This is a genomic window from Microcoleus sp. D3_18_C4 (genome assembly GCF_036702355.1).
Classification (GTDB): domain Bacteria; phylum Cyanobacteriota; class Cyanobacteriia; order Cyanobacteriales; family Microcoleaceae; genus Microcoleus.
The window spans coordinates 1-44,864 of the sequence record NZ_JAUBTF010000057.1; the positions used below are offsets into that span (position 1 = coordinate 1).

The window sequence follows — 44,864 nt, forward strand, 5'->3', positions numbered from 1 at the left end:
ACTTATATTTAACTCACCTTGAATATATCGATCGCTCCTGCTAGTGGTCTGCGATCAATTATTCAGCAAACCCTAAAGAGATTCCATCTGCTGACTAAATGCTTGATTTTCAAGTTTCGCGCCTAATTTAATGCCATTCAAAAAAACACAGAATTTTTTTGCTTTATCTTCATCATCAATATCGTTTATTTTTATAACTTTCTTTGGATATTTTAAAAAATATAATTTCTCATATTGCTCACTTGCTTGTTTAGAATCAATTTCTTTAATGATTTGGGTTTTATCTAGCTTTTTTTCTGGCTGGCTTTCATTAGAACTCTCTTCTTGACAGGGCATTCCATAAATGCCACTTTTATTTGAATGTTTAATGAATTTAATAATTTGTTCTTGAGCTTCTATGATTTTGGTTTTTGAAGTATTCAAATTTAGTCCTATTTTTAGAAGAAATTCTTGTAGGATTATTAACACCTTTAATGAATCACTTTTATTGTTTGTAAAAACTCTAAAATCATCTACATATCTGCCGAAATTTATACCTAAATTGAATAATGCTTCATCCACTTCATTAAGAAATATATTAGCTATAAAGCCTTCGGCTGAATTTCCTATCGGTATACCTTGGCTATTATATGTTTCACATAATTTTCCGTCCACCATTGAATAGTAACAAGTTTTGAATTTCAATGTCCTACTAAATAGAATCATAAAATGACTTTCATTAGTTATGTTTAGTTTTTGTGAAATTGCTGACAGGAGATATTCATGAGATATAGAGTCATAAAAAGATGATATGTCGGTTTTCAGCAGACAAGTGCTATTTTCGACTTGGGCAAATTGCCAATCTATAAACTCTTGAAATCCTGCATAGTGAGGCATATATAAATATCTCTTGGAGATCTTATTTTTTATATTTCTATCAAGACGATGTGAAAAGCAATTGTGAACAAACGTAAAATCCAATAGTTCAGCTAATACAGATACAAAAATAAATTTGATTACTAAGTCTTTGAAGGGAGTGTATATCATCCTTCTGAAGAACATATCTGATTTTGGTAGATAGAATGAAAACGCAGTTTCTGGTTCATACAAACTGGGATTTTCCAGAGATGATTCAATTTCTTTAAATAATTTTTCTTTATTTTGTCTGTAGTAAGCTATTTCAATAAAGTTGCAGTAGGCATCTTCTTTGATTTGGTAGTAAATAGCATATACATAGGCTTTTTCAAAAACTTCTCTTTTCTTGAGCTGTTCAATCCAAAAATCTTTATTCATTAGTTTAATTAATTTAAATGTTACCTATCAGCAAAGGATTCAATGAGTCAGGGCAAATCCCGAACGGCGGAGGGCATCAAGGGAAGGATTGCCGATCGCACTTCTAATGATATGAGAAAAGGGCGATCGATCTTTCTAGCAAAACACCAGTTTAAGTTAAAATTGAAGGCATGAGCAAGTTTTTAGGCCGACTATCGCTCAGGAAATCTATATCCAAGTTGTCCGCACTTTGTCACTAACAGAGCGGCTGCGCTTGGCAACTCTTATCCTCAACGAGTTATCGCAGCCAAATCTCGCTGTAGTCGAGCCAAGTGATACCTGGACTGAGGAAGATTGTCTCGATTTCACAACCTTTTCTTTGCAATACGCAGCTACTATCTTTCATAGCGACCCCGATATTTTAGGTGGAAGTCCTGTCTTTATTGCTACTCGCGTCCCGATCGAGACTCTACTTGATTATCTCGAAGCTGGTGATTCGATCGATGAATTTTTCGACCATTTTGCTAGTGTCAGCGGCGATCGAGCGATTTCAGTTTTAGCAATGATACGATCGCCACATAACAACATTTAACGTTTATTGATGTCCGCTTCCTCAACATCGATCGCCCTTGGATCGGAAATCCGATCGCACCCCCGCCACAAATTCCTCAAATTACCGCCCCAACCCCGCCCAGCTAAAGGATTTTGCCGATTTCTCGATCGCACGCCACCGATCGCTAACTATAACTGAGCCCTAATCGCTAAAATTAAAAAAAGATACGTAATAGGCAGGCAGGCGTCAATGATCCCAACAGTTATAGAACAATCCGGTCGCGGCGAACGCGCCTTTGACATTTACTCGCGACTCCTGCGCGATCGCATCGTCTTCTTGGGCCAACAGGTTGACTCAGACTTGGCTAACCTGATCGTTGCCCAATTGCTATTTTTAGACGCTGAAGACCCGGAGAAAGATATTTACCTCTATATCAACTCCCCAGGGGGTTCGGTAACAGCAGGTATGGGCATTTTTGACACGATGAACCACATCCGCCCCGACATTTGCACTATTTGCCTCGGTTTGGCAGCCAGCATGGGCGCTTTCCTATTGAGTGCCGGTGCTAAAGGCAAGCGGATGAGTTTGCCTCACTCCCGGATTATGATCCACCAACCTCTCGGCGGAGCTCAAGGACAAGCAACCGATATTGAAATTCAGGCCAAAGAGATTTTGTACCACAAACGCCGCCTGAACGAACATCTTGCCAACCATACCGGTCAGCCGCTTTCCCGCATTGAAGAAGATACCGAACGGGATTTCTTCATGTCGGCTGAAGAAGCAAAGGACTACGGATTAGTCGATCAAGTGATCGATCGCCGTCCTTCCGCCAGCCGCCCGATCGCCGCTGTCGTCTAAATGAAAAGTTAAAAATCAAAAATGAAGAATATTTCCTCATTTTTGATTTTTAATTTTTAACAGTTATATAGCAGTTTTCAGTGCAGTGAATTACAGATGCTGGGGCGCATGACACGGCACAGTGTCCCGTGTTCCTACTGTATTTCCTACAATTGAAAACTGCTATATGTAGCTTTTTCTAAAAAAAAAATCACACCTAGAAACCCTACATAATTACTAGGGCAAAGATTCGAGATATTGCAGAAAATCGAGCAATTCTACTTGATTTAAGAAATGGCGCGCTTCTTTGCCATAACCTTGTTTGAGATAATCTTTTCCTTGGTTGGGAGTCCAGTTCAACCGCTTGATTTCCTCAGTAGTTCTGCTGTAGATTTCCAGATATTCTAGGAAATCTACCAACTGTTCGGTAGAAAGCTCTCTCTGAGACGACTTGCCGTAATTGTGTTCGAGACAGTCGCTTTCCTGTTTTTTCTTCCATTGCAGGCGTTTGAGGATAGCGTCTATTTGCGCGATCGTATCAGAATTATCCTCGATCGCATCGCTCGGAATTCCTACTGCGATCGGTTGCAATTCCCTGACTTCGGCCGCACCCTGTAGCAGTTCACTTTGGCTAGAAGTCGGTACCTCCAGTTCCTGAAGTGGTTCGCCGTAGCTAGAAGAAAGCCAAGCGTCCGAGTCTAACTGCTTTGGTACAAACCCAGTAGCCTCGACGCGATCGACCGTTGGTGGCAGCGGTTCCGCTACAGGTGCGATCGGCTCTTCATTTAATTTCGCTTCGGTCTTGACAAAATTGCTTGGATGTGTTTCAGGCAAGTTGTCAGCAACAGGCATTTCTAGAACCGGAAGAGGAACACTTGTCGGCCCAACAGGAACCGGAACAGCAGGAGGAGGGGGAGGGGGAGGAGCAACTGGAGCAACGGAAGCAACCGGAGCAATCGGAGCAACTGGAGCAACCGGAGCCGGATCAACACTCGCGATCGCACGATCGGGCGCAGCAAATCCAAGGACAGCGATCGCTCGCAACCGGGCGCGGTCTTCAGCATCCTCAACAGACTCAGCAGCCGACATAGCCGTAGCCAGAGTTTTGCCGTCAACCTGAATCAGACAGCGAACAACAAACTTACCGTGATGAACAGTCAGCAACTCACAAATTAACTGTCCAGCGGGATAAAGGGCGCGAAATTCAGCAAACATAATTTTTTGACCCCGAAACCAGAGGGGGCTTATGACTTAAGTGTAGTACAGCCCTGAGAAAACAATTTTCTGAAAGCACCTATTCAACATACAATAAATTAAAGGTGAGTCATCCGCGCAACCTTAAACGCCACTAAACCCCATGCCACATCCAGCGGTTTAAGCTAACAAGCATCGGGCGTCATTTCTACCTATAGGAGATGACACAGCAACTAAGCAAAAGTAGTAAAAGTCTCCGGTTTGCGTACCTGCACTTTCTACAGCACAGATTGCTCCCGGCCCGCTCGTTGCACCTCCGTCCGCAAGGACAGATCGCGTGCAAAAAACAGGGGCATCGCAGCGGCGAGCTACTAGCAATTTTGCCTTGATCCGGTAAGTTCTTTGCTAAAGCAAGAGGCAAGAGGCACTTCAAAAGGAAGAAGGAACAACGCAGAAGGAAACAAGGCAGAAGCGAGAAATGCACATTTTCTCCCTCTCCATCCCTCCATCGGCTCATCCTCGACTCAAGCCGTTGCTTTCAGTATCGAGCCATCTTTTAAGAACCGACAGAGGCTTTCTAATTCGCGAAGTGCTCGGCGCTGCTGACCTAAAAGCAAACAAACCAACGCTAAAAAATTGTATTGGGGAATAGCGTGCGGGACAGTTTTCTGCACCGTCAGCAGTCAGTTCAATACAGACAGCAGACAATTAGCACGAAGCCGGTGTCGGGAGAGAATCTCAAAAAAAACTCGCGATGAAACAAGGTGGCTGTGCTCGCGTCTCCACCTATCAACCCGCGCATTTGTTGGGAAGCAGGCACTGCGAGGGCCCGAGGGGGTGCGGCTGATTTCGCCAAAATTTAGACTAATTGCTGGAAACAAGAGGATCGATCGCTACATGGAATTTTCTATCGCTGCACTGCTGGCAAATTTTACAGAAGACAAATTAGTGGCCCCAAAAGCATTGGAGAAAAAACTCGACTGCAACGACGCCACCAGTCAACTCAAACTTCAAATCGCATTAGAAGCTCTAGAGAAAATTGGCATATTAGTCAAAGACAAAGGCCGCTATCGCCGAGTAGCTGAAGACGACGTAGTAGAAGCAAAACTGCGCTGTTCGAGCAAAGGATTTTGCTTTGCAATTCAAGACGCCGAAGGCTCAGAAGACGTTTACGTGCGGGAAAGTCACCTCTCGACAGCTTGGAATGGCGATCGAGTCTTAGTCAAAATCATCAAAGAAGGTAGCCGCCGCCGATCGCCCGAAGGCGAAGTCATGCTCATCCTCGAACGCGCCAACCCCTCGGTACTCGCGCGAGTCAAGCAAACCGCCACCCCCACCGGCCGCGTCAGCTACAGAGCAATCCCCCTGGACGATCGCCTGTTGTTTGAACTAGACTTGCTCGCAAACGGCACAAATCTCCAAGAGGCGATCGACCACCTAGTACACGTCGAAGTCAAACGCTACCCCCTCGGCACCCATCGGCCAGTCGGCAAAGTAGTACAGGTACTAGGTTCCGATGCCGAAGCTGCCGACGACCTCGACATCGTATGCTGCAAACACGACTTGCCGCGATCGTTCCCCGCCGCCGTCATCAAAGCAGCCGAAAATTTGCCCAGCAAAGTCAAAAAAACCGACATCAAAAAACGCCTAGATTTGCGTAACATTCTGACGGTTAGCTTCAGCAAAAACGAACCGGGAACAACCAATAGCGAAAACAATGCTCCTCAAGCCCAGGAGGAAAATATCTCCGAAGGAGGAGGCGAAAACGAGTTTGATCCAACATCATTCCTGTCCGATCCGCCAATAGAACGCGCTTTGTCGATCGAAACCCTGAAGCCCGGCCGCTGGCAAATAGGAATCCACATCAGCGACGCCGCCGAGTACGTGCAGCCAGAAACCCCGATCGACCGCGAAGCCCGCAAGCGAGGCACCGCCGCCCATCTGGGAGAAAAAATCATCGCCGTATTGCCAGAAACACTCAACGAGCGCTGCTCCCTGCTGCCAGACACAGAACGGCTGGCCTTCAGCATACTGCTCACCCTCGACCAATCAGGAGAACTCCTAGAATACGAAATTCAAACTAGCGTCATTCAAATTGACTACCACCTCACCTACGAGCAAGCTCAAGCAATTCTCGAACCAAGCAATGCCGAAGAGCACCCTTTATCTTCCGCCCTCCGTCCTTTCCTCGATCAAATCGGGGCCGCCTCACAGGCAGCCAGACAGACAAGGCTCAAGCGAGGAGCTTTTGAACTAAATTTGCCTGATGCTAACTCTCACTTCGACGACGAAGGCGAATTAGGAGCTTTTGCAACAGCTCCCCCCGTTCAGTCGGCTGTCTCCGAGTTGGTCGTACTCGCCAACCAAGCTGTCGCCACCCACCTGCAAGCCTTGGGAGTCCCAGCAATTTACCGTGTCCAGCCGATGCCAGATCCGGCAGACATTCAAGAGTTCATCAAACTCTCGAACAACCTCGGAGGCGAACTGTATCTCGAAACCGAAGAAGAAGTTTTGCCCTTGGACTTTCAGCGATTTACCCAGCAGTTTGCCGGCCTTAAGTCCGAAAGAGTTCTCACCTACCTGCTCGAAGACACCATGAAGCCCGCTGTTTACAGCACCACTGCCAAGCCGCACTTCGGTTTGGGGCTGTCAGAGGGTTACACACGGTGCACTTCGCCGCTTTCCCGCTACGCCGATTTGCTGGTGCTGCGGGTGTTGCAAGCGGTGTTCGAGCAAGGCCGCAGCAGCCGCACAACACGGGCTAAGGAAAAAGTTGACTTGCACCATTCCTCCTGTCACGGTCAAATTACTTGGAATGTTCTCCCGCCAGATTTGCACCACGAATTTGAGACAGAGTTTGCATCGGCCGTGGTACACCTGACGGAACGCGAAAGGGTTGCTGAGGACGCTGAAAGCGATTTGCAGGGATTGAAGAAAACCGGATTGATGAAAGAACGCACCGGTCAAACTTTCCAGGGTTTGATTACAGGTGTACAGTCTTACGGTTTCTTTGTGGAAATTGAGGTGCGACCACCGGAGAGCGACATCCTGCGTGTTGAGGGATTGGTGCACGTTTCTTCGCTGAAGGATGATTGGTACGAATATCGATCGCGCCAGCAAACTCTGGTGGGCCGCAAAAACCGCAATCAGTACCGTTTGGGCGATCGGGTAGAAGTTCAAGTCAAGAGTGTTGACTACTACCGCCAGCAAATTGATTTAGTTGCAGTTGGGGGCGGCAGCCAAGCTTTTGATGATGATGAATAATCTGTTGACTGTTGACAGTTGACAGTTAACTTTTCTCAATACTTAGTTGTCATTATCGGGCAACTAAGTATTAACAAGTGGGCGCCCAACTATACTCAGCAATCATCAATAAACAATTAATGACTAATATCCAATCCGGTACAATTTATATAATTAATCTGCGTTGATCTGTGTTAATCTGCCTGTATCTGCGGTGAAAAAAAGAGAATTTGTTAGCCGCAGATGACAAGGGATAGACGCTGATTCACGCAGATTAACAGAAGAGAGATATGAATAATTCCAATGCTAACAAATTTGAGCTAACAACTAATTACTAGCAACACTCAACCGTCAACTAACAAATAACTAATGACGAATAACTACCCCCTCATTGTAGGAGTTACCGGTGCATCGGGACTGATTTATGCGGTGCGAACTCTCAAATATTTGTTGGAAGCCGATCGCGCGATCGAACTGGTAGCATCGAAATCTACTTACATGGTTTGGCAAAGCGAACAGAACACGCGAATGCCCGCCGAACCGACGCTTCAAGAGGAATTCTGGCGGGAACAAGCAGGAGTCGCCACAATGGGTAAACTTCGGTGTCATCCTTGGCAAGATGTCGGTGCTAATATTGCTAGTGGCTCCTTTCGTACCCAAGGGATGATCATTATTCCCTGTAGCATGAGTACGCTGGGCAAATTGGCGGCTGGCTTGAGCTCGGATTTGCTTGAAAGAGCGGCCGACGTTCAGCTCAAGGAAGGGCGAAAATTGGTACTCGTGCCTCGCGAAACGCCTTTTAGCTTGATCCACCTGCGGAATTTGACTACCTTGGCGGAAGCTGGAGCTAGAATTGTACCAGCGATTCCTGCTTGGTATCACAATCCGCAAACTATTGAAGATTTGGTAGACTTTGTGGTGGCTCGCGCTTTAGACCAGTTGGGGATTGATTGCGTTCCTCTCAAACGCTGGAAGGAAGAAGAAGGGAGTTAGTTGACAGTTGACAGTTGACAGTTGACAGTTTGTTATTGATGATTTGTTAGTTTTAATTAGCAATTCCCAATTAGCAATTACCAATTACCAATTACCAATATTTTTAATATGCGACTTGTATTTTTGCTAGTAATTGTGTTGGGGTTAACTATTTTTGCCCTGCAAAATGTGGAGCCAGCATTGTCTCTGGTATTTTTGGGAGTTCGATCGCCTGCTTTGCCTTTATCTATCTGGATTTTGCTGAGCCTGGCGATGGGAGCTGTCACATCTTTATTGATTTCTGGTTTGCTGGCTTTTTCAAATTACCTATCTCTAACGGCAGACCGCGCCGGCAGATCCAGTCGCAGCCGTCCCGATACTTTCCCAGAGGACAGGAGAACGCCTTACACGCCGCCTCCCCCTCCTAGAAAGCTGGAAATTGACCCGGATCTGAATAGGGAAAATAGCCAAACTCAGGCTGCTGGTTCCTACCGAACTGAGTACGGCTCGTCGGCGGGTTACAGTGCCCGGACTTTCCAGCAAGAAACTCCGAAGCCTGATGGGGCGAAGGATTACGCTCAACCGGGGACTTATGCAGCAGACGATGAGGACGATTGGGTCTCAGATGGCTCAAAATCCGGCTCTCAAGGGGGTGATGACGATTGGGGGGACGATCGCGATTTTCCCGATCAACCGCAGGTCAATGATGTTCCAGCGGCAAATCCGAGGGCTTACGAAGCTCAGCAGGAACCAAAAAGCAAATCTTGGGCTGGCTCAGTATATTCTTACGGCTATAGAGATCCGAGCCAGTCTGGGGTGGGACAAACTGAGTCTGTATACGATGCCGAGTATCGGGTGATCGTTCCTCCGGGAGGGGACATTCCTAAACCCGCTGATGAAGCACCAATAAATCCTCTTGCAGAAGCAGATGAGGATTGGGGATTGGATGAGGGTGATGAGTTTGATGACGATGATGGCCTCAGTGGCAGATCGATTAACCTGAAAAAATAGAAAAATATCGGAGGATTTGGCAGTGGATGGGTTGAGGGGAGTAAATATCTATCTTGTGGGGATGATGGGTGCGGGGAAAACAACGGTAGGGCGGATTTTGGCAAAAAAATTAAAATACCGTTTTTTTGATACTGATGAACTAATTGTTCGAGTTGCTAATCAGTCAATTGCTGAGATTTTTGATCGAGAAGGGGAAGAGGCTTTTCGGGAACTAGAAACTAAAGTGCTCGGCGAATTGTCTGCGTATCAAAATTCGGTCGTGGCTACGGGCGGTGGCATTGTGACGCGATCGATGAATTGGGGTTACTTGCACTACGGTGTAGTAGTTTGGCTGGATGTGCCTGTAGATCAATTGTACGATCGACTGCGTTCAGACACCGCTCGACCCCTACTGCAGGAGGGCGAGATCAAATCTAAGCTGCAAAGCCTTTTGAAAGAGCGAGAGCGTTTCTACACTCAAGCAGATGTCCGAGTCTATGCTGGTGTGGGGGAAAGGCCTGAAGCCGTCGCGACTAGGGCGATGGAGGAAATCCAAAAAGTTATCAAATCAGAAACCGGGCCTGATCTCAATTGATACATTCAGAAACCGGGTTTGTGGGAAAATAACAGGTTTTTGAAGACTTTTGATATTAGTTCCCAAAAATAATGCAACCCTAAGCAAGCTCCAAACCACCAGCTTCATCAGTTATTCCCCAAATCTAAAATCTAAAATCTAAAATCTAAAATTGTATGACTTCGGTAAAAATACTGATTTTTGTCTGAGTGTGTCCGTTTAACTACCCCATATTTTGAAATCCACCGGGTTTGAGTGGATGTAATGCGTAAGTTTTATAGGTATGAGGATGTGGCGATGTGGAGATTTTATACAAGAACTAATGCCAGAATCATCTGATTCGTTAAAGCCGGCTATTGAGTTATCCCTAAAAATAAAATGGCCCCACCGCTGAAGGGCTGTAGGGCGCAAGGACAGTTAAACGCTAACTTGATTGTCGGGAAATTTAGCATCAATGATACCCTGCTATGTGACGATTTTACGATCGTCCATTCACTCATCAACTCTCCCGTATCAAAAAATGTAACCCAGCACCGATCGAATTCAACCTGTCCTATTCTAAAAACAATACCTCATGCATTCTGACTAGCAGCTCCCTAAAGCTGCTTTTTTATTGCAATCGAGTTTTTGCCTGCCCGACTTGCGGACTCTTGGGCATAACATTTTGAGCAACAGTGGCTAAACCTCAATACTCCCATAGCGGTTTTCAGTTCCCCTCCAGGTTCGTCGTTAATTGGTAATTGGTAATGGGGAATGGGTAGTTGGGAATGGGGCATTGGTAACAACCAACGGGGAATCAGCCATTGACAAGCTGTACCTCACCAGGCTTGAAAACTGCTATGATTACGGCGCGGAAGGGGAATTAATCCGGGAGGGGGATTAAAAAAAAATAAGCTGTATTTATTGATGGGCGCTCTGATAGTTTTGGGCTAAATCTGCGTTACGAGTTATAGAATTTGGTTGGTTGAATTTCCCGTTCCTCATTAAGAGAATACGAGCCTGCCTGTTTTTAACCAAAACTCGCTCGCTCCCCCCAGCGCCACACCTGTTAAAGAAATGGTAGCTAATACCGCAAAAGCCCGCCAATTCTTCCAACCAGATATTTGAATATCGAGTCTTGCCAAAGCTCCGGCTGAAATCAAGAGTAAACAAGTAGCAAAAAGGTGCAGCCAAGCAAAAACTACCACTGCCACAAAAGCTCCTACAATAATAGAAAGAAAAGCACCGATATCACTCGAAAACCACCGCATGATTAATGCTTTTATGTCTCTCAGCGGGAACGACAAGGCGGCCGCCAACACTAGAATTGAAGCTATGGCTAGAAACCAAGTCAGGTGCGGGGGAACATCAAACTCTGATAATTTCCAGCCAAAAGTGAAATAAGTAACAAAAAGTAGAGTTAGGGAAACCCAAGAGTTTTTTTTCATCCAATGGCACAATTAGGAGAACCAGGGAAAAAAGATGATGCTTCCGATGAGTGTGTACAGTTTCTAGAGGTTAGTAGAAATAGCTTGCACCGGACAAGTAGGGATGCACTGCTCGCAAACGATACACCGCGATCGAGCAAAACTTAGTTTAAAGCTTTCTGGGTCAAGGGTCAAGGCTTCCGTCGGGCAAACTCCCGTACACAAACCGCAGTGAACACAGCTATCTTCGTCTATGAGTATTTCCCGACTGGCTAGGGAAACGCCGATATTTTGCGATCGCATCCAGTCGATCGCCGCTTCTAGTTGGTCGATATCCCCTGATAACTCTAGCACCAGTTTGCCCACTTGATTCGGAGCTACCTGAGCACGGATAATGTTGGCTGCAACATTAAAATCCTTTGCCAGTCGATAGGTGACAGGCATTTGGATCGATCGTTGGGGAAACGTCAGTGTTACCCGTTTTTTCACCCTGCAAGTCCTCGGTAATTTACAAACAATCTTTGTTATCTTATGTTTTAGCGCACTTAATCTAATTACTGCCTTTAGCACAAATTTTTATGAAATGGGTCTGATTATCTCAAAATGTGCTATAATCTGAATCTATTATTTAAAATAAAAACATAGAAATCAAAGCGCAATTTATTTTATGACCCAGAATTCGCCCAAGTCAACGGTCGCCCCCGTCGCCAAAAATCCCGAAACAAAAGTCGCCACGCGCCTCAGAAACTTATTGATCGTGTTAACAGCGATCGCCCTTTCAATATCCATCTTCTTCGGGCTGCAAACCCAAACGCCGTCAAGCAGTCTCACCGACATGGCAAAAGCTTCAACGCCATTAGAAACAGCTTTGGTAAATGGGAAACCTACACTCATGGAATTTTATGCTAATTGGTGCGGTAGCTGTCAGGCAATGGCTAACGATTTGAGCGAAATTAAACAGAAATACGCCGAACCGCTAAATTTTGTGATGCTGAATGTAGACAATGACAAATGGCTGCCAGAAATTACCAAATATCGAGTAGACGGCATTCCGCACTTTGTCTACTTGAACGATAAAGGCAGCGCCGTTGCTGAAACGATGGGCGAAATGCCGCGCAGTATTATGGAAGCTAACTTAGAAGCTTTAATTGCAGGAAAACCTCTGCCACACGCCCAAGCTGGCGGTCAAGTTTCTAATTTTACTCCCCCCACAGGGCCTGTGAAAACAAGTAGCTCCGACCCCCGCGTCCACGGCTCTCAAGTACAGTAAAAGAAGGAAGAAGCAAGAAGCAAGAAGGAAGAAGGAAGAGGGAAAAGGGAAGAAGACTTTAGGAACAGGCAAGATGCCTGTTCCACAAGAAAGTTTATTTGTTGTGGAACAGGCATCTTGCCTGTTCCTGATGGCGATAACTTACAGAGATTCAAAATCCCCTCGCAATTTCTGCCAATCTGCATTTTGGGCGATAGACTACCTCTAAAGGAATATTCAAAAAAACATTTTTGACAATTTATTAAAATTTATTATACTACTTGTCAGGTGCAGAGCGTAAATATTCTCTCACTGCCTATACAAAATAAAGCCTGAGCGAAAACAATTTGGTCGCCAGCCCCGCGATTCATTCCTTTGCAGGCTGGCTGACTGGGTAAACTTTTCAATTCAAAAATCTAAAATCTCAAATCAAATGACCCCCGACAAACCCGGATTCAGCATTAGCGCGACCGCGATTCGTCGCCACATCGGCACCCTCATGCTGACACTTGCGATTATAGTCGTGGGCATTTTCTACATCACCCAACTGCCCGTTGACTTGCTGCCCTCCATCACCTATCCCCGCATCAGCGTGCGGTTAGACGCCCCCGGAATCTCGCCAGAAGTTGCAGTTGACGAAATTACCCGCCCCCTCGAACAAGGACTTTCAGCGACAGAAGGAGTCACGCAAGTTTTTTCCCGCACTCGCGAAGGACAAGTCAGCGTCGATTTATTCTTCAGACCAGGAGGCGACATCAACCAAGCCCTCAACGACGCGACAGCCTCCGTCAACCGCATCCGCAACCGACTTCCCGATACAGTTGAATCGCCGAATCTGTTTAAATTTGACCCTTCTCAACAGCCGGTTTACGAATTTGCCCTGACTTCAGACTCGCGACAAGGGGTAGATTTGCGGGTATTTGCCGATGACGAATTAGCCAGGGAAATTAACGTTATTCCCGGAGTAGCTTCCGTTGACGTTTCCGGCGGCGTTCAAGAAGAAATTCAAGTTAATATTGACCTGAACCGGCTGCAAAGTTTAGGAGTTAATCTTAATGACGTTTTTAATGCTTTGCGTTCGCGCAATTTAGACACTTCCGGCGGCCGGCTGCGGCAAGAATCTAACGAACCGCTGACGCGCACAATCGGTCGCTTTAGAACCGCCTCTGAAATTGCCAATCTTTCCTTTCAAGTATCCGGTTCCAACCCGCCAAAACGAGTTTACCTGCGCGATTTTGCTCAAGTCAATGACGGCACGGAAGAACAGCGAGTCAAAGTTTTTCTCAATCAAAAACCTGCCGTTAAAATTAGCATCTTAAAACAGCCGGACGCCAACACAATTACTGTTGTAGACGGAGTTAAAAATCGCATCAAAGAAATGCAGGAGTCCGGCTTAATTTCTGCAGACATGACCGTAGTTACTACCTTAGACGAATCCCGATTTATCCGCAATTCCTTAGCGGATGTGGCGAATGCGGGGGTTTCAGGCGCAGTGCTGGCTGCGATCGCAGTTTTGTTCTTTTTAGGTTCCCTCCGACAAACCCTGATTATTTCTTTGACTATTCCCCTGTGTACTCTAGCAGCCATTATTTTAATGCGGCTGTTCGGCTTGTCCCTGAACTTGTTTAGTTTAGGCGGTTTAGCGTTAGGAATCGGTCAGGCGATCGACACCAGCGTAGTTATTTTAGAAAATATTGTAGTCGGTCTAGACAGCAACCCTCATCTGAAAAAAGGCAGAATCAAAGATCGAAAAGAACGCACGATAGAAGAGTCAGTATTGCGGAGTGAAGAAGTAGAATCAGCAATGGTTGCTTCCACAGCAGCCAACTTAGTATCAGTGCTGCCATTTTTGCTGATCGGCGGCTTCTTTTCTCTGCTATTTAACGAATTAATTTTGACAATTAGCTTTGCAGTAGCAGCATCTCTGCTAGTAGCTTTAACGGTAGTGCCGATGCTGACTTCTCGCCTGATGGGAATGTCTTATTCCAGCAATATCAGTCAGTTCGGGCCGATCAAACATTTCAACCGCGGCTTTGAGAACGGTACGCGGGCTTACGGTTCGATGCTGTCAAAAGTTCTGAGTTTGCGGTTAATTATCATTGCACTTGCTTTTGTGATTTTAGGCGGTGGCACTTGGGTGATGGCGGGTCAAATTCCCCAAGAAATTTTGCCGAGAGTTAATACAAGTCAAGCCAGATTATTTGCTTCGTTTCCTCCGGGGACTAACTTGGAAACCAATCAAAAAGTGATTGCAGCAGCCGATAAACTTCTGCTCGCACAGCCAGAAACAGACTACACTTTAACGACAGCAGGGGGGCTGCTTTTCGGCAACAATACGGTGGAAAATTTGCTCCGGGGAAGCAGCACAATTACGCTAAAACCAGGTACGAATACCACCAATTTTACGGAGAGAATGACGGAGGAATTTAAAAAACTTGACCTTCCTAAAGGAACTCGTCTGCGGCTAGTTCCAGAATCGATTAGGGGTTTAGTTTTAACTAATTCTCCCGTGCGGGGTGGCGAAATTGATGTCGTGGTTCAGGGGGAAACTGAAGAATCATTGGAGGAAGCAGGCCGTCAGATATTAAAAGAATTAGATGAGAAGGTAAAATTAGCCCGGTTTCGGCCGGAGGCAGACGCGCCGCAGTCAGAGGTACAAATTCGTCCAGACTGGGAAAAGGCCGCTGTGTACGGGCTGACAGCCCAAGATATTGGGGAGACAATTCAGACAGCAATTGAAGGTGCTGTTCCCACTCAGTTGCAGCGGGGAAACCGATTAATAGATGTGCGGGTGCAGTTCGATCGCAATTCTGTAAAAAATACTTCCCAACTCGGGCAAATTCCCTTATCTGGCGGCAATAATACCATCATCCGTTTAAGCGACGTGGCCAATATTACGATCGGCAAAGCGCCGGCAGAAATTCAGCGCCTCAATCAGCGGCAAGTCTTCTTAGTTGTCGGAAACTTGAATAAGGGTGCAAGTCTGGGCGATGCTGTCCAGCAAGTGGATGCAGTTTTATCAGAACTTAAGTTGCCGCCCGGAGTAAGAATTCTGCCGAGTTCGGCTGCTGAAACTAATGAACAATTGCAAACTTCTCTCAAGCTGTTGGGGGGATTGGCGACTTTTCTAGTGTTTGTAGCGATGGCGGTGCAGTACAATTCTCTGGTTGACCCGCTGGTGATTTTGCTGACAGTGCCGCTGGCGTTGGCGGCGGGAGTATTTGGGCTTTATGTGACCAAAACTGCGATCGGTGCGACGGTGATGATCGGTGCAATTTTGCTCGTGGGAATTGTGGTGAATAACGGCATCATTATGATCGAGTTGGCGAACCAAATTCTGGAAGAGGAAAAGGTCGATCGCACAACAGCAATTCTCAGGGCGGCACCTCAGCGCTTGCGGCCGATTTTGATGACAACTATTACTACAGTTTTGGGTTTATTTCCCCTAGCTTTGGGCATTGGAGAGGGTTCGGAATTCTTGCAACCACTGGGTGTGGTGGTGTTTTCCGGTTTGTCGCTGGCAACTTTGCTGACGCTGTTTATTATTCCGTGTTTCTATATTTTGCTGCACGACTTCTTTGGGATGTTTGCAGCGAAGAAGAAACCGCAGACAGTTGCTATTCCTGTGCAGAAGGCGGGGAGAAAGAATGCGAATTTGTAAAATGTAGCGTCAGCTTTTTACGCACTGGCCCGCAATCCGGCAGGGGTTTAAACCCCTGCCTCAAAGCTCAAGTCGGTTAAAACCGACTGTAGATTTTGACGGGAAGTGCGATCGATTTTAGTCCTCTTTCAGAGGACTTTCGCTATGAGACAGGGAATTCATTCCCTGTCGGACTGTCCGACTTACAAACAATACCGCTACTGCATTTGATGTGAAGTTGACGCGGCAAGCATTAGTGGGTAAGGTGCGTCAGTAAACATTTTATGACTCCCAAAAGAAATTCCCGACTGACACACCCTACAAGAATTAGTGTTTTTGACATCCGTTGCTATGTTACAATAATACTACATAACAAACTGGCAAAACCAACTTAAACAAAAATGCCCTACGAAAAATTAGACATATCAACCCCAAAACCCGTGCTATCTTGGGCAAATCACGCCCTAGGCGAAAAAGAAACCAAGATGACCGCAAACGTAGCATCTTTGCCATTTGTATTCAAACACGTCGCACTAATGCCCGATGTACATTTAGGAAAAGGTGCTTTAGTCGGTTCCGTAATTGCCACAAAAGAAGCAATTATTCCGGCTGCTGTCGGAGTTGATATTGGTTGCGGGATGGCTGCTATTAAAATGCCTTTCACCGCTAACAAATTAGAAGGCAAACTCAAACAAATTCGCCTCGATATCGAAGCCGCAATTCCCGTGGGATTTGCGGAAAACAAGGAAGTAGAAAAAACTGTCACCAACTGGCAGGGATGGGGTGAGTTTAAGCAACTTCATCAAGGCGTCCAGCACCAAAATAATAAAGCCTTAAAACAAATGGGTTCCCTCGGCGGCGGCAATCATTTTATTGAGGTTTGCGTTGATACAGAAAACTTTGTTTGGCTGATGCTGCATTCCGGTTCTCGCGGCATTGGAAACTTGCTCGCACAGCAGCACATCGAGACTGCTAAAGATTTAGCTAAACTGGCAGAAATTAATCTGGCTGACAAAGATTTGGCTTATTTTGTAGCGGGTACGCGGGAGTTTGCGGCTTACTGGCACGATTTGCAGTGGGCGCAAGATTATGCTCGTTTTAATCGCGATGTAATGATGAATCGGTTTAAGCGAATTGTGGAAAAGCACGTCGCGGGAGGCAAAGCTGTTAAGCCGTTATTAGAGGTGAATTGCCACCACAATTACGCGGAAAAAGAGGTGCATTTTGGCGAAGATGTGTATGTGACTCGCAAGGGTGCTGTGCGCGCAGATGTTGAGGATTACGGGATTATTCCTGGTTCGATGGGGGCGAAATCTTTCATTGTTAAAGGGAAGGGAAATGCTGAAAGCTACTGTAGTTGCAGTCACGGTGCGGGGCGGTTGATGTCTCGCACTCAAGCTAAAAATGTATTCACTCTCGATGATTTGGTGCGGCAGACTGAGGGGGTTGAGTGCCGGAAAGATGAGCAATTTTTAGATGAAATTCCGGGGGCTTATAAGCCGATTGATGAGGTGATGAGTCAGCAGTCGGATTTGGTGGAAGTTGTGGCGACGCTGAAGCAGGTGGTTTGCGTGAAGGGGTGACAGAAACTGGTTTATTTGTACTTCACTTACCTGAAAATTGCTTTATGGGAAGAGGAGGGAAATCAAGCCGCTGTTGATTTCCCCCTCTTGACAAACGCTTTGTTTTCGGAAGCTTTTTCTCTAACACACCATGTGTCTCGACTCAATTTCTAGCAAGCGCAGCAGTGTTTCATCGCCCTTGGCTTTGGCTGCTTCCTTTCTACGATCGAGAATATTGCAAATATTCGCTTGGTGCACTTGCGCCACTTCCACAACTGTTGGGTAATATTCCCCCCTCGCTGAGGCGCGAGCTGCTGCGACATCCCGATCGCCAGCTTGAGCATCTCGCTTTTTGGTATTGTTTGTGCCACCGTATTTTTTGGGGTTGGGAATGTGTCTCGGATACCGATAGTTCCAGTTTTGGCCCCGATATTTGCCCGCGACTTCGCCTTCGATCATATCAACTGTCGGAATGTCGTACTCGTAGTTTGAACCGCGATAAGTCAGTTTCATATTTTTTGATCCTTATATTTATGGAGATAAAAAGGGCAGTCAGGTCAGGGTTGGTTTTCTTTGCTAAAACTTTTTTAGTTTCTGTATTCAATTATACTGTTTTTTGATATAAATCAATTTTATTTACAATAATTAATATTTTGAGGGGGGGACGGCAACAAAAAACCCGCCGCAGCGGGTTTAATCGAGTTTTTGGCTAATTTGAGCAGCACCCGGAGCGAGACTGCTTCGGTTCCCAAGAACTAGCCGACTGTCACCTGATCGGTTTGCACGTTTGTGGCACCTTCTTCAGCAGAGGCGATCGCCACCAACTTGTCGAGAATTTCCTGACTAGGAACTTGACCTTTGAGAACAACCGTGCTGCTGAGCTGAGCTACATAAACAGTCTCGATATCAGCAACTTCTGCATCGGCGTCAAAAGCTAAAGCAACCCGCTTCGCTAAGCCACTTTCGTCAAAATTTCCGTCTGGGCCGACTTTAGCAGGAGCGATGGATTGCGCTTGTGCTGCTTGCTGTACTACTTGTGCCATCGGTTCAGCCTGGGGTGCAGGCTTTTCGAGTCCGAACAGTCTTTTAAACCAACCCATAGTAGTTGAGTCTCCTGAAAATACACTTTTTACACAATAGCTCTAGAAGTCCAAAAGACTTGTAATTGTTGCAAAACTCAGTGAAATTTCTCACAATGTTTTCCGGCAGACTTTCACAATCTCAAATCTCCTCTGATATCCAGATGTTGATTTTGCTATTTTATGTATAGGACGCTACGCCTTGGATTGCAGGCCAGTAGTCGAAATAGTTGCCACTTTTACCTTGAAAAAACTTCACAGCGCCCCGGAATACATTCCCGGTTTGTTTAACTACCGGGGACATCTCGTGCGGGTAATCGAAGTGTGATCACTGATACAGGGGACGCTAAACCCGCGCTTAATTGGGGGTAGCCCTGGATATACGCTGTCAATCTAATTCTTAACTTTTTAGATAATATTGTTCTGCTTCCGACCAATTGAGTTTAAGCAACGAATCATCTCCCCATGTCAGTTTGAGACTGGGCTTAAAGGCTGTCACCCCTAAAGCGCTAATAATTTGCGCTGCGACAGCTTTCGCCAATAGCGGTGGTACAGAATTTCCGACTTGGCGAAAACCGTGCCATTTTGTGACATGAAATCTAAACCAGTCAGGATAGGAATGCAGTCGCGCAGCTTCTCTGACTGTAATGCACCGAGGGGCGATCGGGTGAATCGGTCTCGGCGAAGTATAAGCCCCCCTCGCCCTGTCGGTTCCGGCCCTGAGTGTGTTGCAAACTCCGTCAGGGTGAAGCTTGTAAAAACGGCTGATCGGCTCTTTTTCGCCGTGTTTGGCCGCCTGAAACCTTTCTATACATTCCTGAGAATGTTTAGTTCGCAAACTACCAGAGAGGATTTGTCGATCGTACTCGCGATCGTAGGAATAATCATCATCCAAAGCATCAATTCCGCGCATTATACTCCCATAAGTGCTGCACTTTCCGTACTCCGCCATCACCCAATCTCGATGCAGCAACTCGCTGTACTTTTCCACTTCCGGCAAATCTCCAATCGCATCCCAAACTGTCGGGACAGCAGGCAAATTAATTTTTTTATAGCGTTTAGGAATTTTAATTTTCGGCAGTATAGTAGTTTGCTGAGGGTATTTGGGTAGCTCATAACCTTCTTTGCACCCCATCAAAAACAATCGTTTGCGAGCTTGCGGTACTCCATAGTTAACAGCGTTGAGAACTTGATATTTTTCTTCTACTTTATAGCCACATTTCAGAAAAGAGCTAATTAAAACATTCAGGAGTTCTTTGTGTTCTCCTGATGCAATTCCTGGCACATTTTCCATTACAAAGAACTTGGGTTTTAGCTCCAAAACTAAGCGCTGAAAGTGAAAAATTAGAGAATTTCGCGGGTCGTCCACATCGCGCTTGCCCATCATGGAGAATCCTTGACAGGGCGAACCGCTGATTACTACGTCTATCTCGCGCCGCCCGATCGCCGATTTTTTCCGAATTTCTGAACCCGTAAGCTGTGTGACATCTTTGCAAAGAATAGAACACAGCGGGAAATTAAACTCGTGTGTGGCGCAGTGAATAGGGTCGATTTCGACTGAGGCAAGTACATCAAACCCTGCTTGTTCAAAGCCCAGGGTCATGCCGCCCGCGCCTGCAAATAAATCAACAGCGATCGGTCGCTTTTTCCGATTGCTTGGCATAACATTTCAATAACAAAGTTGCTTTAATAGAAATTAAGGAAATCAACCGCGTTTCTGGTAATAAATCGTGGGTTTGTCCACGAGCCAGCCACAAAGGAACCGGGTTTCTACATAACCTTTCAATACCAAAATTGCTTTAAGAAGCTGTATTTAATTTAACATTTTTCATGATTTCCGCAGCGGCCCGATCGCACACGCCCACATCTCCGAGACTTTCGCGCATTTCCCGATAACCTGCCAAAGTTTGCTGGCGTTGATCGGCATTTTGCAGCAATTCCAGTGCGTGATTCACTATATTTTCCGCAGTCGCCTCGTCTTGCAGCAACTCCGGGACGATCGGCTTCATTTGCACCAAATTGGGCGGAGACATAAAAGGAATCGAAAATTTCAGGACGTGGCGAGCAATAATCGCCGTAATCGGACTGACGCGGTAGGCGACAACTTGCGGAACGTCGAGCAAAGCTAGCTCCAGATTAACAGTACCAGATTTAGCGATCGCCAGATCGGCAGCGGCTAATATTTCCAGAGTTTGATTTTCTAACAAAGTAGCCCGCAAACCGTAATTCTCAATCGCCTGTTCAATTTTGCTGCGGAAAGCTTTGTTAGCAAGCGGAATCCAAAAATGAACTTCCGGCAATTTAGCTTGAATAATTTGAGCTGCCTCAAATATAACCGGCATCAGGTACTTGAGCTCTTGGTGTCTGGAAGCGGGAATTAGGGCGATCGACACCTGTTCCGGCACAATTCCCAAAGTTTTGCGGGCAACTTCCCGGCTGGGCGCAGATTGCATTCTATCCACCAAAGGATGACCAACCCAACTCACTTGAGCTCCTTTTTTTTGATAATAACGAGCTTCCTCTGGGAAAATTGCCAAAAGTTGGTCGCAAATATTGACAATCAGATCAGTATTGCGAGGAGAAATCGACCAAACCCATTCTTGAGGTGCGATGTACCAAACCACCGGCAAATCAGGCAAACAGCGGCGGATGTAGCTGCCAATACCGAGATTTGGAGTCAAATAATCAATCAATACAACAGCATCGGGGCGGAAGTTTTTGAGATATTGTTTAGCTTTTTGCTGAACTTTGATTGTGGGCCAAATGTACGGCACTGATTCTATAAGGCCCATAGAACCAATGCCCAAAGTATCGCCTAAAATAGTAGCACCTGCTTCCGCCATACGAGGGCCGCCCAATCCGGTTATTTCTAACTCCAAACCAGCGGCGACAGCGTAACGTTTTAAGGCTGCAACTAACAAAGCTCCTTGCAAATCGCCCGAAACCTCACCAGTGCTGATAAAAATTTTCATAAAATCCTCGATATCATCAGTAAGGTGCCCCGGAGCAAAACTTTTTTAGCTGGGTTAAGGCTTGAAATTGACACACCCTACAGCTAACTGATCATAGGTTTGTAGTGAGGACTTCAGTCCTCTCTGACGCGAATTTTAGCTGCTAATAAGGACTAAAGTCCTTACTACAAACAATAGGTTTATTCTACCTCATTTACTTTTTGCCAGGAATCAAACCGCGCCGCCCTTTTGTTACAGACTGCTGCATAAATCTCTGCAGGTGCTGCAAGTGGGCATTTTCTGGCAACAAATCCAACTGTTCCAAAGCTTGATTGAGAGTGTAGCCAGAATGGTATAGAATACGAAAAGTTTTCTTCAAAACTAGCAAATCTTCTGGGGTAAAACCGGCGCGTTCGAGGCCTATTTTGTTGATTGCTCGCACTCTCGAAGGATTCCCCTCGACTAGCATATAAGGAGGTACGTCTCGATCGATCCTGCTCAAGCCGCCCACCATAGACAAGCGGCCGATGTGGACAAACTGGTGAACCCCCAAAACACCGCTCAAGCGAGCTTGAGACTCGATTTTAACGTGTCCGGCTAAGGCTACAGCATTGGCGATAATTACTCGATCGGCGATCGCGCAATTGTGTCCCACATGAACATAAGCCATCAATAGATTATGATTGCCAATAGTCGTGCTTTCTCCGGCTCCAGTAGCGCGGTTAATTGTCACGTATTCCCGAATGAGATTGTTGTCGCCAATTTTCACCCTAGTCAGAGAACCCTCGTATTTCAAATCTTGAGGTTCCAAACCAATCGCCGCACCGGGGAAAATGTGATTGCGAGCGCCTATTTCTGTTAGCCCGTCGATAATTGCATGAGCGCCAATCTTAGTCTCCGGCCCGATTTTCACTCTTTCCCCAATTACAGCATAAGCTCCCACTTCTACAGTCGGGTGAAGTTCAGCGCGGGGATGAATCACAGCAGTTGGGTGAATCAAAGTAAGCATTTTTCAGTTGTCAGTTGTCAGTTGGCTGTTGTCCGTTGTCTGTTGACTGTTGGCTGTTGTCTGTTGACTGTTCTTAGTTATAAATTACCAATTACCAGTTACCAATTCCCCAATTTAATCTACCATCGAAAACGTCAATTCCCCTTCACACACTTTTTGTCCGTCTACTTCAGCCAGAGCCTGCATTTTTGCGAAGCGACGGCGTTTTACCCACAGCAATTCTACAGTCATCAGCAACTGATCGCCCGGTACAACCTGACGACGGAACTTGACTTGATCAATTCCGGTAAACATCCACAATCCTTGCTTGATGTCGGGCAACTGAGCCAGAACAATACCGCCAACTTGAGCCATCGCTTCGACAATTAATACTCCAGGCATAATCGGCCGTCCGGGGAAATGCCCTTGAAAATGTGGTTCGTTGAAAGTCACATTTTTAATTCCTACAGCCTTCTCGGACGGCACGTAATCAACAATCTTGTCAACCAGTGCAAAAGGATAGCGATGAGGCAATAATTTCTGAACTTCTTCGAGAGTAAAAGTAGATTTAACCGCTGGAGAATCTTCACCGTTTTTGGTGGAGACGGATTCAGAATTAGCAGTATTGAGGGTGTTAACTTCAGTCAGCGTAGACATTTCTTGAAGAATTTTGAGTGTGGTATGGCAGAAGGCAGAAGTCAGAAGGAAGATGCAATCTTAACAGAAGATCACCTTGTTTTTTCCTAACTTTTATCTAGGGTAGCTAGAGCTTCCGATTTCAGGGCTTGGGCGAGTTGGACGTGCAGGTTGTGACTGGCTTTGTAAGCCAAGTAGTGAGCTTTTGGCCAAGTTCCGAGCAGACTGAGGTCGCCTACTAAGTCTAGGATTTTATGGCGCACTGGTTCGTTGGCAAATCTCAAAGGCGGGTTGAGCCAGCCGGATTGATCGCAAACTAGGGCGTTCTCTAGGGTACCACCTTTGATCAAACCTGCTTGTCGCAATTGGTCAACTTGGCGAGCAAGTCCAAAAGTGCGGGCTGGGGCGATCGCCGTCGCAAAACTTTCTGCCTCTGGCGACCAACTGTACCATTGATTGCCGATCGCCTGTTCCTCAAAATCAATTCCGTAACTAAATCGAGTTTCGGCTGACGGTAAAGCCGCTGCAAAAGCATCCCCGTGGCGCACCCAAATTGGCTCACTAACGACAAAGGAGGAAGTGGGGGTTTGCTTCGATTCTTGAGGAACTAAGCCGGTATGGGCGATCGCCTCTACCCAAACCTGGGCTGAACCGTCCAGCAGAGGCACTTCCGGCCCATCAACCTCAATTCGAGCATTATCCGCTCCCATCCCCGCCAAAGCGGCTAATAGATGCTCTACAGTGCGAATGTGAGCATCTATACCTGCGAGTTCCGTTGAAAGTGCCGTCTGACAAACGGCCTCAATTTTTGCTGGAATTATCGGAGCACCGGGCAAGTCAATTCTGACAAAATAGCGACCTTCCCCAACCGCAGCAGGCAAAACTCGGACGCGAGTTTGTTCGCCGCTGTGCAAACCGATTCCCGACAGTTCAAATTCAGATTTTAAGGTACGTTGAATAGTCATTAGTCATTAGTTAGTAGTCATTAGTTAGTAGTCAGTAGTCAACTGTCAACCGTCAGTAGTCAACTGCCAACTGCCAACTGCCAACTGCCAACTGCCAACTGCCAACTGTCAACTGTCAACTTAGAATCGCTCACCAATTCCAAAGTGAATTTGATTGTCGCCCGTGTCGTTGATACCGTAATCGATGCGGATCGGCCCTAAAGGAGATTGAACCCGCACGCCGAGGCCGTAACCGTAACCGCTACCGGGCTTTTCGCGGATACCGGCCGGGTCGCCCGGCACATCTTTGCCCGTGCCCAAGTCAGTGCCAGCATCCAAAAATAGCGCTCCGCCGATAAACGAAATAATCGGGAAACGGTACTCAACGCTGGCTTCTAGGAAACTGCGGCCGGCTCCCATGTCGCCTTCGTCGTATCCGCGCACCGAGTTGGCGCCCCCCAAGGCAAAGGCTTCGTAGGGAGGCAAATCTCCGAATACGGTGCCGCCTCTAAAACTGAATGCCAGGGTTTGAGGGCCGGGGGTAAAGTTAGTGTACTTGACTGGTAGGTACAAGCTGTAGCTGGCCCGCAGGCGGTTTAACAGGATGCTGCCGGAACCTACAGGAATCGATTGTTCCATCCCAAACCGGAGCAGGGAACCGCTAGTGGGGCGGAGGGGGTCGTTGCGCCGATCGCGCACAACACCTGCTTGCAAAGTTGTCAAGTCATCCGATCCCGAATCGCTAAAACTCAACAGGTTGCCGAGTTCGTCCTCGGACTCGCGCCTGCCTTTGCGATCGGTAATTGAGACTCGCTGGTACTGCAAGCCGACTGAAGCTGTCCACTCAGAATCCGCAAAAGGATTCCGATCCAGGGGACGGGTGAAATTGATACCGGCACCGGTGCGGACGACGCGGGGTCGATCGTCGTTGGGCAATCTAACTTCCCGTTCGCCACCGTCAAAAATCACGCTGATCGATCGTCTTCTAAACGCATTAATCGTATAAGAAGTCCGGTAAGGATCGCCCGCAATCCAGGGGTCGGTAAAACTCAGGTCAAACAGGGTTTGGCGTTCCCCGATTTGTATTTCAGCCCCCAATTTCTGGTTCCTACCTCTCAAGTTTTGCTGCTGGTAACTCAGCGTACCGAATAAACCCGTCGCGGAACTCAAACCCGCACCAGCCGCCAGAGAACCGGTATTTTTCTCAATGACGTTGACAATTACTCTTGCCTTGCGGGGGTCAGTCGTTCCCGGTTCCAAGGCAAGTCGCACGTCTTCAAAAATTCCCAAACCAAACACCCGTCTCAAATCCCTTTCCGCCTTAGTGCGGTTAAAGATGTCTCCGGGCTTGAGTTCTACTTCGCGGGTGATGACAAACTGACGGGTGTTGCCTCCGATCGGCTGACCCGTGGCATCTGTTGCCTCTCCCTCCTTGTTCAGGAAGCGGACATCAACGGATTCGATCTGGCCTTCTGCCACTACCAGGGTGACAGTGCCGTCGTCTGCTACTTGCGGGGCATCAGTGATTTGGCCCAAAACATAGCCGTTCTCTTGATACCACGCATTAATTTTTTTCACTCCCTCTTCAAAGCGGCGAAGGTTGAGAATTTTGCCGTATTGATCGCGGAAGCTTTCGTCAATTACGCTTTGGGGCAGCACTTGCTGACCGGTGATTGTCACTCCCCGCAGCACCGGATTTGGCTGCACAATAAAAGTTACCCGGACGCCCAACGGGGTGTCTTCCGGTACTGCCCGCACGTTTCTGAAAAAGCCTGTGGCAAAAATGGCGTTGATGTCTTGTTGCAGTTGGCTGCGGTTGGTCGTGCGTCCCGGTTGGGTGCTGATGACTCGGTAAATTTCGCTTTCCAGGTCGTCCGTCGCCCCGGTGACTGTCACTTCTGCAACTAGCACTTGCGGTTCTGCCGCCCCGGCGGGTGCGGGGGTTTGTCTCGGCTGCGGTGCTGGGCTAGGTGGCAATGGGGGAACGGTGTTAGCGGGCGGCCTGGTCGGGGCCGGTATTGTCGGAACTTGGGCGTTTTGAGCGATCGTCCCTGGTTCCTCTGGTTTCCCTAGCTCTGCTGCGATCCAGGCGGGCGTTACAGCCGATTCCTCGGGGGGGAGCGAACTGTCCTGTTGCGCGTCTGGCAGGGCGTTTTGGCTGCTAGAGGCGGGGGAGGGGTTGGATGCTAGCTCGGGTTTGAGTTGAAGGATCAGAGGTGAAACCGGCGAAGGCGGTTCTGTGACTCGATCTGGGGGTTGGTCGTTGGGTTCTCCTCTGGCAGGGGCCTGAGCTATTTTTAGGGCTTCCCCTTTGCCGGTTTTAGCGGCTTTGCGGTTTTGAGGAGGGTTTTGGGTTAATTCTGGAATGGGGCGATCGGGTAATTCGATCGACGGGGCGGGCCGGGCGGCAGCCAAAGCTTCCTCTGCTGATTCAGAGTAGGATGTTTGGCCGGAAGCAGAATTTGATAACCCGAATGTTGCTGAGGCAGTAAAAACTGCCACCAATACAGCAGATAAACGCATTTTTGTTCACTTTTTTGGGCAATCCACACACCACATTAGTCATTAGTCATTAGTCATTAGTCATTAGTTATATAAGTCGGTGGAATTTCGCGCTGACCGCTAATTGATGACTGTTGACCGCTGATTGCTGACATCGAAAGCAGAAGGGTGACAAACTGTGCAATTCTAGCGCATTACCAAGGCCTCTAGACTTTCTGAGCGAGAACGCGTTGGAGAACTTGCTGGTAAGCGGTTTCTACCGATCCTAAGTCGCGGCGGAATCGGTCTTTGTCCATAACACGGGCGTCGGGGTCGGCTTCTGCGTTGTCCCAGAGGCGGCAGGTGTCGGGACTGATTTCGTCGGCGAGGATCAGATTTTGATGTTGGTCGATACCGAATTCTAGTTTGAAGTCTACCAGGGTGATGCCGCACTGGCTGAAAAATTCTTTGAGTATTTCGTTAATTTCGCGGGCGGCGATTTCTAGTTGGTCTATTTGTTCGGGGGTGGCTAGTTGCATTAGCAGCAGCCTGTCGCGGGTCAGCAGCGGGTCTCCCAAATCGTCGTTTTTGTAATAAAACTCCACCAGCGGCGGATTGACTATTGTGCCGAGAGCGAGTCCGGTTTGCTTGCACAGACTGCCGGCGGCAATGTTTCTGACTACGACTTCCAATGGCAAGATTTGGACGCGACAGACTCGCATTTCGTTGGGGGCCGGCGTGTCGATGAAGTGGGTGGGAATGCCTTTGGCTTCTAGCATCCGAAACAGGTGGGCGGATACGGCGCAGTTGATTTCGCCTTTGCCGACGATGCTGCCGCGTTTTTGGGCGTTAAAGGCTGTGGCGTCGTCTTTGAAGTGGGTCAGCAAAATTTCGTTGTCTTCGGTGGAGTAGAGGATTTTGGCTTTGCCTTCGTAGAGTTTGCGATCGGCTGACATGGCGATTAATAATAATGTAGATGAGTTTTAGATTTTACCGTAGCTCGATCGGGTGTTATTGGCGAGTTTTTGGATCTCCGCTGCACCGCTCATGCTCTGACCAAGAATTTCTTGATGGTACAAGCCCCCGGATTTATCCGTGGAATCAATCCCAAATCTCAAATCTCAAATCCTCAAGCCCCCGCATTTATCCGTCGGGTCAATCCCAAATCTCAAATCTCAAATCTCAAATCGAATGACGGGCAAGTACGCCTGCAGGTAGATACTGTCATCGACCCCGGCATAAATGATTCTTGACAAAGGACAATAGATATTAAACCTGCTGGGTTCGCGATCCGTGCTGAAAAAACCTCGCAAACGAGACGGGCGCTTAAAAAACATCTAGAAAATGGCTGATTTATGCAAGACAAAAAAATTCATATTCTCTTGGTAGAAGATGATGAGGTTGATGTGATGAACGTCCGGCGAGCTTTCAAAAAAAATAACATCGTCAACCCCCTCTACATTGCTGCCAATGGATTAGAAGCTCTAGCCATATTACGTGGAGAAGGAAAAATAGATCCTCCCATGCCTAAAGCGCGCCGGTTGATTTTGCTGGACTTGAATATGCCGAGAATGAGCGGGATCGAGTTTTTGCAACAATTGCGACTAGATGAATGTTTGAGGTCGATTCCGGTAATCGTCCTCACAACTTCTAATGAAGATAGAGATAAAGTAAAAGCTTATAATTTGAATGTAGCGGGCTATATTCTTAAACCTGTTACTTTTTCTAACTTTGTGGAAGTGATGGCTACCCTAAACAAATACTGGATGCTGAGCGAAATTCCCTAAAATAGGGAAATTTGAATATTTTTTTTCAAGGGGAATTTATGATTTTTCAGCGATGCAGTTGTTTGAATTCCTTTTTCTCGACAGCAGCTTTTTCGGAGTAATCCACAATTCGGTTTTTATGGACAAAATTCTCACAATTCTGATAGTTGATGACGATGCAGTAGATCGAATGGCGATCAAACGCTCGCTCAAGTCCGCTGGTGTTTCGGCAGAAGTTACTGAGGCAGAAGACTGCGCGGATGCCCTGGTCCAACTCTCGGTCAGCAAAAATTCTACGCAGGCTACCGCGAAACTCTCCCAACAAAATAAATCTCAACCTTTAAGCGAGCTTGAGGAGACAGAACAGGGGCTGCTATTAAATCAAATATTTGAGTGCAAATTTGACTGCGTATTCCTCGACTACGGATTGCCGGACGGAGACGGACTGAGTTTGGTAAAAGATCTACGAGAAGCTGGACTGAAAGTTCCCTTAATTGTACTCACAGGTCAAGGCGACGAACAAATTGCTGTGGAATTGATGAAGGCAGGAGCTTCAGATTATATCGCTAAAAATAAGCTTTCTCCAGATAGTTTGTCCCGCAGCTTATCCAATGCGATGCGCGTTTACCGTGCCGAATATCAGGCGTTTCATACCAGTCAAAAGCTCAAGGAAAGTGAAGAACGATACAGGTTAGTTTTAGAGGGAGTGAACGACGGAATTTGGGATTGGGATTTAAGTAAAAATGAGGTTTATTGGAACGATCGCCTTTTGGAAATTATCGGTTTGTCGCGCAAGCAATTTGGCAGGACTATGGAAGCTCTATATAACCGCCTGCACCCCGATGACAAGGAGGGAATTGTCGCGGCGATCGCCGCTCACTTGGAACACGAAATAGACTACAATGTAGAATTTCGGCTGCTGCACTCGAACGGTGTTTACCGCTACTGCACTTCTCAGGGAAAAGCTCAGCGCAATTCCCAAGGAAAACCGCTGCGAATGGCCGGCATGATTAGCGATATTACTGAGCGGAAACAGGCGGAAGATGCTGTGGAAAGGGAACGGCAGCAACTGAGACAAATTATTACTTGCGTGCCTGTAGCAATGGCGATGTTCGATACACAAATGCGCTATATGGCTAACTCTAAAAAATGGGTTAGTCAATTTAATTTGGGCTTGCCGTCCCTGAATAATCTCAGCCATTACGAATTGTTTCCAGATACGCCGAATCGCTGGAAAGTAATGTACCAAGAAGTGCTCCAAGGCAAGGTAGTTTCTGTGAGCGAAGATGCTTGGGAACGAGCAGGCGGCTCTGTTATCTACCTGCGCTGGGCCGCTCACCCTTGGTACAATCCAGACGGTAAAGTAGGGGGAATTGTGATGGTTGCCGACAAGATTAATGAGTTGGTGGAAGCGCGGGAAACTGCCTTAGAAGCTAGTCGGGTGAAGTCCCAATTCTTGGCGAACATGAGTCACGAAATTCGCACTCCGATGAATGGGGTTTTGGCAATGGCTCAATTGATGCTGCGCGCTCCTCTGGAACAGAAACAGCGGGGCTGTGCTCAGACGATTTACCGCAGTGCTGAACATTTGCTAAATGTTATTAATGATATTCTCGATTTCTCTAAGATTGAAGCTGGAGAGATGCGGCTGGAAAAGGCTAATTTTGATTTGGATACTTGCGTTGAGTCGGTGATAGAAATCATAGCGCATTTGGCTGAAGAAAAAGGTCTTGAATTGAATATTTTAGTTGACAGTTCAGTGCCCAGAAAGTTGGTAGGCGACTCGGGCAGATTGAAGCAAGTTTTGCTGAATTTGACGGGTAATGCCATAAAGTTTACGGATCGCGGTCAAGTTTTAGTTCACGTAACGGTGAAACAAGGCAACCGACTGGCAGAGGGTAGACAAGGGGCAAGATTGCTATTTTCCGTCCGAGATACTGGCATTGGAATTTCGGCAGAAGGGCAAACAAAGTTGTTCCAATCTTTTTCTCAGGTAGACGATTCTCCTACTAGGCCTTACGGCGGGACGGGTTTGGGTTTGGCTATTTGTAAGCAGTTAGTGGAGATGATGGGAGGGGACATTGGAGTTCGCAGTTTGCTAGGCAGTGGTGCTACTTTTTGGTTTACTGTACCTTTGGAAAAACAGTTGCCAGTTGAGCCTCATGATCCCGAACTAGCGGGCAAGAAACTGTTAGTAGTCTCTGGAAGCGCTTTGAGAAGGGCAGCGGTGCGCTCGCTCGCTCAAAGTTGGGGTGCCCGCTGCGATGAGGCAGAAACTGCTGCTGAGGCTTGGAATTGGTTTCCAAATGCCCAGGGCGGGATTTCTCAGTATTCGGGAGAGGGGGGAAAAAGCTGGGATGTGGTGCTTGTGGACTTGCAAATGCCGGAGTTGGATGCGGAGGAATTTGCTAGGAAAGTGCGATCGACCTCGGCAGTTGGCTCGTTAATCGCCATGACTGCTTTGCGGGAACAGCCGAAGGCTGAATCGCTTTGCAGTCGAGGTTTTAACGGATATTTGATCGAGCCGGTGCGACCAAGCCGCCTGCTTGAGGCTTTGCAGGCGCCGGTGAAGGGAACGGGAGATTTTGGGAGAGTGGAGGCTGCTAATACTTACAAGTTGCCACCAGTTAATTCTCCATATGTTACTCCCAATTCGCTGTCATCGCTAAGGATTTTGGTGGCGGAAGACCACCCAATCAATCAACAAGTTCTTGTCGAACAGTTGGCAGTTTTAGGCTATCAAGCTGACTGCGTGGTCAACGGTCAAGAAGCGCTGGATTTGCTGGCAAAAAAAAGCTATGATTTAGTGCTGATGGACTGTCAAATGCCGGTACTTGATGGTTACAAAACGGCGCAAAAGTTGAGGCAAATTGAAGGAAGAGATCGGCATACTTTTGTGATGGCTTTAACGGCTCATGCTATGCCGGGGGAACGAGAAAAGTGTCTGGCAGCGGGGATGGATGATTATCTCAGTAAACCTGTAGATTTAGATGCTTTGGCGGCGGCTCTGAAAAAGTATGAAGCCCTAAATGTTCAGGGTGACAATAAGTATGGAGTTAAAAGTATAAATTCGGCAAATAAATCTCAATTAGCAACAAATTATACAGAAGTTATGGAAAAAGCGCAGGTTGTGGCTCTGCCGACACCAAGGGCGATCGCACATCAAACTTGGGAACATATAGACTACGACGGACTGTTCGACAAGAGCAGATTGGAGCAACTCGGACGAGTTAATATTAAATTGCCAGAGCGACTTTTGCAAGCTTTTGTGGCAGGCGCGCAAGCTGATGTAGCTGCTGCCAAAATAGCCGTAGAAGCTAAAGATTGGCAAGCTGTGGAATATCAAGCCCACCGTCTCAAAGGAACTTCTGCTAATGTGGGAGTTGCTCTGATGTCGGATTTGGCCGCACAATTGGAGCATCAAGCGCGAAGCTTTCAATCTGAATCACCAGATGTGGAATTGTTAAATATTGAGAGGGTTGAGAACATATTAGTAAGTTTGTTCAGTCATTTAGCCAGGGTTCAAGAATTTGTGGAAACGCGAATGTTTGGTTAATATATTACTCGATCATAGTTGCTCCTAGTCGGCAATTAAAATCGCCATTACAAAAACGAAGTTTCTCTCTAAGAGACTAAGAAATAGAGCGGTACGGTACGGAGTGTGCATCCTAAATAGAAAAAATCTAGGAAAATTTTGTTTCTTTCTTTCGTCACTCCGTGTTCTCTGCGTTCTCTGCGGTTAATTAAAAATAATAATTAATTTAGCTATGAATTACGATACCAGTACAAACACTATTTTAGATAGCAATTCATTAAAAAATGATGAAAAAATGCTAACGCCTTTGAGGGTTTTTGCTCGGGAAGTTTTATTGTATGAAAACGAGGCTATCTCTGAGCAAGATTCTGTAAATGTTGTGCCGTACCCGCAAGATGAAAACAATAATTTATGTGTTGACAATCTCCTAGCAAAAGTGGCTCGCTGCTGTCGCGAAAGCAAGGTGGGAAAAAAATTACCGACGGCTTTTTACGTTCACGTTTCGGCTTTGCAGACACTCCACCCTGTCCTCGGTATCTACGAAAATTGTGCCAGACACACTCTCGAAAATATTGATGAAGCAACTTTAGTGAAATTTTTGCTCCATCAACCTAAAATATCTTATCTTTTTTATCCTGATTTCGATACTGACGCTCATCCTGCTTTGCAAACCAGCATCCAAATTAATCTAGCAACAGGGGAAGTTAAATATTTCGATTACAGCAACAGCGAAAATCCTCCTGTTTTGCACCGTAAGGAAACTTTTGTAGCTGCCAATTATCCCAATTACGAAAAGTTTGCGAGGCTGACTCGCACCGAGGAAAAGTGGGGGCTGCTTGACAACACTAGCGTGATCGGCACTCGCGAGGGTTGGCTCAAATATTTGGGATATTGCGGTGTAGAAATCCAAGATCATACTGTTGTCGAGCGTTTGAAACAGGAGAATAGTGAGCTATCAATTCCTAAGATCGAGCGACACAAAGCTGCAATGGTACGCAACTCGCTTTCTAAACCTCTGCGTCTGGTTTTAGAAGCTGATTTAGCGAGGGACGGGGCGACTTTTTTTGATTACGGTTGCGGTTACGGCGGGGATGTTAAATATATTGCACAAGAGGGTTATGCTATTTCTGGTTGGGACCCATACTATCAGCCGGATACTCCGCGAATTTGTGCTGATATTGTGAATATTGGTTATGTGATTAATGTCATTGAATCTTTGGCGGAACGCCGAGAAGCGTTGCTGAATGCTTGGGAATTAACTAAGAATTTATTAGTTGTGGCGGCTCAGGTTTTGATTGATGATAGCGATAGAGGTCAAATTGCTTATGGGGATGGGGTGATTACTTCTCGGAATACTTTTCAGAAGTATTACGAACAAGAGGAGTTGAAGGTTTATATTGACCAAGTTTTGAATGTTGATGCGATTCCTGTGGCTTTGGGGATTTATTTTGTGTTTCGGGATGCTGCAGAGGGTGAAGGTTTTCGCGCTTCTCGGTTTCGATCGCACTTATCGACTCCCAGGGTGCGATCGCAAGTGAAGCGGTTTGAGGATTATGCGGAAATGTTGGCTCCTTTGATGGCTTTTGTGAGCGATCGAGGCCGGCTTCCTGTTAAAGGCGAACTAGCGGAAGAATCGGCGATTAAGGGGGAATTTCACAGTTTTAATCGCGCTTGGAGGGTGATTTTGCAAGCAACGGATGCGGATGATTGGGAGAGAATCGCCGACAAGCGCCGCCAGGATTTGCTAGTATATCTCGCTCTCAACGGTTTGGGAGAGCGGCCTTCAATGCGCCGACTCCCGGCTCAAATCCGCAACGACATCAAAGGTTTGTTTGACAATTATCAAAAAGCTTGCACTTTGGCTGATTTAATGCTATATAGTTTGGGAAAACCTGATATTGTGGCTGACTGTTGCGAAGATAGTGCGATCGGCTACAAACAGCCCGGTTCCCTTTCAGTTCACGTCTCTGCATTAGAAGAACTAGACCCTTTGCTGCGTCTGTACGAAGGCTGCGCTAACCGCACAATTGGCAGGCTTGACGGTGCGACAATCATCAAATTTTACGCTCGCAAACCTCAAATTTCCTATTTATTTTATCCCGATTTTGACACTAACCCACATCCCGCCCTCCACACGGCTATGCACATACATTTGCGCGATCTTTCGGTCAGCTATCAAGACTTTTCTGATGTCTATAATCCGCCAATTTTAGTTAGAAAAGAAGCTTTTGTTACTGCTAGTTATCCCCATTACGACAAGTTTGCGAAACTCACCCGCCAAGAAGAAAAGTTAGGGATTCTAGATCGTGGCGTAGTTAAAAAGCATCGGGAGTGGGTGAAGTGTTTGGAGGAAAACTGCGTTAAAATTAAGGATCATACGTTGTTTTGGCGATCGAATGCTGACCCAGAAAGGTTGAAAATGCTGCAAAAAGCTGCCTCGGAACGTCAGCAGAAAAAGATTGAGTTGAATCTAGGAAAGATTGAAGGAAAAGCAGAGGCCGCAGAGAGCACAGAGGATGGGAAAGAAGAGGGAGAGGAATAGTCATGAAAGCAGAGTATGATTTTAGTTAAGGTAAGTGAGGGCGATCGCATTTTAATTCTGCTAGGTGGTCAAATATTGGTACTTTTGTTCTAAACTTGGCTCATGTGCTAGATTTAAGTTCATGAAGTTTGAGTGGGACGATCGTAAAAACCAAAGCAACCTTGCAAAGCATGGGTTTGACTTCGCTGATGCTTTTCGTATCTTCAACCTACCGATGGTTGTCGAATTAGATGAGCGAGAGGATTATGGTGAAGATCGATGTATCGGTATTGGTTTACTTAAGGGACGAGTTGTAGTTGTTGTCTACACGGAACCCGATCGGGAAACAGTTCGCATTATCTCATTACGAAAGTCACTGTCTTATGAACGCAGACGCTATGAACAATACCTCAAAAACCGACTGGGCTAGAATCGACGCAATGAGCGATGAAGATATCGATACTTCCGATAGTCCACCACTATCGGAGGAGTTCTTTACTAGAGCGCAATTACGAATGCCTCAGTCGGCTATTACTATGCCAGTTCAAGTAGATCCTGAAACATTTGCTTGGTTTCAGGCACAAGGAGAAACTGCCCAACAGCAAATGTCTGTAGCACTTAGGATTTATGCAGATGCACACAAAACCTATCCTGCATTCGTAGCAAAGCCAGCATAACGCTCGGCAGTACGATGAGGAAAGTTATGGAAACAGAGTATGATTTTAGTCAGGGTAAGCGAGGGGCGAGCGATCCAACATTACCTGGGAAAACTCGGCTCGCAATCTCGTTAGATGATGAGGTTGTAGCGTGATTTCGCGAGCAAGTTCATTTAGCAGATGGAGGAAACTACCAAACCTTAATTAATGAAGCGTTACGTCAATATATTCAGCAAAGCTGTGATCCTTTGGAAGAAACTCTGCGAAGAGTTGTACGAGAGGAACTTGAGCGTATTGAAAAGTGAAGTGCAAATGACCGCGCAACGAACTGTTTCGATACCTTCCCAATTCTTGCCTACAGTCAGGGCAGGATGTTGCGGAAGTATCGCGAAAATGAACTGCACTTAAACCAACAGGCTTCGGAGGTTTTCTCATGAAAATAATTTGGGAAAAAATTGATAATTGGCTCGCCGCCAATGCACCTCAAGTGCTGAAAAGTCTCAGGCCCGGCGCTACTGATGAGGAGATTTATCGAGCAGAAGCATTCTTTGGTGTAGAGTTTCCCGAAGATTTTAAGCTGTCTTACCGCGTGCATAACGGTCAGGATGAAGAATCTTATTCCCTATTCCCCCAATTGGAGCTCCTCTCTCTCCAAAGCGCGATCGAAATATCTGAAAAATGGCAGAATTGTTCAGACGATAATTTTAGGTGCGATCGTGAAAACATTTTTGAAGGAATCTGGAACGGTTGGTGGAACCCGAATTGGATTCCATTCACCAACGAAAGCAATGGTGCTTGCGAATGCGTAGATTTAGCCCCAGCAGCAGGCGGAAATGTTGGACAAGTCATTATTGTAGAGTGGCAGGAGCCTACTAGAGGGCTTATTGCACCTAATTTTCGAGTTTATCTGGAAACCTTTGCAGATGCACTCGAACGAGGAGAATATCGGTTCTCTGAGAATGGTTATGGGTTAGTGGATCTAGTTGACTTTGAAATATTTATGCAGAAACACAATTGAAAGGCCTCAACAAGCATCACAGGCTTTGGCAGTAGTTTGAAAACGATCGTTTTTTGTGAATAACGTATTGACATTGTAAATACATTTTACCTATACTAGGGAGCATGAATGTATACTTCGTGCTCAATGGCATTACCTTCGTATGGGACGACTCAAAAGCGCGGATCAATCCCACAAATCATGATGGGGTTACTTTTCAACAAGCTGCTGAATCCTTCTTTGACCCATTTCTAGTTGTCGTTGATGCCAGCCGCAATCAGGAAGCGCGTGATGCTGTGATTGGGCTAGATAGTCGGTGGAATCTACTGTATGTGGTTCACATTGAGCGTGAAGAAAATGTCATTCGGATTATTTCAGCACGTAAAGCAACTCATCAGGAGAGGGCAGAGTATGAAGATTGAAGCATTAAAGCAGCGATTAGATCGAAACCGTCCAATGACTAGCGTAACGATCCGTATGCCAGAAGATGTTGTGGAAGACCTAAAGAAAGTTGCACCATTGTTGGGTTTTTCGGGTTATCAACCATTAATTCGTGCTTATATCGGTCAAGGTTTGCGCGTTGATTTAGAACGATTTGAGAGCGAGACAGTGACAGCCTTAGTAGCAAGTTTGAAGCGTCGAGGAGTCAGCGATGAAGTGATTGATGAGGCATTAAAGGAAGTCGTTCATGCTAAATCATGTTAATTGTATCTAGCCCGCAGTACAAAAAGGCGATCGATACCTGCACGCGAGGTCAAAAACCCGGTTTATGCCTCACTATCTCAAGGGGGAAACCGGGTTTTTTAGGTTGATAGTGCGTAAGTCTTGTTAAGCAAACTTAATCTTCAAATAATCATCCTCCATCTTCGCCCCCGAAGGTTGCAGCGCCGCTAAAGCTTGCGGCAACACCAAATTACGGCGGTGATTCCCAATCCGAACATTCAACTCATCTCCGGTTTTGCTCAACTGGATTTGATCCTTAGCAATTCCGGGCAAATACAGTTCAAGACTATATTGATTGTTTTCCTGCACGATCTTAATCGTATTTTCTTTGTAATAAACTTGACTTGGGTCTTCGTCTTTGTAAAGCGTTTCTTTCAACCGTTCCAAAGCGGGCAAACCGCACATTTCTTCGGAATAAAGCGGTACTTCTTTAACGGGCAACGGCATGAAATCTGAGTGAATTTCCTGACGGTACTGCTCCTGGCTTTCTTTCCACCGTTTGAAAAATGGGTCAGTTACTTCTGCGGGAATAATCCGGTTAGCTACTACTAAATCAGTAGCTACATTGTACAAACTCAAATAGGCATGAGCGCGCAGAGACTCTTTAATTACCATTTTTTCTGGATTAGTAACTAACCTTACCGAAGTGACAGTATTGTCAGTTAAAACCTTTTCCAAAGCTTCGATTTGTTCGTAAAATTCGTAAGGTGCATCCATCACCTCTTTGTCTGGTAAAGAAAAACCCGCAATTGGTCTAAAAATAGGTTCAACTAAAGGTCGAAGGGCGGCGGATATGCCTTGCAGTGGCTTGTAAAATTTTCTCATGTACCAGCCGCCAACTTCCGGCAAACTTAGCAGTCTCAATGCTGTGCCAGTCGGAGCAGAATCGATAATTAAAACATCAAATTCGCCTTCGTCGTAATGCCGCTTCATTCGCACTAAACCGAAGATTTCATCCATTCCTGGCAAGATGGCTAATTCTTCAGCTTGCACGCCTTCGAGCCCCTGGGCACGCAAAACTTGAGTAATGTAGCGCTTAACTGCTCCCCAATTGCCTTCTAATTCCCTGAGAGCGTCTAATTCGGCTCCCCACAAATTCGGTTTCACCAACCGCGAATCGTGTCCGAGTTCCATGTCAAAGCTGTCGGCTAAGGAGTGAGCCGGATCTGTACTCAGCACTAGGGTTTTGTATCCCAATTCGGCACATCGCAGCCCAGTCGCAGCGGCTACGGAGGTTTTGCCGACGCCGCCTTTTCCAGTCATTAATATTAAGCGCATTGATTGTTTAGCTCGCCTGAAAGTAGTTTACTCTTATATTGTAACGTTATGTAACAAAAATTAATTCGCTGGGGGAATTAATTGGGGCGATCGCCCACGGCTGAACACAGCGCATTTCCTGTGATTCACGAAATTGCTGCAATGTCAAGCTCAGTTAAAATTATTTATCTCAGATATAAATTGCAACAAATAAAAATCCATCAGCGTTCATCTGTGTTTATCTGCTAATATCTGCGGTTAAAAAAGGGAGATCGCTCTTGAAACACCATTTTTTATTGCTAAAAAACCTAAGAAAAATTCTCAAACATCAGTTTTCACAGGAAATACAAGCTGTTTGAGAACATCCAACCGCGAACAGTTCCAGTAATCGATGTGAGAAACAATTAAACCGTCGCTGTTGATTTTCAGTTCGCTCCTACCGGCGATCGCCATTTTCGGTTTCCAAGGTAACGGTGCGATCCAGCTCAGAGTCCAGCGAGTTTCTATAGTATCTCCCGACTGCGAAATCCCGTGCAAATCGAGATTTACATCCTGAAAAAAAGTCCCCATAAACCCGATCATTTTGCGGTAGCGATCGACTCCTGTAAATCGATTCACCGGATCTTCAAAATAAACATCTTTTGCATAGATGCTGTAAGTCTGATTATCGGGAAATCTTTGATAATCGTCTTTGAGAATTTCAATAATGTCCATTTCCAGCGATCGTTATTTTTATATTATTAGAATATAATTTTAACACAAGAAAGCGAAAATTCGCAATTCTCGTCCAAATTGTGATAATATATCGGGTTATTTCCTGCCTTGCCAACTTTCAACTTAACATCACAACTATGATTGACCTCTACACTTTTACCACACCGAACGGTCGCAAAGTCTCGATCATGCTCGAAGAAATAGGTTTACCCTACAACGTGCACGTCATCGACATCACAAAAAACGACCAATTTAGCCCAGAGTTCATCGCAATCAACCCCAACAGCAAAATTCCGGCGATAGTCGATCGAGATAACGGCATCACCGTCTTCGAGTCGGGCGCTATTCTAATCTATCTTGCTGAAAAAAGCGGTAAATTTCTGCCCACAGACAAACAAAAATACTTTCAAGTTATGCAGTGGCTGATGTTTCAAATGGCCAGCGTCGGCCCGATGTTTGGTCAGCTAAACCACTTCAAACGCTTTGCACCCGAACAAATTCCCTATGCGATTGGGCGCTACGAAAAAGAAACCTTGCGCCTCTACGGAGTATTAGACACTCAACTAGCAAAATATGAATATATCTGCGGCGACTATTCTATTGCCGACATTGCTACCTATCCCTGGGTTGCTATTTACGAATTTCAAGGATTAACCCTCGACAACCACCCCCACCTCAAACGTTGGGTAGAAACCTTGCAGAAACGTCCCGCAGTTGAGCGCGGAATGGCTGTTCCATCATTATAAACCCCCCATGTAAATTGTATTTTCGGGCGGGCTAGGAGCAACGGCCCACAAGCAAGTTGACTTTTGTGGAACTGGCTTCTAGCCCGTTCTTAATAAACAGCGGGCGGGCTAGGAGCAACGGCCTACAAAGCAAGTTTACTGGTTGTGGAACGGGCTTCTAGCCCGTTCAAAAAAAGCCCTCAAACTCAATCAGCGAAATGCTTAATAATCGCCTCAGCAAACTCCGAACACTTCAACTCAGGCACCGGCGGCTCCATCAACCTCGCCAAATCGTAAGTAACTTCACCATTAGAAATTGCCGCTCCCAAACCCTTCTTAATCAAGTCTGCTGCTTCCTGCCATCCCATGTATTCTAACATCATCACCCCGGACAAAATCAGGGAACCGGGATTGACTTTATCCAAACCAGCGTGTTTCGGTGCAGTGCCGTGAGTGGCCTCAAAAACTGCACATTCATCACCAATATTCGCACCAGGGCCCATACCCAATCCACCCACAATGGCGGCGGCCGCATCGGACAAATAATCCCCGTTTAGATTCATTGTCGCCAAAATCGAATACTCGGCCGGTCGGGTTTGAATTTGTTGGAAAATACTGTCAGCAATTCGGTCGTTGACCATGATTTTTTCTTTCCACTGGCCACTGCCGTGACTGTCCCAAATTGCAAACAGAACGTCGGCTACTTCTTGACGAATTTTGGCTTGTTTTTCTGGGGTCAAAGCATCGTATCCCGGATCTATTTGGCGAGCATTATCTTCTAAGCTAATGTCGGAATTTTTTTCTTTGTTGCCCAGAATCCAAGACTCTCTTTCAGTTACGCACTGTTGGCGAAATTCGGTGGTTGCTAATTCGTAACCCCAATCTCGGAAAGCTCCTTCAGTATATTTCATGATGTTGCCTTTGTGCACCAAAGTCACTTGCTGCTTATCTTTCGGCAACCGCAAAGCGTGGGTAATGGCACGCCGTACTAAACGCTGAGAACCTGTTTTGCTAATGGGTTTAATTCCGATGCCAGAATCGAGGCGAATTTGTTTTTTGCCATGTTCTGGTGTTGCTGGAATTAACTCATTATTGAGGAATTCAATCAATTTTTTGCCGATTTCGCTGCCTTTTGCCCATTCAATTCCGAGGTAAATATCTTCTGTATTTTCCCGGTAAATAATTACGTCTAGGAGCTCAGGAGTTTTGTGTAGCGATGGTGTTCCAGCATAATATTTGCAGGGTCGCACGCAGGCGTAAAGGTCAAAAATTTGCCGCAAAGCTACGTTTAGCGATCGAATGCCGCCCCCGATTGGGGTTGTCAGTGGCCCTTTGATGGCGACTCCGTATTCTTTGATCGCGTCTAAGGAATCCTGGGGCAGATATTGGTAAGTACCGTAGACATCGCAAGCTTCGTCGCCTACATAGATTTTAAACCAGTTGATTTTTCGATCGCCACCGTAAGCCTTTTCTACCGCAGCATCCATGACTTTCTGGGATGCTGGCCACAAGTCAACGCCGGTACCGTCGCCGCGAATGAAGGGAATAATCGGGTCATTGGGGACGATCGGCGAACCGTCTTTGAAAGTAATTTTAGAACCTGTTGTTGGGGCTACAATTTTTTCGTACATATCTTAACAGCGCGGATAGGAATGTTCCCTATTTTGCCACGATTGTCTGCCTAAACCTCAATCAATCCTAAATATTTGTATAAATTTTTGATAACTTGATTTTTAACCGCAGATAATAGCAGATAGACGCAGATAAACGCAGATGTTTTTGGGGATGTCTGCATTTATCTAGGATTTTATTCTTTTTGCATATTCTTCTTCACTATCCATAAAATACACCAGATGACTATAATCACCACAACTATTTTGGAAACCGGGCCGAGATAATCCTCTACAAGTGTATAATTTTCCCCGAGTTTATATCCGGCAAAAGTCAGAAAACTTACCCATAAAAGAGTGCCGCCTGTTGAGTAGATTAAAAAAGGAATTAAAGGCATATTATTGATGCCAGCGGGCAGAGAAATTAGGGTACGAACTCCCGGTACGAGGCGACACAAAAACACGGCTTTGTTGCCGTGTCTGTTAAACCATCTATTTGCTTTGTCAATATCGGCGCCCGATACTGTGATCCACTTGCCGTATTTGTCGGCTAAATTCCTCAAGCGTTCTTCGCTCAATAATTTACCAGCATAGTACCAGGGAAGCGCCCCCAGAACTGTACCGATTACTCCTGCTGCGATCGCCGGTGAAAACTCCATTCTGTTCTGGAATACCGTAAATCCTGCCAGCGGCATAATCAATTCTGAGGGTATGGGGGGGAAAAGATTTTCTAAAAACATCAACAGCCCTATTCCGAGATAGCCCATCGACTGCATTGTGTTAGTTATCCATTCAACCATTTTGATTCACTAATTTGGTAAGAAGAAGTCAGTAGTCATTAGTCATTAGTCATTGTTCGTTCCCTGGCTGTGCCTGGGAACACATATCTAGAGGCTCTGCCTCGACTCCCCTTGAGGGAGGCAGAGCCTCCTTGTATTCATTCCCAGGCCGAGCCCGGGAACGAGAATACTATGATTAAGTGCCCGAAGTCCAAGAGTTTGTGTACTCAATTTGTTCGGCAGTCAAAGTATCAATGTGAATACCCATTGCTTCCAATTTGAGACGGGCAATTTCTTTGTCAACTTCCACGGGGATTGAGTGAATACCAGGCTCTAGTTTGCCTTTGTTCGTAACTAGATATTCGCAGGCTAAAGCTTGGTTAGCAAAGCTCATATCCATCACGGCACTGGGGTGTCCTTCGGCTGCTGCCAAGTTGATCAAACGACCTTCGCCCAACACAATAACCGACTTGCCATTATTGAGGTGATATTCTTGAGTGAAAGACCGGACTGTTTTTACGTCGGTGCTTTTTGCGCCGAGGGATTTGAGGTCAATTTCAATGTCGAAGTGACCGGAATTGCAAACAATTGCGCCGTCTTTCATTGTCTCGAAATGTTCGGCACGAATGACGTGTTTGTTGCCGGTAACGGTAATGAATATATCTCCGACTGTTGCTGCTTCGTCCATCGGCATGACGCGGAAACCGTCCATCACTGCTTCGATCGCCCGAATCGGATCGATTTCGGTGACAATTACGTTAGCACCCATACCACGGGCGCGCAGTGCCGTGCCTTTGCCGCACCAACCGTAACCTGCAACCACAATATTTTTACCGGCTAACAAAATATTGGTAGCGCGGATAATGCCGTCTAGGGTAGATTGACCGGTACCGTAGCGGTTGTCGAAGAAGTGCTTGGTGTCGGCGTCGTTGACGTTCATTGCGGGGAAAGTCAGCACGCCGTCTTTCAACATGGCCCGCAGGCGCACGATGCCGGTGGTAGTTTCTTCGGTAGTTCCGATCAAGTCGGAAATTTGGTTCGGGCGGTGTTGGATCAGTGCCGCTACCACGTCGCTGCCGTCGTCGATGATAATATTGGGGCGGTGGTCTAGGGCTGTGTAGACGTGACGTTCGTAGGTAGCCGCATCTTCTCCTTTGAGGGCGAAGACGGAAATGCCGTAGTCTTGAACTAAGCAAGCCGCTACGTCATCTTGAGTGCTCAAGGGGTTGCTGGCGATCAGTACGGCGTCGCCACCGCCGAGTTTGATGGCGATTGCCAAATGAGCGGTTTCTGTGGTTACGTGGCAGCAAGCAGCCAAGCGAATGCCAGCGAAAGGCTTTTCTTTAGCGAAGCGTTCTTGAATTTGCCGCAAAACGGGCATTTCCCGACCGGCCCACTCGATGCGTTGCTTTCCCAAGGGGGCGAGGGACAAGTCTTTGACTTCGTGTTTAATCTTGACGGATGTAGCAACCATGTATGTTATTTCTCAGAAATCATCAAACTTTGTTAGTTTTAGCAGATTAACCCATCGGGGGGCAAGTGCTGTGATTTTACTCGATCGGGGTCGGCGCTGCTAATCTTAAATTTTGATTGTGTTTTAATGATTAGCGAGCTAGTCGATGGAGTCACCCGCACAGTGAGAGTCAAACATTCTTGTCGGGCGATCGAGCTCAATCTTTTGTGTTAGCGTGGCATTCTTGAATTATTTGACACTCTCACTTGGGTGGCTGGCAGTTTGAGGGCCTGCGTGATTGCGTTCCCAGCTTGGCAGCCTGCAGATATCATCAGTTGGTTAGGACTTGGTTCAGTAGGGATTAGTTTCCCGTTCCCAGACATCTTCAAATACTTTTTAGCGGAAATATTGTTGCTGTGGCACGAACCGTTTCAATTGGGCGATCGGATAATTGTAGAAGGCTTTGAAGGTACTCTTGAAAAGATTTTGCGGCGTTCAACTGGCTCTCCTGAACTTATGGTTACAAGTTTATCTAATCAAAAAAGCAAGCTACGCGATTCCTAAAATTATTAAAATTAGAAAAACCATACCCTTGCCCCATTATCAACTTAATCCGATTGTTGATTCCTTCCATGACTCCACTTGTGGTGCGATCAAGACAGTAGTTGCAAATACCCTCAAAATAATTCTCAATTGTTGATGCAGATTCTCTAAAAAATACTTGTGCATGATTTGGAATTATGTCAATTTTATAGTGACTAATTAGGGCTTGCTGAATAATTCATTGCTTTCCCAATAACAGGAGCGATCGATATATTCAAGCTCGATTTAATATAAGTCTTTTATGTATTAATCCACTCCTATTAGAAGGGAAGATTATCATCGCTTCCAAAACAGGTGTTCTTTTTCCAAACAGACATAAAAACACACAAAAAACCCGGCGCCACCAGGTAGAAAGATTCATTACCAAAAAAGTAATTGCAATAACGCTACCAGATGTATTATCAAGTTTAGCCATCACTCGATTCAGACCGAATCTTCGTTTACCTTGTCCGAATTTTCCCTCAATCGCGTTGCGAATTCTCTCATCTTCCAACGCTTGCCTCTTTTTTTCTTTACTCACATTTGCTGGAGCTATTCCTAAAGGATGGCCACTGATTCTAATTCCTCTTTCTTTACACCAAGGTCGGTTTTCTCGATTTCGATAAATTCGATCTGCATGAACTGACTCTGGATAATATCCTGTGATCCTATGATATGCTTCTAAAGAGTGCTTTTAAGTCCCCAGATTCGTTAAAGTTATCCCAGCTCATCCGGTCTAAGAATACATACCCTTCAAAGCAACTGGCTGATAGTTTGGCTCGCCTCTCTACGCTTTTTCCGGCTTTTCCTCTGACTATTGGGCGAATGTGGGGCTGACTTAAACTTACTATTATATCCTCAATACTCTGTTTATTGTTGTCAAATAACCATAGCTGTTGACGATAGACTTCCGTGAGGACTAGAGCGTCGGTTCAGTATTAGGAGTTGACAAAAAAAGGACTTTATGAAATTAGCCAGTGCATGAGTTCGACTCTA

Annotated in this window: 42 protein-coding genes and 1 pseudogene; 22 read left to right on the forward strand and 21 right to left on the reverse strand. The window is 46.2% G+C overall.

Annotation, left to right across the window (positions count from 1 at the left end; all coding sequences use genetic code 11):
- Nucleotides 1–72: 72 nt before the first annotated feature.
- Nucleotides 73–1,272, reverse strand: coding sequence for an RNA-directed DNA polymerase (locus QUA90_RS23530; protein WP_333448052.1), 1,200 nt, complete (start codon nt 1,270–1,272; stop codon nt 73–75).
- 42 nt (nt 1,273–1,314) lie between these two features.
- Between QUA90_RS23530 and QUA90_RS23535 the strand changes: the two genes are divergently transcribed.
- Nucleotides 1,315–1,446, forward strand: a complete 132-nt coding sequence (locus QUA90_RS23535; RefSeq protein WP_333435553.1) for a hypothetical protein — start codon at nt 1,315–1,317, stop codon at nt 1,444–1,446.
- Nucleotides 1,447–1,501: 55 nt separating this feature from the next.
- The gene (locus QUA90_RS23540) at nt 1,502–1,843 is read left to right on the forward strand and encodes a DUF433 domain-containing protein (RefSeq protein WP_333448054.1); all 342 of its coding nucleotides are present in this window, start codon (nt 1,502–1,504) and stop codon (nt 1,841–1,843) included.
- Here the strand turns inward: QUA90_RS23540 and QUA90_RS23545 are convergent.
- Entirely contained in the window at nt 1,840–1,977 is a 138-nt protein-coding gene (locus tag QUA90_RS23545) for a hypothetical protein (protein WP_333326646.1), read from the reverse strand. The genes QUA90_RS23540 and QUA90_RS23545 overlap by 4 nt on opposite strands.
- Nucleotides 1,978–2,053: 76 nt before the next feature.
- Between QUA90_RS23545 and clpP the strand changes: the two genes are divergently transcribed.
- The gene (gene clpP, locus QUA90_RS23550) at nt 2,054–2,662 is read left to right on the forward strand and encodes an ATP-dependent Clp endopeptidase proteolytic subunit ClpP (protein ID WP_006635758.1); all 609 of its coding nucleotides are present in this window, start codon (nt 2,054–2,056) and stop codon (nt 2,660–2,662) included.
- Between the two features lie 216 nt (nt 2,663–2,878).
- Here clpP and QUA90_RS23555 read toward each other — a convergent pair whose 3' ends face one another.
- Nucleotides 2,879–3,856: a hypothetical protein gene (locus QUA90_RS23555; protein WP_333448056.1), complete on the reverse strand. Its 978-nt coding sequence runs from the start codon at nt 3,854–3,856 to the stop codon at nt 2,879–2,881.
- 876 nt (nt 3,857–4,732) lie between these two features.
- Here QUA90_RS23555 and QUA90_RS23560 point away from each other — a divergent pair.
- The 4 genes from QUA90_RS23560 to QUA90_RS23575 all read left to right on the forward strand — a co-directional run bounded on the left by QUA90_RS23560 (nt 4,733) and on the right by QUA90_RS23575 (nt 9,635).
- Nucleotides 4,733–7,099 (forward strand): ribonuclease R family protein, encoded by a 2,367-nt coding sequence (locus QUA90_RS23560; RefSeq protein ID WP_333448058.1) that lies wholly within the window; start codon nt 4,733–4,735, stop codon nt 7,097–7,099.
- 348 nt (nt 7,100–7,447) lie between these two features.
- Nucleotides 7,448–8,071 (forward strand): flavin prenyltransferase UbiX, encoded by a 624-nt coding sequence (locus QUA90_RS23565; protein WP_333082548.1) that lies wholly within the window; start codon nt 7,448–7,450, stop codon nt 8,069–8,071.
- A 108-nt stretch (nt 8,072–8,179) separates the two neighbouring features.
- Nucleotides 8,180–9,061 (forward strand): LapA family protein, encoded by an 882-nt coding sequence (locus QUA90_RS23570; protein ID WP_333326640.1) that lies wholly within the window; start codon nt 8,180–8,182, stop codon nt 9,059–9,061.
- Nucleotides 9,062–9,083: 22 nt separating this feature from the next.
- On the forward strand, nt 9,084–9,635 hold the full coding sequence (locus QUA90_RS23575) for a shikimate kinase (RefSeq protein ID WP_333326638.1): 552 nt from the start codon (nt 9,084–9,086) through the stop codon (nt 9,633–9,635).
- Nucleotides 9,636–10,597: 962 nt separating this feature from the next.
- On the opposite strand, the gene QUA90_RS23580 is transcribed toward QUA90_RS23575, so the two are convergent.
- The gene (locus QUA90_RS23580; protein ID WP_333326636.1) at nt 10,598–11,041 is read right to left on the reverse strand and encodes a hypothetical protein; all 444 of its coding nucleotides are present in this window, start codon (nt 11,039–11,041) and stop codon (nt 10,598–10,600) included.
- Nucleotides 11,042–11,104: 63 nt separating this feature from the next.
- Nucleotides 11,105–11,509: an NIL domain-containing protein gene (locus QUA90_RS23585; protein WP_333390989.1), complete on the reverse strand. Its 405-nt coding sequence runs from the start codon at nt 11,507–11,509 to the stop codon at nt 11,105–11,107.
- Nucleotides 11,510–11,687: 178 nt separating this feature from the next.
- Between QUA90_RS23585 and QUA90_RS23590 the strand changes: the two genes are divergently transcribed.
- The 3 genes from QUA90_RS23590 (at nt 11,688) to QUA90_RS23600 (ending at nt 17,492) form a co-directional block, all read left to right on the forward strand.
- Nucleotides 11,688–12,290, forward strand: a complete 603-nt coding sequence (locus QUA90_RS23590; protein ID WP_333082553.1) for a thioredoxin family protein — start codon at nt 11,688–11,690, stop codon at nt 12,288–12,290.
- A 412-nt stretch (nt 12,291–12,702) separates the two neighbouring features.
- Nucleotides 12,703–15,930, forward strand: coding sequence for an efflux RND transporter permease subunit (locus QUA90_RS23595; RefSeq protein WP_333448060.1), 3,228 nt, complete (start codon nt 12,703–12,705; stop codon nt 15,928–15,930).
- Nucleotides 15,931–16,310: 380 nt separating this feature from the next.
- A complete protein-coding gene (locus QUA90_RS23600) occupies nt 16,311–17,492 on the forward strand; it encodes an RtcB family protein (protein WP_333448062.1) in 1,182 nt (393 codons plus the stop codon).
- Between the two features lie 120 nt (nt 17,493–17,612).
- Here QUA90_RS23600 and QUA90_RS23605 read toward each other — a convergent pair whose 3' ends face one another.
- On the reverse strand, nt 17,613–17,984 hold the full coding sequence (locus tag QUA90_RS23605) for a DUF4278 domain-containing protein (RefSeq protein ID WP_333082558.1): 372 nt from the start codon (nt 17,982–17,984) through the stop codon (nt 17,613–17,615).
- Nucleotides 17,985–18,226: 242 nt separating this feature from the next.
- Complete coding sequence (locus QUA90_RS23610; protein WP_333082559.1) at nt 18,227–18,571, reverse strand: BON domain-containing protein; 345 nt, start codon at nt 18,569–18,571, stop codon at nt 18,227–18,229.
- Nucleotides 18,572–18,752: 181 nt separating this feature from the next.
- Between QUA90_RS23610 and QUA90_RS30515 the strand changes: the two genes are divergently transcribed.
- Nucleotides 18,753–18,878, forward strand: coding sequence for a hypothetical protein (locus tag QUA90_RS30515; protein ID WP_445300137.1), 126 nt, complete (start codon nt 18,753–18,755; stop codon nt 18,876–18,878).
- A gap of 72 nt (nt 18,879–18,950) precedes the next feature.
- On the opposite strand, the gene QUA90_RS23615 is transcribed toward QUA90_RS30515, so the two are convergent.
- The 7 genes from QUA90_RS23615 to purC all read right to left on the reverse strand — a co-directional run bounded on the left by QUA90_RS23615 (nt 18,951) and on the right by purC (nt 27,506).
- Nucleotides 18,951–20,213, reverse strand: a complete 1,263-nt coding sequence (locus QUA90_RS23615) for a DNA cytosine methyltransferase (protein ID WP_333326628.1) — start codon at nt 20,211–20,213, stop codon at nt 18,951–18,953.
- Nucleotides 20,214–20,349: 136 nt separating this feature from the next.
- Complete coding sequence (gene lpxB, locus QUA90_RS23620) at nt 20,350–21,522, reverse strand: lipid-A-disaccharide synthase (RefSeq protein WP_333448064.1); 1,173 nt, start codon at nt 21,520–21,522, stop codon at nt 20,350–20,352.
- A gap of 193 nt (nt 21,523–21,715) precedes the next feature.
- Nucleotides 21,716–22,510 carry an acyl-ACP--UDP-N-acetylglucosamine O-acyltransferase gene (gene lpxA / locus QUA90_RS23625; protein ID WP_333448066.1) on the reverse strand — a complete coding sequence of 265 codons (795 nt, stop codon included), beginning with the start codon at nt 22,508–22,510 and terminating at the stop codon, nt 21,716–21,718.
- Nucleotides 22,511–22,624: 114 nt separating this feature from the next.
- Complete coding sequence (fabZ, locus tag QUA90_RS23630) at nt 22,625–23,146, reverse strand: 3-hydroxyacyl-ACP dehydratase FabZ (RefSeq protein WP_333163518.1); 522 nt, start codon at nt 23,144–23,146, stop codon at nt 22,625–22,627.
- A gap of 86 nt (nt 23,147–23,232) precedes the next feature.
- Nucleotides 23,233–24,090, reverse strand: a complete 858-nt coding sequence (lpxC, locus tag QUA90_RS23635; protein ID WP_333448068.1) for a UDP-3-O-acyl-N-acetylglucosamine deacetylase — start codon at nt 24,088–24,090, stop codon at nt 23,233–23,235.
- A gap of 120 nt (nt 24,091–24,210) precedes the next feature.
- Nucleotides 24,211–26,592: a BamA/TamA family outer membrane protein gene (locus QUA90_RS23640; RefSeq protein WP_333448070.1), complete on the reverse strand. Its 2,382-nt coding sequence runs from the start codon at nt 26,590–26,592 to the stop codon at nt 24,211–24,213.
- A gap of 185 nt (nt 26,593–26,777) precedes the next feature.
- On the reverse strand, nt 26,778–27,506 hold the full coding sequence (gene purC / locus QUA90_RS23645) for a phosphoribosylaminoimidazolesuccinocarboxamide synthase (protein ID WP_333448072.1): 729 nt from the start codon (nt 27,504–27,506) through the stop codon (nt 26,778–26,780).
- A gap of 114 nt (nt 27,507–27,620) precedes the next feature.
- Between purC and QUA90_RS23650 the strand changes: the two genes are divergently transcribed.
- From QUA90_RS23650 to QUA90_RS23690, 9 genes are all read left to right on the forward strand, one after another.
- Nucleotides 27,621–27,803, forward strand: a complete 183-nt coding sequence (locus tag QUA90_RS23650; protein ID WP_333448073.1) for a hypothetical protein — start codon at nt 27,621–27,623, stop codon at nt 27,801–27,803.
- 102 nt (nt 27,804–27,905) lie between these two features.
- Nucleotides 27,906–28,337 carry a response regulator gene (locus tag QUA90_RS23655; protein ID WP_333326615.1) on the forward strand — a complete coding sequence of 144 codons (432 nt, stop codon included), beginning with the start codon at nt 27,906–27,908 and terminating at the stop codon, nt 28,335–28,337.
- Between the two features lie 118 nt (nt 28,338–28,455).
- Nucleotides 28,456–31,872 carry a response regulator gene (locus tag QUA90_RS23660; protein ID WP_333448074.1) on the forward strand — a complete coding sequence of 1,139 codons (3,417 nt, stop codon included), beginning with the start codon at nt 28,456–28,458 and terminating at the stop codon, nt 31,870–31,872.
- A 211-nt stretch (nt 31,873–32,083) separates the two neighbouring features.
- Complete coding sequence (locus QUA90_RS23665) at nt 32,084–34,393, forward strand: DNA phosphorothioation-associated putative methyltransferase (protein WP_333448075.1); 2,310 nt, start codon at nt 32,084–32,086, stop codon at nt 34,391–34,393.
- A 121-nt stretch (nt 34,394–34,514) separates the two neighbouring features.
- A complete protein-coding gene (locus tag QUA90_RS23670; protein ID WP_333448076.1) occupies nt 34,515–34,802 on the forward strand; it encodes a BrnT family toxin in 288 nt (95 codons plus the stop codon).
- Nucleotides 34,756–35,049 (forward strand): BrnA antitoxin family protein, encoded by a 294-nt coding sequence (locus QUA90_RS23675; RefSeq protein ID WP_333380572.1) that lies wholly within the window; start codon nt 34,756–34,758, stop codon nt 35,047–35,049. Before QUA90_RS23670 ends, QUA90_RS23675 begins: the two co-directional genes overlap by 47 nt.
- Before the next feature lie 412 nt (nt 35,050–35,461).
- Nucleotides 35,462–36,046, forward strand: a complete 585-nt coding sequence (locus QUA90_RS23680; RefSeq protein ID WP_333448077.1) for an SMI1/KNR4 family protein — start codon at nt 35,462–35,464, stop codon at nt 36,044–36,046.
- Between the two features lie 104 nt (nt 36,047–36,150).
- Nucleotides 36,151–36,447: a BrnT family toxin gene (locus QUA90_RS23685; RefSeq protein ID WP_333448078.1), complete on the forward strand. Its 297-nt coding sequence runs from the start codon at nt 36,151–36,153 to the stop codon at nt 36,445–36,447.
- 34 nt (nt 36,448–36,481) lie between these two features.
- Nucleotides 36,482–36,730 carry a hypothetical protein gene (locus QUA90_RS23690; protein WP_333448079.1) on the forward strand — a complete coding sequence of 83 codons (249 nt, stop codon included), beginning with the start codon at nt 36,482–36,484 and terminating at the stop codon, nt 36,728–36,730.
- Between the two features lie 123 nt (nt 36,731–36,853).
- Here QUA90_RS23690 and QUA90_RS23695 read toward each other — a convergent pair whose 3' ends face one another.
- Nucleotides 36,854–38,026 carry a TRC40/GET3/ArsA family transport-energizing ATPase gene (locus QUA90_RS23695; RefSeq protein ID WP_333190745.1) on the reverse strand — a complete coding sequence of 391 codons (1,173 nt, stop codon included), beginning with the start codon at nt 38,024–38,026 and terminating at the stop codon, nt 36,854–36,856.
- A gap of 300 nt (nt 38,027–38,326) precedes the next feature.
- Entirely contained in the window at nt 38,327–38,719 is a 393-nt protein-coding gene (locus QUA90_RS23700; protein WP_333448080.1) for a DUF2358 domain-containing protein, read from the reverse strand.
- Nucleotides 38,720–38,856: 137 nt separating this feature from the next.
- On the opposite strand from QUA90_RS23700, the gene QUA90_RS23705 reads away from it, so the two are divergent.
- Complete coding sequence (locus tag QUA90_RS23705; protein WP_333326603.1) at nt 38,857–39,465, forward strand: glutathione S-transferase N-terminal domain-containing protein; 609 nt, start codon at nt 38,857–38,859, stop codon at nt 39,463–39,465.
- A gap of 185 nt (nt 39,466–39,650) precedes the next feature.
- Here QUA90_RS23705 and QUA90_RS23710 read toward each other — a convergent pair whose 3' ends face one another.
- The 3 genes from QUA90_RS23710 to ahcY all read right to left on the reverse strand — a co-directional run bounded on the left by QUA90_RS23710 (nt 39,651) and on the right by ahcY (nt 43,307).
- The gene (locus QUA90_RS23710; RefSeq protein ID WP_333326601.1) at nt 39,651–41,075 is read right to left on the reverse strand and encodes an NADP-dependent isocitrate dehydrogenase; all 1,425 of its coding nucleotides are present in this window, start codon (nt 41,073–41,075) and stop codon (nt 39,651–39,653) included.
- 176 nt (nt 41,076–41,251) lie between these two features.
- Nucleotides 41,252–41,854, reverse strand: a complete 603-nt coding sequence (locus tag QUA90_RS23715) for a DedA family protein (RefSeq protein ID WP_333082578.1) — start codon at nt 41,852–41,854, stop codon at nt 41,252–41,254.
- Nucleotides 41,855–42,029: 175 nt separating this feature from the next.
- Nucleotides 42,030–43,307, reverse strand: coding sequence for an adenosylhomocysteinase (gene ahcY, locus QUA90_RS23720; RefSeq protein ID WP_333082580.1), 1,278 nt, complete (start codon nt 43,305–43,307; stop codon nt 42,030–42,032).
- Between the two features lie 273 nt (nt 43,308–43,580).
- Here ahcY and QUA90_RS23725 point away from each other — a divergent pair, with 273 nt between their 5' ends.
- Nucleotides 43,581–43,850 carry a mechanosensitive ion channel domain-containing protein gene (locus QUA90_RS23725; RefSeq protein WP_333326597.1) on the forward strand — a complete coding sequence of 90 codons (270 nt, stop codon included), beginning with the start codon at nt 43,581–43,583 and terminating at the stop codon, nt 43,848–43,850.
- Here the strand turns inward: QUA90_RS23725 and QUA90_RS30520 are convergent.
- The gene (locus QUA90_RS30520) at nt 43,819–44,067 is read right to left on the reverse strand and encodes a transposase (RefSeq protein WP_445300138.1); all 249 of its coding nucleotides are present in this window, start codon (nt 44,065–44,067) and stop codon (nt 43,819–43,821) included. The genes QUA90_RS23725 and QUA90_RS30520 overlap by 32 nt on opposite strands.
- 36 nt (nt 44,068–44,103) lie before the next feature.
- Nucleotides 44,104–44,791: pseudogene (locus tag QUA90_RS23735) on the reverse strand (transposase); the annotation flags it as partial.
- Between the last annotated feature and the right edge of the window lie 73 nt (nt 44,792–44,864).

Coding starts and splice junctions, on each gene's coding strand:
- QUA90_RS23640 (WP_333448070.1), bottom strand. CDS start 26,592: ATGCGTTTATCTGCTGTATTGGTGGCAGTTTTTACTGCCTCAGCAACA.
- ahcY (WP_333082580.1), bottom strand. CDS start 43,307: ATGGTTGCTACATCCGTCAAGATTAAACACGAAGTCAAAGACTTGTCC.
- fabZ (WP_333163518.1), bottom strand. CDS start 23,146: ATGTCTACGCTGACTGAAGTTAACACCCTCAATACTGCTAATTCTGAA.
- lpxB (WP_333448064.1), bottom strand. CDS start 21,522: ATGAAAATTTTTATCAGCACTGGTGAGGTTTCGGGCGATTTGCAAGGA.
- QUA90_RS23650 (WP_333448073.1), top strand. CDS start 27,621: ATGGTACAAGCCCCCGGATTTATCCGTGGAATCAATCCCAAATCTCAA.
- QUA90_RS23560 (WP_333448058.1), top strand. CDS start 4,733: ATGGAATTTTCTATCGCTGCACTGCTGGCAAATTTTACAGAAGACAAA.
- QUA90_RS23680 (WP_333448077.1), top strand. CDS start 35,462: ATGAAAATAATTTGGGAAAAAATTGATAATTGGCTCGCCGCCAATGCA.
- QUA90_RS23660 (WP_333448074.1), top strand. CDS start 28,456: ATGGACAAAATTCTCACAATTCTGATAGTTGATGACGATGCAGTAGAT.
- QUA90_RS23530 (WP_333448052.1), bottom strand. CDS start 1,272: ATGAATAAAGATTTTTGGATTGAACAGCTCAAGAAAAGAGAAGTTTTT.
- QUA90_RS23670 (WP_333448076.1), top strand. CDS start 34,515: ATGAAGTTTGAGTGGGACGATCGTAAAAACCAAAGCAACCTTGCAAAG.
- purC (WP_333448072.1), bottom strand. CDS start 27,506: ATGTCAGCCGATCGCAAACTCTACGAAGGCAAAGCCAAAATCCTCTAC.
- QUA90_RS23685 (WP_333448078.1), top strand. CDS start 36,151: ATGAATGTATACTTCGTGCTCAATGGCATTACCTTCGTATGGGACGAC.
- QUA90_RS23665 (WP_333448075.1), top strand. CDS start 32,084: ATGAATTACGATACCAGTACAAACACTATTTTAGATAGCAATTCATTA.
- QUA90_RS23655 (WP_333326615.1), top strand. CDS start 27,906: ATGCAAGACAAAAAAATTCATATTCTCTTGGTAGAAGATGATGAGGTT.
- QUA90_RS23715 (WP_333082578.1), bottom strand. CDS start 41,854: ATGGTTGAATGGATAACTAACACAATGCAGTCGATGGGCTATCTCGGA.
- QUA90_RS23690 (WP_333448079.1), top strand. CDS start 36,482: ATGACTAGCGTAACGATCCGTATGCCAGAAGATGTTGTGGAAGACCTA.
- clpP (WP_006635758.1), top strand. CDS start 2,054: ATGATCCCAACAGTTATAGAACAATCCGGTCGCGGCGAACGCGCCTTT.
- QUA90_RS23705 (WP_333326603.1), top strand. CDS start 38,857: ATGATTGACCTCTACACTTTTACCACACCGAACGGTCGCAAAGTCTCG.
- QUA90_RS23535 (WP_333435553.1), top strand. CDS start 1,315: ATGAGTCAGGGCAAATCCCGAACGGCGGAGGGCATCAAGGGAAGGATT.
- QUA90_RS23565 (WP_333082548.1), top strand. CDS start 7,448: ATGACGAATAACTACCCCCTCATTGTAGGAGTTACCGGTGCATCGGGA.
- QUA90_RS23555 (WP_333448056.1), bottom strand. CDS start 3,856: ATGTTTGCTGAATTTCGCGCCCTTTATCCCGCTGGACAGTTAATTTGT.
- lpxC (WP_333448068.1), bottom strand. CDS start 24,090: ATGACTATTCAACGTACCTTAAAATCTGAATTTGAACTGTCGGGAATC.
- QUA90_RS23590 (WP_333082553.1), top strand. CDS start 11,688: ATGACCCAGAATTCGCCCAAGTCAACGGTCGCCCCCGTCGCCAAAAAT.
- QUA90_RS23610 (WP_333082559.1), bottom strand. CDS start 18,571: ATGGGTTGGTTTAAAAGACTGTTCGGACTCGAAAAGCCTGCACCCCAG.
- QUA90_RS23615 (WP_333326628.1), bottom strand. CDS start 20,213: ATGCCAAGCAATCGGAAAAAGCGACCGATCGCTGTTGATTTATTTGCA.
- QUA90_RS23570 (WP_333326640.1), top strand. CDS start 8,180: ATGCGACTTGTATTTTTGCTAGTAATTGTGTTGGGGTTAACTATTTTT.
- QUA90_RS23580 (WP_333326636.1), bottom strand. CDS start 11,041: ATGAAAAAAAACTCTTGGGTTTCCCTAACTCTACTTTTTGTTACTTAT.
- lpxA (WP_333448066.1), bottom strand. CDS start 22,510: ATGCTTACTTTGATTCACCCAACTGCTGTGATTCATCCCCGCGCTGAA.
- QUA90_RS23700 (WP_333448080.1), bottom strand. CDS start 38,719: ATGGACATTATTGAAATTCTCAAAGACGATTATCAAAGATTTCCCGAT.
- QUA90_RS23710 (WP_333326601.1), bottom strand. CDS start 41,075: ATGTACGAAAAAATTGTAGCCCCAACAACAGGTTCTAAAATTACTTTC.
- QUA90_RS23595 (WP_333448060.1), top strand. CDS start 12,703: ATGACCCCCGACAAACCCGGATTCAGCATTAGCGCGACCGCGATTCGT.
- QUA90_RS23675 (WP_333380572.1), top strand. CDS start 34,756: ATGAACGCAGACGCTATGAACAATACCTCAAAAACCGACTGGGCTAGA.
- QUA90_RS23605 (WP_333082558.1), bottom strand. CDS start 17,984: ATGAAACTGACTTATCGCGGTTCAAACTACGAGTACGACATTCCGACA.
- QUA90_RS23695 (WP_333190745.1), bottom strand. CDS start 38,026: ATGCGCTTAATATTAATGACTGGAAAAGGCGGCGTCGGCAAAACCTCC.
- QUA90_RS23600 (WP_333448062.1), top strand. CDS start 16,311: ATGCCCTACGAAAAATTAGACATATCAACCCCAAAACCCGTGCTATCT.